Genomic DNA, 50,735 nt, shown 5'->3' with positions numbered 1-50,735 from the left:
TTGCTCGCGAAAGCGGAGTGTCATTCACCTCAAATGTTGAATGAAATGCCGCTTTCGCGAGCAAGCCCGCTCCCACAGGTTTTGCGTGAACTCAGGCGTCCGGGGTTTGCTCGGCCAGGGCTACGGCGCGGAACATCGCTCGGCGCTTGTTCAGGGTTTCTTCCCATTCCAGCGCCGGTACCGAATCGGCAACGATGCCGCCGCCGGCCTGCACATGCAGTTCGCCATTCTTGATCACCGCGGTGCGGATCGCGATTGCGGTGTCCATGTTGCCGTTCCAGGCGAAATAGCCGACCGCGCCGCCGTAGACTCCCCGCTTGACCGGTTCCAGTTCGTCGATGATTTCCATCGCGCGAATCTTCGGTGCGCCAGACAAGGTGCCCGCCGGCAGAATCGCCCGCAGTGCGTCCATCGCCGTCAGCCCTGCTTTCAATTGACCGGTGACGTTGGACACGATGTGCATCACGTTGGAATAACGCTCGATCACCATCTTTTCGGTGAGTTTCACCGAACCGATTTCCGAAACCCGACCGGTGTCGTTACGGCCCAGATCGATCAGCATCAAGTGCTCGGCAATTTCCTTGTCGTCAGACAGCAGGTCTTTTTCCAGCGCCAGGTCCGCCTCTTCGTTGGCCCCGCGTGGGCGAGTGCCGGCGATCGGGCGTACGGTGATCAGGTTGTCTTCGACCCGCACCAGCACTTCCGGCGAACTGCCGACGACATGGAAGTCGCCGAAGTTGAAGAAATACATATAAGGCGTCGGGTTGAAGCAGCGCAGCGCCCGGTACAGATCGATCGGCGCAGCCTTGAAGTCGATCGACATGCGCTGGGACGGCACGACCTGCATGCAGTCACCGGCCAGGATGTATTCCTTGATGGTGTCGACGGCTTTTTCGTAATCGTCCTGGGTGAAGCTCGAACGAAATACCGGATCAGCAGACTGTTGCTTGCTGAAATCCAGGCCACGGCGCGGGGTAATCGGCTGACGGAGTTTTTCCAGCAGCTCTTCCAGGCGCGCCTGACCTTGCTCGAATGCATCGTCCTGCGACGGATCGGCCAGCACAATCGCGTGCATCTTGCCGGCGAGGTTGTCGAACACGACCACCGCGTCGGAAACCATCAGCAGAATGTCCGGCACGCCCAACGGATCCGGGTTCGGGCACTTGCCTAATCGCTTCTCCACATAGCGCACGCAGTCGTAACCGAAGTAACCCACCAGACCGCCATTGAAGCGCGGCAGGCCAGGGATGGTCGGCACGTTGTAGCGGGCTTTGAATGCTTCGACAAAGGCCAGTGGATCTTCGGCTTCGTGGCTTTCGATCTCGATGCCGTCGTGGGTCACGCTGACGTGATGGTCGTGAACCCGCAGCACGGTGCGGCACGGCAGACCGATGATCGAGTAACGGCCCCACTTCTCCCCGCCCTGCACCGATTCCAGCAGGTAGGAGTTGGGCTCGTCGGCCAGTTTCAGGTAGATCGACAGCGGTGTGTCGAAGTCGGCCAGGGTTTCGCAGGCAAGCGGGATGCGGTTGTAGCCGGCAGCGGCCAAACGCAGGAATTCTTCGCGGATCATGGGGTAGCCTCGTGGCTTGAGGGTCTAACAGTCAGGTATGCAAACGCGCCGGTAGGCCGGCCAGGAACAAGTCAGGCGCGCCAACGCCAGCGGGCCAGGGCCTTGATGACTTTCATCCAGAGTTTGCGAGTGACCACCACGATGGCGTTTCCAGAAGGGGGTTGAACAGCGTCGGGCAACGTTATCTCAGCGGCTGGATCCAGGCAACCGGGAATTAACTTGCGCAGATCGTCGATCACCAGTGCCGGCGACTCTTCGGCAATCGGACGGCCATGGTTATAGCCATAACTGAGCGCCACGCATTTGACCCCCGCCGCTTTCGCCGCCAGCACATCGCTGCGCGAATCGCCGACGAACAAGGATTGCGACGCCGGGATGTTGGTCATTTTCATCACGAAAAACAACGCTGCCGGGTCCGGCTTTTTCTGTGGCAGGGTGTCGCCGCCGATGATCAAACGGAAATAACGACCGATTTTCATCTGGTCCAGCAGCGGCGCGACGAAACGCTCCGGCTTGTTGGTGATCAGCGCCATCTCGACACCCTGCTTGTGCAGCCATTTCAGGGTGTCGCGCACGCCAGGGTAAACCACCGTCAGCTCGTGACCGTCTTCGTAAAAACCGTTGAACAGCTCCAGGGCATGCTCGGCCTCGACCTCATCGACACCCTCGGCGTCGATGTGGTTGGCCAAGGCCCGGCGTACCAGCGTGTGCACGCCGTTGCCCACCCACTCACGCACCGATTCGATGCCGGCAGGTTTTCGCCCGAGTTTGAGCAGCATGTTATCCACAGCCGCTGCGAGGTCGGGGACCGAATCGATCAACGTGCCATCCAGATCGAACATCACCAGCCGTGGCAGAGACCCCGGGAACAACTGCTCAAAGCCACTCATGGGCGGGCCAGCGCCAGTTCGGAACGCATCTTTTCAATCACCTCTTGGTAGTTCGGCGCATTGAAGATCGCCGAGCCGGCGACGAAGGTGTCGGCGCCAGCAGCGGCGATTTCACGAATGTTGTTCACGTTCACGCCGCCGTCGATTTCCAGGCGGATGTCACGGCCGGAGGCATCGATCAGCGCCCGCGCTTCACGCAGCTTGTCGAGGGTGCCGGGGATGAACTTCTGCCCGCCGAAGCCCGGGTTGACGCTCATCAACAGGATCATGTCGACCTTGTCCATCACGTACTTGAGCACGTCCAGCGGCGTCGCCGGGTTGAACACCAGGCCCGACTTGCAGCCGCCTTCGCGGATCAGTTGCAGGGAGCGGTCGACGTGCTGCGAGGCTTCCGGGTGAAAAGTGATGTAGGTCGCGCCGGCTTCGATGAAGTCACCGACGATGCGGTCCACCGGGCTGACCATCAGGTGCGCGTCGATCGGCGCGGTCACGCCGTACTTGCGCAGTGCAGCGCACACCATCGGGCCGATCGTCAGGTTCGGCACGTAGTGGTTGTCCATGACATCGAAGTGCACAAAGTCGGCGCCAGCGGCCAGGACGTTGTCCACTTCTTCACCCAGGCGGGCGAAGTCGGCGGAGAGAATCGACGGAGCAATTACGAAGGGCTGCATGACGCACCTTTTTTGAGCAGAATCACGATGGCGCGCATTGTATACCTCATGCTTTGACGCGCGCGACGTGGCTGCGATGATCAGTAAGCCGCTCGGTAGATCTTCTCGATATCGACTGCACTCAATTTGCGCGGATTGTTGCGCATCAGGCGCTCAATTCCCGCCGCTTCCACGGCCATGGCCGGGATGGCGTCTTCGGGAACGCCGAAGCTGCGCAGTCCCGGCGGGATTTCCACCGCAGCGCACAACTCGGTCATCGCCTCTACGGCCTTGTCCGCCGCGTCGTTGGCGCTCAGATGAGCGGTCTTCACCCCCATGGCCTCGGCGATATCCTGCATGCGCTCCACGCAGGCCATTTTGTTCCAGGTCATGACATACGGCAGCAGCAAGGCGTTGCTGACGCCATGGGCAATGTTGAAACGGCCGCCCAGCGGATACGCCAGCGCGTGCACCGCGCCGACCCCGGCATTGCCGAACGCCATGCCGGCCATCAGACTGGCGGTGGCCATGTCTTCGCGGGCCTGGAGATTGGACGGATTGGCGTAGGCCTTGGGCAGCGCCTTGGCGATGAGCTTGATGGCGCCGATGGCCAGCGCGTCGGTAATCGGTGAGGCGTTCAACGACAGATAGGATTCGATGGCGTGCACCAGAGCATCGACGCCACTGGCAGCTGTGACACTGCGCGGACAGGTCAGGGTCATTTGTGGACTGACCAGCGCCACGTCCGGTAATAGATAGTCGCTGACGATGCCTTTTTTCAGCTGCGCGACCTTGTCGGAGAGGATCGCCACGTTGGTGACTTCCGAGCCGGTACCGGCGGTGGTCGGAATGGCAATCAGCGGCGGGCCTTTGCGCGGCACCTGATCGATGCCGAACAGATCGTCCAGCGCCCCGTGATAACCGGCGTAGGCCGCGACACTTTTAGCGATGTCGATGGCACTGCCGCCGCCCAGGCCGATCAGTCCGTCGTGCCCGCCCTCGCGGTAGACCCGCATGCAGTCTTCGACGATGGCGATTTCCGGGTCAGGCAATACACGGTCGAAAATTTCGTAGGTTCGGTCGCCCAACTGCGCCAGCGCCAGCTCGACCGTGCCGGACTTGACCAGTGCGGCATCGGTGACGATCAGCGGGTTGTCGATGTCCAGGCGTGTCAGTTCCGCCGCCAGTTGCTCGATGGCAGCTGCGCCGGTGATCAGTTTGTGGGCGATTTTGAAAGAGGAAAGACTCATGTGCGCAGCCTCTTATAGATAGGGGAGCTGGGCACAAGAGTAGCTGGGGATTGGGGTTTGTCTGCTATTCAGGTCATGAATAACCGCCGATCCCGAAAACCACACAAAACACCTGTGGGAGCGAGCCTGCTCGCGATAGCGGTGTGTCAGTCGACATCAATGTTGAATGTCTATCCGCTATCGCGAGCAGGCTCACTCCCACAGGTTGATCGGGGTGTAGCTTTATACTTGGGCGGTACGCAGTTTTTCGCTACGGCCGCGCAGCCATTCCAGGGTCAGCAGCAGGATCACCGAGAAGGCAATCAGCAACGTCGCCGCCGCCGCGATGGTCGGGCTGAGGTTTTCGCGGATACCGCTGAACATCTGCCGTGGCAATGTCGCTTGTTCAGGACCGGCGAGGAACAGCGTCACCACCACTTCATCGAACGAAGTGGCGAAGGCAAACAGCGCACCGGAGATCACGCCAGGCGCAATCAGCGGCAAGGTCACCCGACGGAACGCCGTCAGTGGCGAAGCACCCAGGCTTGCAGCGGCGCGCACCAGGTTTTGGTTAAACCCCTGCAAGGTCGCCGACACCGTGATGATCACAAACGGCACACCCAAGACGGCGTGCACGACGATCAGCGAGATATAGCTGTTGCCAAATCCCAGTGGGGCAAAGGTCAGGTAACTGGCCACACCAATGATCACAACCGGCACCACCATCGGCGAAATCACCAGCGCCATCACCAGCGGTTTGCCCGGGAAATCGCCCCGGGTCAGGCCGATCGCTGCCAGCGTGCCGAAGATCATCGCCAGCACGGTCGCCGCCGGAGCCACGATCATGCTGTTCTTCAACGAACGCATCCATTCCGCCGAAGCAAAGAAGTCCTGGTACCAGTGCAGTGAGAAGCCTTGCAGCGGATAGACCAGAAAACTCCCCGAGTTGAACGACAGCGGAATGATCACCAGCACCGGAAGGATCAGGAACAACAAAATCAAGCCGCAGAGAATCCGCAAACCGTAGAACCACACCCGCTCAATGGGCGACATATAAGGACTCAGCATTTCGTTCTCCCCTTAGCTCAGGCGCAGGCGACTGGCGCCCACCAGCCAGCTGTAAATCAGATAAAGCACCACGGTCGCCAACAGCAGCAGCCCACCGAGTGCGGTCGCCATGCCCCAGTTGATGCTGGTGTTGGTGTAGAAGGCGACGAAGTAACTGACCATCTGATCGTTCGGACTGCCCAGCAAGGCCGGGGTGATGTAGTAGCCGATGGCGAGGATGAACACCAACAGGCAACCGGCGCCGACACCGGCATAGGTCTGCGGGAAGTACACCCGCCAGAAACTGGCGAACGGGTGACAGCCGAGGGAAATCGCGGCACGCATGTAGGTCGGCGAAATGCCTTTCATCACGCTGTAGATCGGCAGAATCATGAACGGCAGCAGGATGTGCACCATGGAGATGTAAACCCCGGTGCGGTTGAACACCAGCTCCAGCGGTTTATCGATGATGCCCATCGCCATCAGGCCGCTGTTGATCAAACCACCCGATTGCAGCAACACGATCCACGCGGCGACCCGCACCAGGATCGAAGTCCAGAACGGCAGCAGCACCAGAATCATCAGCAGGTTGCTTTGCCGTGACGGCAGGTTCGCCAGCAGGTAGGCCAACGGATACGCCAGCAGCAGGCAGATCACGGTGATGATCAGCCCCATCCAGAAGGTCCGGGCGAAGATGTCGAGGTAGATCGCCTGATCGGGCGTGGCCGGGGCGATTTCGCCGAGGTCGTCGATACGGTGATCGACTGCCGCCAGCAAGTAATAAGGGGTGATGTTGCTGGTGTTGCGGCGCACGGCTTGCCAGTAGGCCGGGTCGCCCCAGCGCTCGTCGAGACCTTCCAGCGCTTCTTTATAGGAGGTCGGTTCGGTGGCGAACGGTAAGGCACGTGCGGTTTTGGTCAGCAGGCTGCGGTAGCCGGCCAACTCCATGTTCAAGCGCTTGGACAGGTCGCCCAGGGTCTGATTCTTGCGGGCTTCAGCGAGGTCTTCGCTGGCGGCCTTGTAAACCGGTTCAGCGGGCAGGCCTCGGCCATCCCAACTGGCGATAGCCGCCACAGTGCGCGGCATGCCGCCGACCACTTCCGGGTTACCGACACTTTTGTAGAGCAGCGCCACGATGGGCACCAGGAACACCAGCAACAGAAACAGCACCAACGGCGCGATCAAGGCTTGTGCTTTCCAGCGGTTGATCCGCTCGGCGTGCTTGAGCCGCTGCTTCAAGGTGGGGTCGGTGCCCGCGTTCAGGGGAATGGCGGTGGCCATGGCGTACTCCGGAAATCTTTGATCGTTGCAGAGGTGGCGTACCACCTCGAACTTTTAGTGTGGGAGTGAGCCTGCTCGCGATGGCGTCTTCAAATTCAACATTGATGCTGACTGATACACCGCAATCGCGAGCGGGCTCACTCCCACAGAAGGGCGAGCCCTCTAGTTACTTCGCAGCCCAGGAATTGAAGCGCTGTTCCAGTTGCTCACCGTTGTCAGCCCAGAAGCTGACGTCGATCTGCACCTGGTTGGCGATGTTTTCCGGGGTGGTCGGCATGTCTTTGAGGACATCCTTGGCCAGCAACGGTACGGCTTGAATGTTGGCCGGGCCGTAAGCGATGTTTTCCGAGTAGGTCTTCTGCTGCTGCGGCGCCACGGAGAACGCGATGAATTTCTTCGCCGCTTCAGCGCGTGCTTTATCCAGACCTTTCGGGATGGCCCATGCATCGAAGTCGTAGATACCGCCGTTCCACACGACTTTCAGGTTGCTTTCTTTCTGCACGGCAGCGATCCGGCCGTTGTAGGCCGAGCTCATGACCACGTCGCCGGAAGCGAGGTACTGCGGCGGTTGCGCGCCGGCTTCCCACCACTGGATGCTTGGTTTGAGCTCATCGAGCTTCTTGAACGCGCGGTCCTGACCGTCCTTGCCGGCCAGTACTTTGTAGACGTCTTTCGGCGCAACGCCGTCGGCCATCAGAGCGAATTCCAGGGTGTACTTGGCGCCTTTACGCAGGCCACGTTTGCCCGGGAATTTCTTGGTGTCCCAGAAATCCACCCAGCTGGTCGGTGCAGATTTCAGCTTGTCGGCGTTGTAGGCCAGCACGGTCGACCACACGAAGAAGCCCACGCCGCATGGCTGGATGGCGCCTTTGACGTAGTCTTCGGACTTACCGAACAACTTCGGATCAAGCTGCTCGAACATGTCTTCGTCGCAACCACGGGACAGTTCTGGCGATTCAACTTCTACCAGGTCCCAGGACACGCTCTTGGTGTCGACCATGGCTTTGACCTTGGCCATTTCGCCGTTGTACTCGCCCGCCACGATCTTGCCGTTACCTGCCGCTTCCCACGGTGCGTAGAAGGCTTTGACCTGCGCCGCCTTGTTCGCCCCGCCAAAGGACACCACGGTCAGGTCCGGGCCCGCCGCCATTGCGTGTGCCGCGCCGATCATGCCCATGACCAAAGCGGTGAATTTCAGGGATCTCAACATTTATTGTTCTCTCCACGTGCAGGGTTGGTGTTGTTGAAGCAGGGGGGCGATCAATGCGCCTCTAGAAGTGGGTCGAGCGCGCGAACGTGTTCGACCTGCCAGCCAAGCGGTACTACGTCGCCGACGGCCAGCGCGGGATCGAGCTCGGCAATCGGTTGTTTCACAAAGAAATCGGTCTTGCCGCAGACTTCCAGGCGAACCCGGACGTGGTCGCCCAGGTAGATGAATTCCTCCACCCGCCCTGAGAAGCGGTTGACGCATTGATCGCTTGCGCCGTTGAGGCTGATGCGCTCGGGGCGAATCGACAGCGTGACCGGTTCACCGGTCTTGCCGACGTTGACCGCCAGGGCTTCAACCTTTTCACCGCGTCCCAACTCAACCACACAGCGGTCGCCGGTGTGGCTGTGCAAGCGGCCGTTGAGGCGGTTGTTCTCGCCGATGAAGTTGGCGACGAAGGTGTTTTTCGGCTCTTCATAGAGGGTGCGCGGCGGCGCGATCTGCTGGATTTCGCCCTGGTGGAACACGGCCACGCGATCGGACATGGTCAGGGCTTCGCCCTGGTCGTGGGTCACGTAGACCACGGTCACGCCGAGGCGCTGGTGCAGGTGTTTGATTTCCATCTGCATGTGTTCGCGCAGTTGTTTGTCCAGTGCGCCGAGGGGTTCGTCCATCAGCACCAGTTGCGGTTCGAACACCAAGGCGCGGGCCAGAGCCACACGCTGTTGCTGACCGCCGGACAGTTGCCCCGGATAACGCTGGGCGAAGGTGTCGAGCTGGACCATGCTCAGGACTTTTTTGACCTTGTCGCTGACATCGCTCTTGTTCAAGCCGCGCACGGTCAACGGGAACGCGAGGTTCTCGGCAACGGTCATGTGCGGGAACAACGCGTAGTTCTGGAACACCATGCCGATGTCGCGTTTGTGCGGCGGCACGTTGTTGATGGAACGCCCGGCCAGCTGGATTTCGCCTGCGGTCGGTGTTTCGAAACCGGCGAGCATCATCAGGCTGGTGGTCTTGCCGGAGCCGGACGGCCCGAGCAAGGTGAGGAATTCGCCTTTGCGAATCTCCAGGTTGAGGTCTTTGACGATCAGGTTCTCGCCGTCGTAGCTTTTTTGCACTCCACGAAAGCTGACCAGAATATCGCTGGCCCCTGCGTTTGAATCGACCTGGCTCATACCCACACCTTTGTTGTGATGACTGCTGTGGACTAAGCCTAGTGGACGCTGCTGACCGCGCAAATCGGGGCGCAGGAGAGAATGGCCTCAGCAGGATGGAAGGTTGGGGGTAGGGATTGCCCTACAAGGATGGCGCGTTTTGGCAAACACAGCGGCAAGCTGTCAGCTACAAGCCGCAAGGACAGGCAAAAGCGGATTTGCGGGGTGTCGCAAATGGATATGCCACTACTATCCCTGTGGGAGCGGGCTTGCTCGCGAAAGCGGTTGGTCAGGCAATATTGATTTCGACTGACACGCCCCCTTCGCGAGCAAGCTCGCTCCCACAATGGGCCGGTGGCGGGATTTAGAGCAGTTTGTGCTCCATGGCGTACTTCACCAGTTCCGCCAGGGAGGTGATGTTGAGTTTCTGCATCAGCCGCGCCTTGTGGGTGCTGATGGTTTTGCTGCTCAAGGCCAGTTGCTGGGCGATGTCATTGACGTTGGCGCCCTGGGCCAGGCGTTCGAACACCGAGAATTCGCGTTCGGACAACAACGAGTGCAACGGCCGCGAATCGGTCAGGCCGACTTCGAAGACCATGCGGTCGGCCAGGTCCGGGTCGATGTAGCGCCCGCCCGCCGCGACCTTGCGGATCGCCGTCAGCAGCAGCGCCGGATCGCTGTCCTTGGTCGCATAACCCGCAGCGCCGACCTTCAACGCACGGGCGGCCATTTGCGCTTCGTCGTGCATCGACAACACCAGAATCGCTGGCGGATTGTTCAGCGCACGAATCCGCGGAATCGCCTCCAGGCCATTGACCCCAGGCATGGAGATGTCCAGCAAGACCACTTCACAGGGAACATGGCGCAACGTCTCGAGCAACTGCTCGCCATTGCTCGCCTCCCCTACCACCAGCAAATCCTTGGCCAGGCCGATCAATTGCTTGATGCCTTCGCGGACGATGGTGTGGTCTTCGGCTACCAGTACACGGATCACGTTCTTCTCCAGATTCAAGATCATTCGCGAGCAAGCCCGCTTCCACAGTGATTGGGGAGAGCCAAAGATTTCTGCACTTACACAACTCCCTGTGGGAGCGGGCTTGCTCGCGAAGGCGTCTGCCCAAACAACTCAAAACCCTCAGGCCTCATCCAGCGGCACTCGCACGCTCAGGGTCGTGCCTTCACCCGGTTCACTCTCAAGCGACAACTGCCCGCCCATGATCAACACTCGCTCGCGCATGCCCACCACCCCGAAGGAGGTTGACCTACCGGTAGCGGGGACAAATCCTACGCCATCATCGCTGACGGTCAGGCACAACTCGTCGCCTTCCAGCGCCAATGTCAGTTCGACAGTATGCGCCTGGGCATGGCGCATGACATTGGTCAGCGCTTCCTGAAGGATCCGGAACAGGCCAATCGCCTTGGCATCACTGAGCACCGGCAGGTTCTCCGGCACCTGCACCAGACACGGAATCTGCGTGCGCGCCTCGAATCGGCGAGCCTGCCACTCGATGGCCGAAGCGATCCCGGCGTCAAGAATCGGCGGCCGCAGTGCCGTGGCTACATCGCGAACCAGTTGGAACAGCTGCGCGATTAGTCGCTTCATGCTGTTCAAGCGCTCGTTCAGACCAGGGTCGAGCTGGGCGTAGGCCAGTTCGCACATGGAGGTTTCCAGTTTGAGCACGGTCAACATCTGACCGAGTTCGTCGTGTACTTCCCGGGCGATGCGGGCTTTTTCCTCTTCCCGCACACTCTCCAGGTGCGCGGACAATTCACGCAACTGTTCGCGAGAACTGGCCAGTTCCAGTTCGATGCGCTTGCTCTCGCTGATGTCCCAGACGATCCCGTCCCAGACATAGGCGCCGTCTTCGAGTCGGCGGGTGATGGCCTTGATTTCGGCCCAGCGCTGTTCGCCCGAACGGGTGAGAATCCGTCCCTGCCACGACCAGTCACTGTCGGTGTCCAGCGCATGGTCCTGGGTTTGGTGATAACTGGCCTTGTCGTCGGGATGCACCAGACTGCGCAGGCCTTTGTCGCGATGGGCCAGGGTGGCCGGCGAGTAACCGACCAGGCTCTCGCTACCTTCACTGATGTAGGCAAAATCGATCTGCCCCGTCACCGGCGCCCGCTCCAGACGAAAGACCAGTCCTGGCACGTTGGCAGCGATCCCTTGCAGACGCGCCTCGCTTTCCTGCAACGCAGCCAATGCACGACGGCGCTCGGTGACGTCATTGAGGTAAACCACCAGGTATTCACTGTCGCGAAACCGCAAAAAGCTCAGCGAAACGTCCACCGGCAGGTTGCTGCCATCCGCCCGTATGCAGTTGGTTTCAAAACTTTGCGGGCCGTCCTCACTGGCCCGGGCGCGTTTCCACAGGTTCAGCCAGCGATCCATGTGCAAGCCGGGCTCGAAGTCGATCAGTGGCCGATCAATGATCCCGCCCGCCGGATAACCCAGCATGGTTTCGGCCGCGCGATTGGCGTAGCGCACATGGCTGTCCCAGTTGACCCAAAGGATGCCGACAGTGCTCTGGTCGATGGAAAACTGAGTGAGGCGCAAGGCTTCTTCACTGGCGGCACGCAGGGCAATGTCTTCGCGCGCGGCCCGCAAACGATGCTCAAGACTGTGCTGTTGCCGACGCTGCCAGAACACGATGGCCATGCTGCTCAGCATCAGCACCGCCAACAACAGACAGAGGTTTTGCCAGAAACCCGGGGACTCGGTCAGGCGCGGGTATTTGGGTTGCAGCCATTGGTTGTGCAGCTGCTCCAGGTCCTTGGCCGGGATCGCCCGCAGCGCGCTTTCAACGATGCCGGCCAGTTCCGGCCAATCCCGGCGCGTGGCCACCCGCAACAGTTGCGGCAAGCCGATATCACCGACCACCACCAGCCCGGCGAACTCAGGTTCGGCGGACAAACGCCCTAACTGCGCTTCGTCGATCACGGCGTAACTGGCCTGCTGACTCAATAACAGTTGCAGTGCCTGGCGCTCGATCGGTACGCCTTGAAGATTCAGGTGCGGGTAATTGCTGCGCAGGTAATCGGCGGTGGCGCCGGGCATGCGCACGGCGACGCGGGTCTGGCTGTCGAGTTTTTCCAGCTCGACCACGCCGGTGCTTTTCTGGTCGCTGACCACCAGTTGCGGCACCCGCATATACGGGTCGGAAAACTGCCAGAGCCGCAGGCCACCGGGGGTTTGGGTCAGCCCCGGAGCGATGTCGATGTCACCCTCGCGCGCGGCGGCTTCCAGTTGCTCCAGGTCGGGAAAGTTGCGCCAGCTCAGCTCGACTTTGAGCGCCTTGGCCAGCCACTTCATCAGCTCGACATTGACCCCGGACAAACGCTGCAAGCGGCGATCGTATTGGGCGTAGGGCACCTGCAACACCAGTCCCACGCGCAATTCGCCATGCTGCGCCAGCCATTGCTGCTGGTCCGCGGACAATTGCGCGACGTGCACCGGTGGCGCGGGAGCCGCCCAGCCCATCAAGGGAAACCACAAACAGCCGATAACCCACAGGCAGCGAAAACGCATCATCGAAATCTCACACACTGACAAATACTGACCAACCCATTAGGCTGCCGGAATAACTTCTGGCCTGGAATATCCGATGCCCCCTGTCTACCGCCTGGCACTGCCAGCATTGTGCCTGTCGCTGATCCTGCCTTGCGCCTTTTCTGTCGAGGCCGCTGACCCGGCGCCTGCCACTACGGAAACCCCCGCCGAAGAAAAACCGGTCGAGCGCCAGCCGCTGCTTGAGCGTAGTCAGGAAGAAGCGTCTGCACTTGAGCGACAGATCCCGGCTCAGGAACAGCAGCAACTGCAAGCGGGCAGCGACACGTTTCTGGCCTTGTGGAAACCGGCCAATACCGCCGAACCCAAAGGCGCGGTGATTATCATCCCGGGCGCCGGCGAAACCGTTGACTGGCCGCAAGCAATCGGTCCATTGCGACGTAAATTGCCGGACGCCGAGTGGAGCAGCCTGAGTATCACCTTGCCGGACCTGCAAAGCGATGCCATTGCGCCGCGTATCGTAGAAATCGCACCTACACCAAAAGCCGCTGACACCGGCAGCAAAAACTCGACCACTGCCGCGCCCATCGAACAAGCGGCAGGCGGTGAAGCGGAGGTGGCGGACAAGGCGATCGCCGAAACCACCGAGGAACAGGCCAAAGCCGACGCCGAACGAATCTTCGCCCGCATCGACGCCGCGATCGCCTACGCCGAACAGCAAAGCGCTCGCCGCATTGTCGTGCTGGGGCATGGCACTGGCGCTTACTGGGCCGCGCGCTATTTGAGCGAGAAGCAGCCCTCGCAAGTGGAAAAGTTTGTGATGGTCGCCGCTCAGATGCCGGTGAAAGCCAAACCAGAGCTGGCCGAACTGACACCGACCCTGAAGCTGCCCACTGCAGACATTTTCTATATGGACAAGCCGCTGGATCGCAACCTGGCACTGGAGCGCTTGCAAGCCAGCAAACGCTTGAAGACTTCGGGGTTCAGCCAGGTCTCGCTCAAGGCTTTGCCGGGTAATTCCAAGGCTGAGCAAGAGCAGCTGTTCCGGCGGGTGCGAGGCTGGTTGAATCCACAGAACGCGGTCAACTGATAGACCGCGCCGCCCCCTTCGCGAGCAAGCCCGCTCCCACATTTGACCGGTGTACACAGGACAAATGTGGGAGCGGGCTTGCTCGCGAAGGGAGCGTCAAACACTACAAATCTGTTGCCCTAACGAAAATCCCGCCGCGCGCGAATCAATGTGTAGGCGCTATGCAGTTCGCGAGTTTTGTCAGTGGCTTCGCGCACCTGCAGCGCCGTCGCACCGCTGCCGGCGATCTTGTCCGGGTGATGGCGACTCAGCAGGCGTCGATAAGCACGCTTGATCTGCGCCGGCTCGGTGGTCGCCGAAACGCCCAAAAGCCGCAGAGCATCTTGATAGGTCAGCGCGGTGCTGGCCTGTGCAAACTTGTGCTGCTCGTAATCGGCTGCCAGAGCCTGCACCTGTTGTGACGTCCAGCCCAGCCATTTACCCCACTGCCTGATCAGCTCTCGTTCAGCACTGCCGGCGCGGCCATCCGCCCAGATCATCCGCCAACAGGCGCGCAAGACGCCTTCGGCCGCATGAGGCTGAGCGCTCAAGCGGCGCAAATACCCACGCAACCGGTCATTTCCCGACTTGCCGCGATTGAACGCGGCAATGGCCCGGAGCTGGGCCGACTCGGTCATGTCCAGAGAACGCATTTCCTGACGGGCCTGCTGGATATGGCCCTCGACCACCCTTCCATCGCTCTTGGCCAGGCGTCCCAACAACACAAACAGCAATTCATCGTTGCGCAGCACCGGGCGGCCACCGAGCTTTTCTCGCAAGTGCGCCCAGCTCTGTATATGCAAGTGCCGATCCAGCACCTGCCCCAACAAGGCGCCAAGCATGGCCCCCGGAATGCTGGCAATGTAAAAGCCCGCTCCGGCTCCAATCAGAGTCCCTGGCCACAACATGTCAGCGTCTCGCTTCTAACAGGGTTTCGACTTCAGCCAGACGCTCGTGAGTGCCAACATCCACCCAATGTCCCTTCAAGTGCTCGCCGGTGACTTGTCCATCGGCCATGGCCTTGCGCAGCAGCGGTGCAAGCTTGAAGGCGCCGGCGGAGCAACCGTCGAACAGCTGCGGGTGCAGGACCGCGATGCCGCTGTAGGTCAGGGTTGCAGTGCCCGGTTGAGCGTCGCGGACTTGCCCGTCGATCAGGCTGAAATCGCCAGTCGGATGATGGGCAGGGTTGTCCGCCAACACCAGATGCGCCAGCCCGGTGATGGGGTGGTGCAACATGCTGAAGTCGTAGTCGGTCCAGATGTCACCGTTGACCACCATAAAGGCCTCGTCACCCAGCAACGGCAGCGCGCGAAAAATCCCGCCTCCGGTTTCCAGTGGTTCACCTTCCGGCGAGTACTGAATACGTACGCCGTATTGCGAGCCATCACCCAGGTAGTTTTCGATCAACTGGCCGAGCCAGGCATGGTTGATCACCACCTCGGTAAACCCCGCCACCGCCAAGGCTTTCAAGTGATACTCGATCAACGGTATACCGCCCGCGCGAACCAGCGGTTTCGGCGTGGTCAGGGTCAGCGGGCGCATGCGCTCGCCTTTCCCTGCGGCCAGAATCATTGCCTTCATGCATTCACTCCAGCACGCAGACTCAGCAGCAACACATCCAGCTCCGCCAGTTCAGGACGGCGGGCGATCACGGCGTCTATATAAGCAAAGAAGCGCGGTACATCGCCAAGATAGCGTGGCTTGCCGTCACGGTGGCAGATGCGGGCAAAGATGCCGATCACTTTCAAGTGCCGCTGCACACCCATCAGGTCACTGGCACGCAGGAAATCTTCGAAGTCGGGCTGAACCGGGATTCCGAGATCGCCCGCTTGCTGCCAGTAAGCTTGCAGCCAGCCGCGCACACGCTCCTCGGGCCAGCTGAGGAACGCATCCTTGAACAGGCAGGTAACATCGTAGGTCACGGGACCATAGACTGCGTCCTGGAAATCCAGCACGCCAGGATTTGGCTCGCTGAGCATCAGGTTGCGTGGCATGTAATCGCGGTGCACCAGCACTTTGGGCTGGGCCAGTGCGCTGTCGATCAATAGCTCAGTTATGTTCTGCCAGAGCATTTGCTGCGCCGAGTCGAACTCGATGCCCAACTCGCGCTTCACGTACCACTCAGGGAACAACTCCAGCTCACGGCGCAGTAGCGCCACGTCATAACTTGGCAGCGGTGCAACCATCGGCAACTGCTGAAAAGCCAGCAGTGCTTGCAGGGCATCCTCGAACAAATCGTCGGCATTTTCGCTGTCGATCACGTCAAGGTAAGTCTTGTTGCCCAGGTCATTGAGCAAAAGAAAACCACGTTCGAGGTCTTCAGCATAAATTTTCGGAACATTTATTCCGGATTTCGCCAGCAAAAAAGCGATATCCACGAAGGGTTTACAGTTTTCCTGGGGCGGTGGCGCGTCCATCACGACGAAGCTTCTGCCCTCGCCTTCCCAGCGAAAATAACGTCGAAAACTCGCATCGCTACTGGCCGCGGTCAACGTGGCCGGGGGTACGACACCCCAATTCTGCTCTGCAAAGAGGACAGCCAATTGCTCATCGAGCCAAACTTTCAGGTGTTGCAAACGTACATCTTGGTCAGGCATTGCAAGGGTCTCCGACGGCGCTAGCCGTCAAGCGGGTCATGCTTTATTATCCAGCATCTTTTTCAGACCATCGAGAGGCGTGCGGCCCACACCGCGGGCAGATGGCACGCAGGAAGCCCGGACTAATAAGATGGCATTGAAATCCCCCGCGTTTCGTAAAAAATTTCCGTTGTTGGTTACCGGCAGTCTGCTGGCCCTGCAACCTCTAGCCACTTCGTTCGTGGTCGCCGCGGAACAGTATGACTGCTCAGTCTCTGCTTCGGGTGCCTGGAACTGTGCGCCAAAATCTCCAGCAGCTGCGCTGCCACCTCGCCCCGTCCATGACGGCAGTGCGGCGGCAAGCACCAGCGGCGAGACTCCGGCTGACAGCGGTTTAAGTCAAGACACCGGCGCCAAGCCTGTGCTGGTGACCGAATCCAAAGGCCGTGGCCTGAAGTCGCGTAGCGAAGACTACAGTCACCTCGACTGGGTTCCGCGCGAGAAGCTCACTGCAGCGCAATTGGCCGAAACAGGTCCTTACTGCTCTGGTTCCTATATCGAACCCATTCGTCCTGGCATGAATGACAAGACGAATAAAAGTGACGCTCCGACCTTTCTCGGCGCCAAAGCCTCTCGCTATAAGCAGGATGAGCAGGTCGCGACCCTCGCGGGTGACGTGGTCATGCGTCAGGGCAGCATGCAGGTCGAAGCCGACGAAGCGAACCTGTACCAGGCCGAGAGCCGTGGCGAACTGAGCGGCAACGTCCGTGTTCGCGACAACGGCGCACTGATCGTTGGCGACCACGCCGACGTACAGCTCGACACCGGTGAAGCCAAGGTCGACAACGCCGAATACGTGATGCATAAATCCCGTATCCGCGGTAACGCGCTGTACGCCAAACGGGCCGAGAACGCGATCATCCGCCTCAAGGATGGTACGTACACCACGTGCGAACCGAACAGCAACGCCTGGCAGCTCAAGGGCAACAACATCACCTTGAACCCGGCCACCGGTTTCGGTACCGCGACCAACGTGACACTGCGGGTCAAGGACATTCCGGTTCTGTACACGCCGTACATCTATTTCCCGATCGACGACCGTCGCCAGTCCGGCTTCCTGCCGCCGACCATTGGCACCGGCAGCGATACCGGCTTCATGCTGGTCACCCCGTATTACTTCAACCTGGCACCGAACTACGATGCCACGTTGTACCCGCGCTACATGAGCAAGCACGGGCTGTTGATGGAAGGCGAATTCCGTTACCTGACCCCGTCCAGCGAAGGTCAGTTCGGCGCCGCGTACCTCAACGACGAAGACACCGATCGCAGCAAGCAGACCGACTACCAGAAAAACCGCTACATGTATAACTGGCAGCACAAGGGCGGTCTCGACTCGCGCGTTCTGACACAAGTCGATTACACAAAGCTCAGCGATCCTTACTACTTCCAGGATCTGCAAACTGATCAGATCGGTGTGAAAAGTGCCGATTACGTGAACCAGCAGGGGTCTGTCACCTACCGTGGCGACAGCTACACCGCTCGTGTGAACGCCCAGGCTTACCAGCTCGCAACCGTTTCGGACATCACGCCGTATGACCGCTTGCCGCAGATCACTTTCGTGGGTCAACTGCCGACTCACCCTGGCGGCCTGAATTTTGACTACGAGACAGAAGTCGTACGCTTCGACCGTGATTTGAAGAACGGTAACTTCGTAAACGAAGATGGCACTGTTGAACCGCGCCTTGATAACAACGTTACGGGACTGGCACGTGCCAACGGCGACCGCTTGAATCTCAAGCCAGGTGTCAGCCTGCCGATGGACTGGACTTATGGCTTCCTGAAGCCATCGCTCAAGTACCAGTACACCCAGTACCAACTGGACCTGGACGGTACCGGCAAAAGCCAGATTGACGCGCAAACCGCGGAGCAGCAAAAGCTCAACGGCACCTTCAGCAGCAACCAGAACCGTGGCGTGCCGATTGCAAGCATCGACAGCGGCCTGTACTTCGATCGCAACACCCAATGGTTCGGCAAGAATTATCGCCAGACCCTCGAACCGCGTCTGTTCTACCTGTACGTACCTGAAACGGATCAGGAAGACATTCCGGTCTTCGACACCAGCGAATACACCTTCAACTACGCGTCGCTGTTCCGTGACAACCGCTTCTCCGGCTCCGACCGCGTCGGTGACGAGAACAAACTGTCTCTGGGCATAACCAACCGCTGGATCGAAGACAATGGCTTTGAACGTCAACGCATCAGCGTCGGCCAGGCCATGTATTTCAAGGATCGTGAAGTTCAGTTGCCGGGTATCGATGCAAAAACCCGCCAGGACGCGCAGGCTAATGTCTCGCCGTATGCGCTGGAATACGAATACCGCTGGAACCGTGATTGGCGCACCACGGCCGATTACAACTGGGACCCGGACAGCCGCAGCCCTCGCTCGGGCAGCGCGATGTTCCATTACCAGCCTGAAGACAACCCGAACAAGGTCATCAACGCCGGCTATCGCTATCGTAATGACCAGGTCCGTTACGACCAGAACACCGGTAAATGGCAAGTGGGCGGTGGTGACTACGGCACCCCGGGCCAACCTGGCTACGTGAAGGACTACTACAAGATCGAGCAGCACGATTTCTCGGTGATCTGGCCGATCGTGCCGCAATGGAACGCCATCAGCCGCTGGCAGTATGACTACAACCGTAACCGTACCCTGGAAGCTTTCGGTGGTTTCGAGTACGACAACTGCTGCTGGAAACTGCGCCTGATCAACCGTTACTGGGTTTCGTATGACGAGTTCAGTCAGAACGCCCCGGAAAACGAAAAAGGCGACCACGGCGTCTTCCTACAAATCGTTCTGAAAGGTCTCGGCGGCCTCACCGGCGCCAAAGTAGAGAGCTTCCTCGACAAAGGCATCCAAGGTTATCGTGAACGTGAAGACCAAGCTTTCTGATTGTCTGCGCCCGCTAGTGTTGGGCGCGCTGTTCCTGGGTACCGCGGCGAACGCCGCGGTGCAGTCCATCGATAAAGTGGTGGCCATTGTCGATAACGACGTGGTCATGCAGAGCCAACTGGACCAACGCGTTCATGAAGTTCAGCAAACCATCGCCAAGCGCGGTGCTGCCGTACCGCCGGCCAACGTGCTGGATCAGCAGGTACTTGAACGTCTGATCGTCGAAAACCTGCAACTGCAGATCGGCGAACGTTCGGGTATCCGCATTACCGATGAAGAACTGAACCAGGCTGTCGGCACCATTGCCCAGCGCAACAACATGTCCGTGGATCAATTCCGCGCGGCCCTGACTCGCGACGGTCTGTCTTACGACGACGCCCGTGACCAGATTCGCCGCGAAATGGTCATCAGCCGTGTGCGTCAGCGTCGTGTGGCCGAGCGAATCCAGGTTTCCGAACAGGAAGTGAAGAACTTCCTCGCTTCCGACCTTGGCAAAATGCAACTGTCCGAAGAATTCCGCTTGGCCAACATCCTGATTCCTACGCCGGAAAGCGCCAACTCCGACGCGATTCAGAATGCAGCCAAACAGGCCGACGCGGTTTACCAGCAGCTCAAGCAAGGCGCTGACTTCGGTCAGTTGGCAATCGCCAAATCCGCCAGCGAAACAGCACTGGAAGGTGGCGACATGGGCTGGCGTAAAGCCGGTCAACTGCCACCTCCGTTCGATCGCATGCTGAGCACCATGGCTGTCGGCGACATTACCCAGCCAATGCGCACACCGGGCGGCTTCATCATCCTGAAGATCCTCGACAAGCGTGGCGGAGAGACCCAGACACGCGATGAAGTGCACGTGCGTCATATCCTGGTCAAACCGAGTCCGATCCGCGACGAAGCAAAAACCAAAGCCCTGGCTCAGTCCCTCTACACCCGAATCGAAGCGGGCGAAGATTTCGGCGAACTGGCGAAAAGCTTCTCGGAAGATCCGGGTTCCGCCCTCAACGGTGGCGACCTGAACTGGGTCGACCCGAATGCACTGGTTCCCGAGTTCCGCGAAGTGATGGCCAAGACCCCACAAGGTCAGCTGTCCAAGCCGTTCCAGACCCAATATGGCTGGCATGTTCTGGAAGTCCTTGGCCGTCGCGCCACTGACAGCACCACCCAGGCCCGCGAGCAGCAAGCAATGACCGTATTGCGTAACCGCAAATATGACGAAGAGCTGCAAACCTGGCTGCGTCAGATCCGTGACGAAGCGTACGTAGAGATCAAACTCCCTGGTGCAGACCAGGCAGCGCAGTGAACCCCAAACGTTTCGCGCTGACACCCGGCGAACCGGCCGGTATAGGTCCCGACCTGTGCCTGCTGCTCGCCTCGCAAGCCCAGCCACATCCCCTGATTGCCATTACCAGCCTCGACCTGCTCCTTGAGCGGGCCGTGCAGCTGGGTGTGGTTGTCGATTTGCTGCCGGTAACCCCGGACAACTGGCCGGATGTACCCGCACCAGCCAACAGCCTGTATGTCTGGGATACACCGCTCAACGCCAAGGTCACTGCCGGGCAACTGGACAAGGCCAACGCGGCTTTCGTTCTCGAAACCCTGACCCGAGCTGGCCAAGGCTGCCTGGACGGGCATTTTGCCGGCATGATCACAGCCCCTGTGCACAAGGGCGTGATCAATGAATCCGGGATCGCCTTTTCCGGGCACACAGAATTTCTCGCCGACCTGACCCATACCGCACAAGTGGTGATGATGCTCGCCACTCGCGGATTGCGCGTGGCGCTGGTCACCACTCACCTGCCTCTTCGCGAGATTGCCGATGCGATCACGCCGGAGCGTCTGGAACGGGTCACGCGAATTCTGTACGCCGATCTGCAAGAAAAATTCGGCATTGCCCAGCCACGCATCCTCGTGTGTGGGCTCAACCCCCATGCCGGCGAAGGCGGACACCTGGGCCATGAAGAAATCGACATCATCGAACCTACATTAGAGCGCCTGCGCGGCGAAGGAATGGACCTTCGTGGCCCTCTGCCCGCCGACACTCTGTTTACCCCCAAGTATCTGGAGCACTGCGATGCAGTGCTGGCGATGTACCACGACCAGGGCTTGCCTGTGCTGAAGTACAAAGGCTTCGGTGCGGCAGTCAACGTGACCCTCGGCTTGCCGATCATCCGCACATCGGTCGACCACGGCACAGCCCTGGACCTGGCCGGTAGCGGCAAAATCGACACCGGCAGCCTGCAAGTCGCCCTGGAAACCGCCTACCAGATGGCCGAGACCCGTTTATGACCGAGCATTACCAACACAAGGCGCGCAAACGCTTTGGCCAGAACTTCCTGCACGATGCCGGCGTTATCGACCGCATCCTGCGCGCCATCCGCGCCAAGCCCGAAGACCGTCTGCTGGAAATCGGCCCTGGCCAGGGCGCGCTGACTCAAGGCCTGCTCAACAGCGGCGCCCAGCTGGACGTGGTGGAGCTGGACAAGGATCTGATCCCGATCCTCAACCAGCAATTTGCCAGCAAGAGCAATTTCAACCTGCATCAGGGCGACGCGCTGAAGTTCGACTTCACCAGCCTGAACGCTGCGCCGAACAGCCTGCGGGTGGTCGGCAACCTGCCGTACAACATCTCTACGCCGCTGATTTTTCACCTGCTGCATAACGCCAGTCTGATTCGCGACATGCATTTCATGCTGCAAAAGGAAGTGGTCGAGCGCCTGGCAGCAGGCCCTGGTGGTGGTGACTGGGGTCGCTTGTCGATCATGGTTCAGTATCACTGCCGGGTTGAACACCTGTTCAACGTTGGTCCGGGCGCGTTCAATCCGCCGCCCAAAGTCGATTCGGCTATCGTGCGCCTGGTGCCTCACGCGGTGCTGCCGCACCCGGCCAAGGATCACAAGCTGTTGGAACGTGTCGTACGCGAAGCCTTTAACCAGCGCCGCAAGACCCTGCGCAACACCCTCAAGCTGCTGCTGAGCAACGCTGAAATCGAAGCCGCCGGCGTTGATGGCAGCCTGCGCCCCGAACAGCTCGATCTGGCCGCCTTCGTGCGCCTGGCCGACAAGCTCAGCGAACAAGTCCTACAGACGCCCGCCGCCGACTGACAGGCTATGAGCGTTATCGGGTAGGACACCAGCCTTCATGTCTGGTTTACTACCCGATACTTGGCCTAGACTGATCTCCATCAGCTACGCCCCGCGTTCCGCTTCGTTTAAGGCCTCTTGCATGTCCGATCCTCGTTACCAGGTCGACGTCAGCGTCGTCACCCGCTATCTGGCAGAACAATCGCAACCCGAGCAAAACCGCTTTGCCTTCGCCTATACCATCACCGTGCACAACAATGGCGAGCTACCGGCCAAACTGTTGTCGCGGCACTGGGTGATCACCGACGGTGACGGGCATGTCGAAGAGGTTCGCGGAGCCGGTGTTGTTGGCCAGCAACCGTTGATCGACGTCGGCGAAAGCCACACCTACAGCAGCGGCACCGTCATGACCTCCAAGGTCGGCACAATGCAGGGCACTTATGAAATGGTTGCCGACGACGGCAAACACTTCGACGCCATCATCGCCCCATTCCGCCTGGCGGTGCCCGGAGCCCTGCACTGATGGCAACGTACGCCGTCGGCGATCTGCAAGGCTGCCTTCAAGCATTGCAATGCCTGCTCAGGCAAGTCGCCTTCGACCCGACACGGGATCGTCTGTGGCTGGTCGGCGATCTGGTCAACCGTGGCCCGCAGTCCCTGGACACCTTGCGCTTCCTCTATAGCATCCGCGAATCGCTGGTATGCGTGCTCGGCAACCACGACCTGCACTTGCTGGCTGCCGGAAAAAACATCGAACGCCTGAAGAAGTCCGACACCCTGCTCGAGATTCTCGCCGCGCCCGATTGCGCGGAACTGCTGGAGTGGCTGCGTCAGCAAAAGCTCATGCACTACGACGAACAACGCAATGTCGCCCTGGTACATGCCGGCATTCCGCCCCAGTGGTCGCTGCGCAAGGCCTTGAAGTATGCCGCCGAAGTCGAGACGGCATTGCGCGATGACAACCTGTTGCCGCCCTACCTCGATGGCATGTACGGCAACGATCCGGCGAAATGGGACAACGACCTCAAAGGCGTGACACGCCTGCGGGTGATCACCAACTATTTCACCCGCATGCGGTTTTGTACTGCCGAGGGCAAGCTTGACCTCAAAAGCAAGGAAGGCCTCGACAATGCGCCACCGGGTTACAAACCCTGGTTTGAGCACAAAGAGCGCAAGACCAGGGGCCTGAAGATCATCTTCGGCCACTGGGCTGCTCTGGAAGGCCGATGCAATGAGCCAGGCATCTCGGCCCTCGACACCGGTTGTGTCTGGGGTGGCGCCCTGACCCTCATGAATGTCGACAGCGGTGAACGCCTGTCTTGCAAATGCGACGAGCATGGCCTTGCCCTGCCGCCAGTCGCCACACTTATCCCCGAACCATCGTCAGCAAGCGCCCCGCGCTAGACTGCGCTTTCAGCCGAGCCACAGGAGCCCGCCATGAGCGAATTCAAACGTATCCCCCCGGAACAGGCCCAGGCCCTGCGCGAACAAGGCGCGGTGGTGGTCGATGTTCGCGACCCGGCAACCTTTGCCGCACTGCACATCGCCGGCTCGAAGCATCTGGATAACCACTCCATCTCGGATTTCATCCGCGCTGCCGACCTCGACGCACCGACAGTGGTGGTCTGCTACCACGGCAATTCCAGTCAGAGCGCCGCTGCGTACCTCATTAGCCAGGGCTTCTCCGACGTCTACAGCATGGATGGTGGCTTTGAGCTGTGGCGTACGACTTATCCTTCGGAAACGGCGCAAGGCACTTCCGAATAATTTTTTTGTAACGCGCAAGCCCCGGTCCCCGTGGGCTCGCGCGGTGGCAGACGAACGGTCTGCCACAACTAATTACGTATCTCGCCTTTACCTGTCGAATAAGCAACTATCCTTAAGCGCAGGCCATCCAAAACAGGGGAGAGCCGGTACACCGGCGCGCGGGTCATCGGGAGTAGCTTTCGGGGTCGTCAGCTTCGAAAGAGTTCTGGGGGGTAAACAGCGACTGCATATTCGGTCGCTGCCAGCATCGACTGAATGATCCGGCGTCGGCTCCACGTATCGAGCGAGGTGACGTCATGAGTATCTTTAGCCACTTCCAACAACGCTTCGAGTCCACACGCCAGGAAGAACTCTCGCTGCAAGAGTATCTTGAACTGTGCAAAAGCGACCGCAGCGCCTACGCCTCCGCCGCCGAGCGTCTGTTACTGGCCATCGGCGAACCGGAGCTCCTCGACACCTCGGCCAACTCGAGGCTGTCGCGAATCTTTTCCAACAAGGTAATCCGCCGCTATCCGGCCTTTGAAGACTTCCACGGGATGGAAGAATGCATTGACCAGATCGTGTCGTATTTCCGCCATGCCGCTCAGGGCCTGGAAGAGAAGAAACAGATTCTCTATCTGCTCGGCCCTGTGGGTGGCGGTAAATCATCCCTGGCCGAGAAGCTGAAACAGCTGATCGAAAAAGTGCCCTTCTATGCGATCAAGGGCTCGCCGGTATTCGAATCGCCTCTGGGTCTGTTCAACGCCACTGAAGATGGCGCGATCCTCGAGGAAGACTTCGGCATTCCACGGCGCTATCTCAACACCATCATGTCGCCGTGGGCGACCAAACGCCTCGCCGAATTCGGCGGCGACATCAGCCAGTTCCGTGTGGTGAAGCTGTATCCGTCGATCCTCAACCAGATCGCAGTGGCCAAAACCGAGCCGGGAGATGAAAACAACCAGGACATCTCGGCACTGGTGGGCAAGGTCGATATCCGCAAACTGGAAGAGTTCCCGCAGAACGATGCCGACGCCTACAGCTACTCGGGCGCACTGTGCCGGGCAAACCAGGGCCTGATGGAATTCGTCGAAATGTTCAAGGCACCGATCAAGGTGCTGCACCCACTGCTGACCGCCACACAGGAAGGCAACTACAACAGTACCGAAGGTCTGGGGGCCATTCCGTTTACCGGGATCCTGCTGGCCCACTCCAACGAATCTGAATGGCACACCTTCCGCAACAACAAAAACAACGAAGCCTTCATCGACCGGATCTACATCGTCAAAGTGCCGTATTGCCTGCGGGTCAGCGACGAAGTGAAGATCTACGACAAGCTCTTGTTCAACAGTTCCCTGGCCAAGGCTCACTGCGCGCCTGACACCCTGAAGATGCTTGCCCAGTTCACCGTACTCTCGCGACTGAAAGAGCCTGAGAACTCCAACATCTACTCCAAGATGCGCGTGTATGACGGCGAAAACCTCAAGGACACCGATCCGAAGGCCAAGTCGATCCAGGAATACCGCGACAACGCGGGTGTCGACGAAGGCATGAATGGCCTCTCGACTCGCTTCGCGTTCAAGATCCTGTCGAAAGTGTTCAACTTTGATCCGCACGAAATCGCCGCCAACCCGGTGCACTTGCTGTACGTGCTGGAACAACAGATCGAACAGGAACAATTCCAGGCGGAAACCCGCGAACGCTATCTGCGCTTCCTCAAGGAGTACCTGGCACCGCGTTATATCGAATTCATCGGCAAGGAGATCCAGACCGCCTACCTCGAGTCTTACAGCGAGTATGGCCAGAACATCTTCGATCGCTATGTGCTGTACGCCGACTTCTGGATCCAGGACCAGGAATACCGCGACCCGGAAACCGGCGAGATCCTCAACCGCGTAGCGCTGAACGAAGAACTGGAGAAAATCGAAAAACCGGCCGGCATCAGCAATCCGAAGGATTTCCGCAACGAAATCGTCAACTTCGTACTGCGCGCCCGGGCCAATAACAACGGCAAGAATCCGACCTGGCTCAGCTACGAAAAACTGCGGGTGGTCATCGAGAAGAAAATGTTCTCCAACACCGAGGACCTCCTGCCGGTCATCAGCTTCAACGCCAAGGCCAGCAAAGAGGACCAGCAGAAGCACAACGACTTCGTCACACGGATGGTCGAGCGGGGCTACACCGACAAACAGGTACGACTGCTGTCCGAGTGGTACCTGCGGGTCAGAAAATCACAATAACCCGCTGCCGGTCAGACCGGTTGTCGTCAGCCAGAGGCCTGTGTACGCATTTTCTGTTACACAGACCTCTGGGAGGTGTTCGAAAGTCGGTAGCGAGGTTCAGTCAGCGTCCAAAAGCGCTTGGGGGAGCGTGAACATCCCTTGGCACCGTCGATGCTGCATAACCGCTCGCCCCTTTCAGGACAGCTTCTAAGGAGCAGTCATGAGCTATGTGATCGACCGACGTCTCAATGGCAAGAACAAGAGCACGGTGAACCGTCAGCGGTTTCTGCGGCGTTACCGTGATCACATCAAAAAGGCTGTCGAAGAGGCGGTCAGCCGGCGCTCCATTACCGATATGGAACACGGCGAACAGATCAGCATCCCCGGCCGCGACATTGACGAGCCGGTGCTTCACCACGGTCGCGGTGGCAAGCAGACCGTCGTACACCCGGGCAACAAGGAATTCACCAGCGGTGAGCACATTGCCCGCCCGCCCGGAGGTGGCGGTGGCAGAGGCCCCGGCAAGGCCGGCAACTCGGGCGAAGGGATGGACGAGTTTGTCTTCCAGATCACCCAGGAGGAATTCCTCGAATTCATGTTCGAGGACCTTGAACTACCGAACCTGGTCAAGCGCAACCTGACCGGCACCGACACCTTCAAGACCGTTCGTGCCGGGATCAGTAACGAGGGCAATCCGTCGCGGATCAACATCATCCGCACCCTGCGCTCGGCCCATGCACGGCGAATCGCCCTGTCTGGCAGCAGCCGGGCAAAACTGCGCGAAGCCAAAGAAGAACTGCTGCGACTCAAGCGTGATGAGCCAGACAATTTCGGCGATATTCAGAAAGTTGAAGCAGAAATCGAAAAACTCAGTGCGCGCATTCATCGCGTACCGTTCCTCGATACCTTCGACCTCAAGTACAACCTGCTCATCAAGCAACCCAACCCCAGTTCCAAGGCGGTAATGTTCTGCCTGATGGACGTGTCCGGCTCCATGACCCAAGCGACCAAGGACATCGCCAAGCGTTTCTTTATCCTGCTGTACCTGTTCCTCAAGCGTAACTACGACAAGATCGACGTCGTGTTCATCCGCCACCACACCAGTGCCCGGGAAGTGGACGAAGAGGAGTTTTTCTATTCTCGCGAAACCGGCGGTACCATCGTTTCCAGCGCCTTGAAACTGATGCAGGAGATCATGGCCGAACGCTATCCGAGCAATGAGTGGAATATCTATGCCGCCCAGGCCTCCGACGGCGACAACTGGAACGACGACTCGCCAATCTGCCGCGACATTCTGATCAACCAGATCATGCCGTTCGTGCAGTACTACACTTACGTTGAGATCACCCCGCGCGAACATCAGGCCCTTTGGTTCGAGTACGAACGCATCGCCGAAGCCTTTTCTGACACTTTTGCCCAGCAACAACTGGTCTCGGCCGGGGATATCTATCCGGTCTTCCGTGAACTCTTCCAGCGCAGGTTAGTGACATGACCGCCAAAGAGCAGAAGCGCCAACCCATATCCACCGGCTCCGAATGGACGTTCGAGCTGATTCAGGCCTACGACAAAGAAATCAGTCGTCTGGCGGCTCGCTACGCGCTCGATACTTACCCTAACCAGATTGAAGTGATCACCGCCGAGCAAATGATGGACGCCTACGCCTCCGTCGGCATGCCGCTGGGTTATCACCATTGGTCCTACGGCAAACACTTCCTCAGCACCGAGAAATCCTACAGTCGCGGCCAGATGGGGCTGGCGTACGAAATCGTGATCAACTCGGACCCGTGCATCGCCTATTTGATGGAAGAAAACACCATCTGTATGCAGGCTTTGGTCGTCGCCCATGCCTGCTACGGGCATAACAGCTTTTTCAAAGGCAACTACCTGTTCCGCACCTGGACTGATGCCAGTTCGATCATCGATTACCTGGTCTTCGCCAAGCAATACATCATGCAGTGCGAAGAGCGCCACGGTATCGACGCAGTCGAGGACCTGCTGGATTCCTGCCACGCCCTGATGAACTACGGGGTCGATCGCTACAAACGCCCCTATCCGATTTCCGCCGAAGAAGAACGTCGTCGGCAAAAGGACCGTGAAGAGCATCTGCAGAAACAGATCAACGATCTGTGGCGGACCATTCCAAAAGGTGCGGACAAGTACAGCGACAAGGACAACGCGCGCTTCCCCGCCGAACCTCAGGAAAATATCCTCTACTTCATCGAAAAACACGCACCACTGCTGGAGCCATGGCAGCGGGAAATCGTACGGATCGTGCGTAAGATCGCTCAGTATTTCTACCCGCAACGTCAGACTCAGGTGATGAACGAGGGCTGGGCCACGTTCTGGCATTACACCCTGATGAACGACCTGTATGACGAAGGCCTGGTGACAGACGGCTTCATGATGGAGTTTTTGACGTCCCACACCAGCGTGGTCTACCAACCCGGCTTCGACAGCCCCTACTACAACGGCATCAACCCCTACACCCTGGGTTTTGCCATGTACCGGGATATTCGCCGCATGTGTGAACACCCTACCGAAGAGGACTACCGCTGGTTCCCTGAGATTGCCGGCACCGACTGGCTGTCGAGCATCAAGTTCGCCATGAGCAGCTTCAAGGATGAAAGCTTCATTCTGCAGTACCTGTCCCCCCAGGTGATTCGTGACCTGAAGTTGTTCAGCATTCTTGATGACGACCAGAAGGAGGATCTGCTGGTCCCGGCCATTCATGACGAAGGTGGCTACCGCATCATCCGTGAAACCCTGGCGGCGCAGTACAACCTCGGCAATCGTGAACCCAACGTGCAGATTTACAGCATCGACCGGCGTGGTGACCGCTCGCTGACCTTGCGTCACCAGCAACACGACCGCAAACCGCTAGGCGAGTCCACCGAGGAAGTGCTCAAACACCTGCACCGTCTCTGGGGCTTCGATATTCATCTGGAAACCCTGCAAGGCGACCAGGTGATGAAAACCCACCACGTTCCGCCCAGAGGCGAGCACGCTGAAGGTGATTACGGGCGACTTGACCTGGCCGTTATCCATCTTTGATCCCGTTTCGGCCTCCGGAAGTTCGACGCAAAGGTTATTCTGTCGAGCTAACGGAGGTTTTTTATGCAGATTTATAAAGTCGGCGGTGCGGTACGCGATCGCCTGCTGGGCCAGCCCGTCACCGACATCGACTGGGTTGTGGTTGGCGCCACCACTGAAGAAATGCTCGCCAAGGGCTTTCGCCCGGTGGGTGCGGATTTCCCGGTGTTTCTTCACCCCAAAAGCGGTGAGGAATACGCCCTCGCCCGGACCGAGCGCAAAAGCGGACGCGGTTACGGCGGCTTTACCTTTCACGCCAGCCCCGAAGTCACCCTCGAAGAAGACCTGATCCGTCGTGACCTGACCATCAATGCCATGGCCGAAGACGATCAGCAGAACCTGACCGATCCTTACCACGGTCAGCGTGATCTTGAGGCGCGCTTGCTTCGTCACGTTTCCCCCGCGTTTGCCGAAGATCCGCTCAGAGCTCTGCGCGTTGCCCGCTTCGCAGCTCGTTACGCGGGGCTCGGTTTCACCGTGGCGCCGGAGACACTGGAACTGATGCGCCAACTCAGCGAGTCAGGCGAACTGGAAGCCTTGACCGCCGAACGCAGCTGGAAGGAAATCTCCCGCGCCCTGATGGAAGATCAGCCACGGGTGTTCATCGAAGTGCTGCGCGAGTGTGGCGCTCTCAAGGTATTGATGCCGGAAGTCGATGCCCTGTTCGGCGTACCGCAACCGGAAGCCCACCACCCTGAAATTGACACAGGCGTGCACACTTTGAGCGTGCTGGAGCAAGCGGCGCGGCACAAACAACCACTTACCGTGCGTTGGGCCTGCCTGCTGCACGACCTCGGCAAGGGACTGACACCCGAGGAAGAGTGGCCGCGACACATTGCTCATGAGCACAAGGGCTTGAAGCTGATCAAAGCGGTCAACGAACGCTTCAAGGCGCCGAAGGACTGTCAGGAACTGGCGCTGCTGGTGGGCGAATATCACACCCACGGCCATCGCGCCCTGGAGCTGAAGCCTTCGACTTTGCTGGAGTTGCTGCAGAGTTTTGACGTTTACCGTCGGCCGCAGCGGTTCGAGGAATTTATTGCGGCGTGCGAGATGGACGCCCGAGGACGTAAAGGGCTGGAGCAGCGAAGTTATCCACAGGCTGATTATTTGCGCGGCGCGGCGAATGCTGCTCGGACCGTGGCGGTTCAGCCGTTGCTGGAGAAGGGATTCAAAGGACCGGAATTGGGTGAGGCGATCAAGCGAGAGCGGCTCAAGGCGTTGAAGGCTTACAAAGACGCGGCATCCGCCTGAAAAGCTTCGCGAGCAAGCCCACTCCCACAGGCTCTATGTAATCCCTGTGGGAGCGGGCTTGCTCGCGAAGGCTTCTTTCGCCTCACAACAAATTCGATGGGGTCAGCTGTTCGCCGCGCCACTCAAACGCTACCGGCGCCAACACCTGATCAATCTGCGCCTCACGCCACAACGTCGCAAAGCTCTTGCCTACCCCCGGATGCACGCGATCTGGCGCAATCAGCGACAACGGCCACAGCACAAAGGCATTTTTCAGAATTTCTGCCCGCGGCAGGATCAAGCCATCAAAGTTGCCCACCAGATCGCCGAACAGCAGCACGTCGATATCCAGCGGCAAACCCTTGCGATCCGGCGCATAACGGCCGTTGTCCGCCTCAATGAATTTCAGCCGGCGATCCAGCTCCATCAGCGGCAAATCGGTAAAAGCCGACACCACAAAATTGAAGAATGGCCCGCTCTTGATCCCCACCGGCTGGCTTTCGAACACCGCCGAGCAGCGTATATCCACCAGGAAACCGGCCAAGGCTTCCAGGCCAGCCTGCAAATGGGATTCGCGCTCAATATTGCTACCGAGCCCGAGAAACACCTGAGTCAGCGACATCCGCGCTCGATCTCCACGCCCACACCACCCGTGGCAGCCGGGATGGCGCCTGGCTTGGTCAGCTTGAGGCGCATCCAGGTGATGTTGAATTCGCTCATCAGGACTTCTGTCAGACGCTCGGCGAACGTCTCGACCAGCTGGAACTGCGCCTGCTCGGCAAAGGCCTGGATACGCGACGACACACTGGCGTAATCGAGCGCCAGCGTCAGGTCATCGCCGGCGGCGGCCGGGCGATTATCCCAAGCGAAACTCAGGTCAAGACGCAAGCACTGTCGGATGCCTCGCTCCCAGTCGTAGGCACCAATCACGGTGTCGACTTCCAGGCCCTCGATAAACACTCTGTCCAAGCACTTTTCTCCGCTGCACGACAAGGGCGCAATGCGCCGTTAGAATCAGGGCGTCCTCGCCCGGAATAGTTAGCATGTTTTGGTTACTGGCGACCCTCGCCTACCTGCTCGGCTCTCTGTCCTTCGCCATTTTGCTCAGCCGCCTGACCGGTAACCCCGATCCGCGAATGAGTGGCTCGGGCAATGCCGGCGCCACCAACATGTTGCGCCTGGCCGGAAAAAAACTCGCCGTCCTGACCTTGATCGGTGACCTCTTCAAAGGTCTGCTACCCGTACTGATCGCCGGCGTTGCGGGCCTTTCGCTTCAAGAACAGGCCTGGATCGGCGTCTGTGCCGTCATCGGTCACCTGTTCCCGTTGTACTTTCGCTTCCGCGGCGGCAAGGGTGTCGCCACCTCTGCCGGCATGCTGCTGGGCCTCTACCCGCCCGCCGCACTGCTGGCGGTCTGCGCCTGGCTGCTGACGTTCTACCTGACTCGCACCAGCTCACTGGCGGCCTTGATCGCTACACCGCTGACCCTGCCGCTATTGGCCTGGCAAGAACCGGCGGCACTGCTGCCCATGAGCGCACTCACGGGACTGATCGTCTGGCGTCATCGGGGCAATCTACGCGACCTGTTTGCCGGGCGCGAACGGCATTTTTAAATACCGGGCATGAGCGCTGCTCATCACAGCGCCGACAATTGCTCCATCGGCCAACGCGCCTGCACGCTGATCGCCAGGCTTTCGTGCTGACCGGCCTGCAAGCGCTGGCAGCCGGCAAAGGCAATCATCGCGCCGTTGTCGGTGCAGAACTCCGGACGCGCATAAAAAACATCGCCCTTCATGTCGCCAAGCATCTTCTCCAGCGAGGCACGCAGCGCCTTGTTGGCGCTAACGCCGCCAGCGATCACCAGACGCTTCATACCGGCCTGCTTCAGGGCACGCTTGCACTTGATAGTCAAAGTCTCCACCACGGCCTGCTGGAACGCCAGCGAGATGTCGCAACGGGCTTGCTCGCTGTCGTCCCCGGCGCTGACGCTCTGCTGCCAGGTGTTCAGGGCGAAGGTTTTCAAGCCACTGAAACTGAAAGCCAGGCCCGGGCGGTCGCACATCGGACGCGGGAAAGTGAAACGTCCTGCAATCCCTTGCTCCGCCAGCCGAGCGATTTCCGGGCCACCCGGATAATTGAGGCCCATCATCTTCGCGGTCTTGTCAAAAGCTTCACCGGCGGCATCGTCGAGGGTCTCGCCCAGGAGCGTGTATTGGCCGATCCCGTCGACCTGAACCAGCTGCGTATGACCGCCAGACACCAACAAAGCGACGAACGGAAATTCCGGTGGTTGCGACTCCAGCATCGGCGCCAGCAGGTGACCCTCCATGTGGTGCACACCCAGCGCCGGAATACCCCAGGCGAAGGCCAGTGCCTGAGCACAGGAAGCGCCCACCAACAAGGCACCGACCAGGCCAGGACCCGCGGTATAAGCGATGGCGTCGATCTCGGTCGGCACACAGTCAGCTTCGGCCAACACCTGACGAATCAAGGGCAGCATGCGTTTGACGTGGTCACGTGAGGCCAGCTCCGGCACGACCCCGCCATAGGCGCGGTGCAGGTCGATCTGGCTGAACAGCGCGTCGGCCAGCAGGCCGCGTTCACTGTCATATAATGCGACACCAGTTTCGTCGCAGGAGGTTTCTAATCCCAGTACTAGCATGGGTTTGCGCCTTGTTTAGGCTGAATTCGAAGGCGCGCATAATAGTCGCCATGTGATGCCCCGACTAGCGGTTTTCGATCAGAGGCTTTGCATTCCGAGCGATGAGGGGTTAACATCCGCAACCCTTAAAAACCGACGTCTTCAAGTGCTCTTTTGCCACGAGGATGTTGACCCCGGTAATGAATGAAGGTAGCTCTGGATGCCAGCCGTCAAAGTAAAAGAGAACGAACCCTTCGACGTAGCTCTGCGTCGTTTCAAGCGCTCCTGCGAAAAAGCCGGTGTACTGGCTGAAGTTCGTAGCCGCGAATTCTACGAGAAGCCTACTTCTGAGCGTAAGCGCAAAGCAGCAGCCGCTGTTAAGCGTCACGCCAAGAAAGTTCAGCGCGAACAGCGCCGCGCCGTTCGTCTGTACTAATACACAGACGTTCGTAGCAAGCTTCTGCCAAGCCCGGCCCTCAGCCGGGCTAATGGCATTTGCGGATAACGCTTGATGCTTCACCGTCAAAGCCGCACACGCGACCGAGACAAATCTGCTTCACAGCGTCAGACCTGGCTCTTTTGCCAGCGGTGCACGTCTTTTCTGACGAGCCTTCCAAGGCTACTGACGAGCACACCCACTGATTCCTCTCACGACGATCAGCCCAAGGCGCCTTCTTGCGTGCCAGCTTATGAGCTATCCGAGGCCATCGACAGGCCGCAGCGGATTTCAGCGCAACACTTTCAAATAGTCGAATACTGATTGGTACTAACGTCAGTGGATTTTCGGCAGATACACTTCCCGACAGCGATTACGCAGACGACACTGGTCGAGCCGCACATTTTGCGCGCCTCAAACAACGACCCGCGCTCAGCCGCTCTTCGTTTCGGATCCATTGCAGCGCAGATGACGAGAACGCCATGGCCGGGCTAATTCCCCAGAGCTTCATTGACGACCTTCTGAACCGCACCGACATCGTCGATGTGGTCAGCTCGCGCCTGCAAATGAAAAAGGCTGGCAAGAACTACACCGCCTGCTGCCCGTTTCACAAAGAGAAAACCCCCTCCTTCAGCGTCAGTCCCGACAAGCAGTTTTATTATTGCTTTGGCTGCGGCGCTGGCGGCAACGCCCTCGGCTTCATGATGGACCACGACAATCTGGATTTCGTCCAGGCTGTCGAAGAACTGGCCAAAGCCGCCGGCATGGAAATCCCCCGCGAAGAAAGCGGACGGCCGCACAAACCGCGGCAGCCGACCGATTCGCCGCTCTACCCGCTACTCACCGCCGCCGCCGACTTTTACCGTCAGGCACTGAAAAGCCATCCATCGCGAAAAGCAGCTGTGGATTACCTGAAAGGCCGCGGACTGACCGGCGAAATCGCCCGAGACTTCGGCCTCGGCTTTGCCCCGCCTGGCTGGGACAATCTGTTCAAGCACTTGAGCAGCGACACCCTGCAACAGAAAGCCATGATCGATGCTGGCCTGCTGATCGAGAACGCCGAAACCGGCAAACGCTATGACCGCTTCCGCGATCGCGTGATGTTCCCGATCCGCGACAGCCGCGGGCGAATCATCGCCTTCGGCGGCCGGGTATTGGGCGACGACAAGCCGAAATACCTGAACTCACCGGAAACCCCGGTATTCCATAAGGGCCAGGAACTCTACGGCCTTTATGAAGCACGCAAGAACAACCGCAACCTCGACGAAATCATCGTCGTCGAAGGCTACATGGATGTTATCGCCCTCGCCCAGCAAGGCCTGCGCAATGCTGTCGCGACCCTGGGCACCGCCACCAGCGAAGAGCACTTGAAACGCCTGTTTCGCGTCGTGCCCAACGTGCTGTTCTGTTTCGACGGCGACCAGGCAGGTCGAAATGCCGCCTGGCGGGCATTGGAGGCAGCGCTGCCGAGCCTGCAGGACGGACGGCGCGCACGCTTTCTGTTTCTGCCCGAAGGCGAAGACCCGGACACGCTGGTCCGCTCCGAAGGCACTGATGCCTTCCGCGCACGGATCAATCAGCATGCCCAACCATTAGCGGATTATTTTTTTCAACAGCTGACCGAGGAATCGGACCCTCGCTCGCTCGAAGGCAAGGCCCACATGGCCACCCTCGCCGCGCCGTTGATCGACAAAGTCCCGGGGGCGAACCTGCGCATCCTGATGCGTCAGCGCCTGACCGAAATTACCGGGCTTAGCGGTGAAGCCGTGAGCCAACTGGTACAAAGCGCCCCCCAGGAAGCACCACCGGCGTACGACCCGGGCATCGATTACGACGCCATGCCGGACTACAGCGACTACCATCAGCCGCAGACACAAGAGATGTATGTGCCGCAGCAGGAATGGACGCCGAAGAAACCCGGCGCCGGCGGCAAAAAATGGGACAAAAAACCGTGGGACAAAAACGGCAAACGCGGCGGTGATCACGATCAACCCCGCGCGCCACGGGTGCCGGCCGCTGTAGAGCCGCCGACCCTGGCCGCCTTGCGCACGCTATTGCATCACCCGCAACTGGCCGAGAAAGTCGAGGATGCCGGGCACTTTGCTGCCGAGGATCACACCAACACGCAATTACTGGTGGCCCTACTCGAAGCCGTGCAGAAGAATCCCAAGCTAAACTCATTTCAGTTGATTGCACGCTGGCACGGAACGGAGCAAGGACGTTTGCTCAAGGCGCTGGCGGAAAAGGAATGGCTGATTGACGGAGATAACCTTGAACAACAGTTTTTCGACACCATTACTAGCTTGTCAGCCCGCCAACGCGAGCGAAACCTGGAACAACTTCTCAGGAAAGCACGTCAAAGTGAACTGAGTGCCGAAGAGAAAAATCAACTGCGCGACCTATTAAGTCGCAATGTTTCCGCAACAAGCCCGACCTCAACTGGCGCGTGAGGTCATAGCTCAGGTATAATCCTCGGCTTGTTTTTTGCCCGCCAAGACCTTCAGTGGATAGGGTGTTATGTCCGGAAAAGCGCAACAGCAGTCTCGTATCAAAGAGTTGATCACACTTGGTCGTGAGCAGGGTTACCTGACTTACGCGGAGGTCAACGACCACCTGCCGGAGGATATTTCAGATCCGGAACAGGTGGAAGACATCATCCGCATGATCAATGACATGGGGATCAACGTATTCGAGGTTGCGCCAGATAAGGATTCCCTTATGCTGGCCGACGCCGATACCGACGAAGCCGCGGCCGAAGAGGCAGCAGCTGCGTTGGCAGCGGTCGAGACCGACATTGGTCGCACCACCGACCCAGTGCGCATGTACATGCGTGAAATGGGTACGGTAGAGCTCCTCACACGTGAAGGCGAAATCGAAATCGCCAAACGTATTGAAGAGGGCATCCGCGAAGTGATGGGCGCAATTGCGCACTTCCCTGGCACGGTTGACCATATTCTCTCCGAATACACTCGCGTCACCACCGAAGGTGGCCGCCTGTCCGACGTCCTGAGCGGTTATATCGACCCGGACGACGGCATTGCGCCGCCTGCTGCAGAAGTGCCGCCGCCTGTCGACCCGAAAGCCGTGAAAGCGGACGACGACACCGACGACGACGATGCTGAAGCCAGCACCGACGACGAAGAAGAAGCCGAAAGCGGTCCGGATCCGGTCATCGCAGCTCAGCGCTTTGGCGCTGTCTCCGATCAGATGGAAATCACCCGCAAGGCGCTGAAAAAGCACGGTCGTGGCAACAAGCTGGCAATTGCCGAGCTGGTGCTTCTGGCTGAGCTGTTCATGCCGATCAAACTGGTTCCGAAGCAATTCGAAGGCCTGGTCGAGCGTGTTCGCAGTGCCCTGGATCGTCTGCGTCAGCAAGAGCGCGCGATCATGCAACTTTGCGTTCGTGATGCCCGCATGCCGCGTGCCGACTTCCTGCGCCAGTTCCCGGGCAACGAAGTCGACGAAAGCTGGACCGATGCACTGGCCAAAGGCAAAAGCAAATACGCTGAAGCCATTGGTCGTCTGCAACCGGACATCATTCGTTGCCAGCAGAAGCTGACCGCGCTGCAAACCGAAACCGGTTTGACGATCGCCGAGATCAAGGACATCAACCGTCGCATGTCGATCGGTGAGGCCAAGGCCCGCCGCGCGAAGAAAGAGATGGTTGAAGCGAACTTGCGTCTGGTGATCTCCATCGCCAAGAAGTACACCAACCGTGGCCTGCAATTCCTCGATCTGATCCAGGAAGGCAACATCGGCTTGATGAAAGCGGTAGATAAATTCGAATACCGCCGCGGCTACAAATTCTCGACTTATGCCACCTGGTGGATCCGTCAGGCGATCACTCGCTCGATCGCCGACCAGGCCCGCACCATCCGTATTCCGGTGCACATGATCGAGACGATCAACAAGCTCAACCGCATTTCCCGCCAGATGTTGCAGGAAATGGGTCGCGAACCGACCCCGGAAGAGCTGGGCGAACGCATGGAAATGCCTGAGGACAAGATCCGCAAGGTATTGAAGATCGCTAAAGAGCCGATCTCCATGGAAACCCCGATCGGTGATGACGAAGACTCCCATTTGGGTGACTTCATCGAAGACTCGACCATGCAGTCGCCAATCGATGTCGCCACTGTTGAGAGCCTTAAAGAAGCGACTCGCGAAGTTCTGTCCGGCCTCACTGCCCGTGAAGCCAAGGTTCTACGCATGCGCTTCGGTATCGACATGAATACCGACCACACCCTCGAGGAGGTTGGTAAGCAGTTCGACGTGACCCGTGAACGGATTCGTCAGATCGAAGCCAAGGCGCTGCGCAAGCTGCGCCACCCGACGAGAAGCGAGCATTTGCGCTCCTTCCTCGACGAGTAATAACAAAACCCCCGGCGCAGGCCGGGGGTTTTGCTTTTATACAGATTAAATCCCCCGTACCTCCCCCCCTCCGAATTGCCCGTCTACACTCGAAACATTCCCCGAGCCATAACGAGACCGTTATGCCCAGACTGCCGACCGTGCTTTTTTTGCTGTCGCTGTTGACCTGGACCGCAACGGCTGGCGCGCTGACTCTGACCGACGAAGAACGTAGCTGGCTGGCGGCTCACCCGAACTTGCGTCTGGGTGTCGATGCGTCATGGCCACCCTTCGAGTTTCGCGACGATCAGGGCCGCTATCAGGGCCTTGCAGCAGACTATATCGACCGGATCCGTCAAACCCTGGCCATCAAGCTCACGCCCATCGAACCCGTCAGCTGGACCGCCGTCCTGGAGCAGGCCAAACAAGCCAAGCTGGACCTGTTGCCCGGCATCATGTCGACCCCGGAGCGCCAGACTTACCTCTCATTCACCCGACCCTACCTGGACTTTCCGATTGTCATCCTTGCCCATATCGGAGGCCCCCAGCCACGCAAACTCAAAGATTTGTACGGCCTGAAAGTCGCCGTGGTGGAAAACTACGCACCCCACGAGCTGTTGCGCACCCACAATCCCGACCTCAATCTGGTAGCGATGCCCAACGTCAGCTCAGCGCTGCAAGCGTTGGCTATCGATGAAGTGGATGCGGTGGTCGGCGATCTCGCCTCCAGCGTCTGGAGCCTGCGTCAGCTCAAGCTCGACGGGCTCTACGTCAGCGGTGAAACCCCCTATCGCTATCAATTGGCGATGGGCGTGCCCAGGAACAACAAGGTACTGGTCGGCATTCTGGATAAAGTCCTGGCGGACATGTCCCCGAACGAAATCAGTGAAATTCAGGAGCACTGGGTCGGCAACGTCCTCGATCATCGAACATTCTGGAACGATCTGCTGGTTTACGGTCTACCGGGAATGCTGCTGCTGATCATCGTGCTGGCGATGGTTATCCGGATCAACCGCCGGCTGAGTTCAGAAATTGCCCGCCGGGTCGACCTGGAACAAGAACTGCGCAGCAGTGAATACCATTACCGCGGGCTGGTGGAGAGCCTTTCGGCCATCGCCTGGGAAGCGCGGATCAGCGATTTCACCTACAGCTATGTGTCCCCCCATGCCGAGGATCTGCTCGGTTACCCCTTGTCTCATTGGCTGATTCCGGGCTTCTGGCGCAACATTATCCACCCGGCCGACCTGACTCGCGCCCAGACCTTCTGTGATCACGAAGTACTGGCCGGGCGCGATCACAGCCACGATTACCGGGTCATCACCGCCGATGGCCGTTGCATTTGGGTGCGCGATATCGTCAGCCTGATCGAGCACGGCCATGAACCGGTGATGCGCGGGCTGATGATCGACATCAGCGACGCCAAGCGCACCGAAGAGGCGTTGCGTCTGTCAGAACAGAAGTTCGCCTCGGTGTTCCAGCAATGCCCGGACATACTAGTCATCGCACGACTCTCCGACGGCTGCCTGCTGGAGGTCAACGAAGCGTTCGAGGAACAGATCGGTCTCAAGGCCGAAGACGTCATCGGCCAGACAGCCACCGACCTGAACATCTGGGGCATACCCGGCGTCGGGCCGGGCTTGTTGCAACGGTTGCAGGCCGGCAGCATCCGCAACCTGGAGATGCCCTTTCGCCGCAACAATGGCCAAGTGTTTACCGGACTGATTTCCGCCGAGCCTTTCGACCTCGATACGACCGCGGCCTTGGTAGTCGTCGTACGGGACATCAGCCAGCTCAAGGAAACCCAGCAACAACTGCAAACCTCCGAAGAGAAATTCGCCAAGGCCTTCCATGCCTCACCCGACGGCTTGCTGTTGTCACGGCAGAGCGACGGTTTACTGATTGAGGTCAACGAGGGTTTCAGTCGCATTACCGGTTTCAACAGCGCGATGTCCGTGGATCGCTCCGTCCTCGAGCTGGGCATCTGGGTCAATCTTAACGAGCGCAAACAGATGCTCGATTTGCTGCACCGGGACGGTTTCGTCCGCGACTTCAGTTGCCATATACGCCGCAGCGACGGACAGATCCGCCTCTGCGAGGTGTCCAGCCGTCCGCTACCGATCGGCGATGAAGATTGCATGCTGACCATCGCCCGGGACATCACCGAGCGACACCTGATGCAGGAGAAGCTGCAACAGGCCGCCACGGTATTCGAGAGCACCGCCGAAGGGGTATTGATCACCGACACTCAACAGCACATCAGTGCGGTCAACCGTGCGTTTACCGAAATCACCGGCTACAGCGAGAGCGAAGCATTGGGCCATACCCCTCGCCTGCTCGCCTCGGGCCTGCACGACAGCGCGTTTTATGCCGCCATGTGGCATCAACTGACGGCCGAAGGTCATTGGCAGGGTGAAATTTCCAACCGGCGCAAGAATGGCGAGCTCTATCCGAGCTGGCTGACCATCAGTGCTGTGCGCAACCGAGACAAATTCGTCACCCATTTTGTCGCGGTGTTCGCGGACATTTCCAGCCTCAAACACGCCCAGGCCAAGCTCGATTACCAGGCACACCACGACCCGCTGACCGGGCTGCCAAATCGCACGTTATTCGAGAGCCGATTGCTGACTGCGCTCAACAACCAACAGGAAAACGGCGGCCAGGGCGCGGTGTTGTTCCTGGACCTGGACCGTTTCAAACACATCAACGACAGCCTGGGTCACCCGGTCGGTGACCTGCTGCTCAAGGGCATTGCCGTGCGCCTCAAGGAGCAGTTGCGCGACATCGACACCGTGGCGCGCCTGGGCGGCGACGAATTCATCATCCTGCTGCCCGGGTTGCAACAATCCAGTGACGCCGACAACATCGCGACCAAATTGCTCAATTGCTTCGGCGCGCCGTTCCAGGCTGGCGAACATGAGTTTTTTATCAGCGCCAGTATCGGCACCAGCCTGTATCCCAAGGACGGCTGCGACGTCGCCACCCTGGTCAAGAACGCCGACGCGGCGATGTACCGTTCAAAGGCCAAGGGTCGCAACCGGGTCGAAAGCTACACCCGTGACCTCACCGCTCAAGCCAGCGAGCGAGTGGCACTGGAGCATGAACTGCGACGCGCTATCGAGCGCAACGAACTGCACCTCCATTATCAACCGAAGATCAGCCTGCTCGACCATCGCCTGGTCGGCGCAGAAGCGCTCATTCGCTGGCGCCACCCGACCTTCGGCGATGTGCCACCGGAGCACTTCATTCCGCTGGCCGAAGAAAACGGCATGATCCTGCAAATCGGCGATTGGGTTCTCGAAACCGCCTGCCGGCAGATGTTCGAGTGGAATCAGGTTTACGAACCCGTCGGCCCGCTGTCGGTCAACCTCGCGGGCGCTCAATTGCGCCAGCCGAACCTGCTCGGCCGGATCGAACAATTGCTCAAGGACAACCACCTCAAACCCGATTTCCTGCAACTGGAAATTACTGAAAACTTCATCATGAGCCAGGCTGAAGAGGCGTTGGCAGTGCTGCATCAACTCAAACACCTGGGTGTGCAACTGGCGATCGACGACTTCGGCACCGGTTACTCGTCCCTGAGTTACCTCAAACGCCTGCCACTGGACATTCTCAAGATCGACCAGTCTTTCGTCCGCGGCCTGCCGGATGACCCCCACGACGCTGCCATCGTTCGCGCCATTATCGCCCTGGGCCGCAGCATGCAATTCACCATCATCGCCGAGGGCGTCGAAACCCTCGCGCAGCAGCAATTCCTCGCTACCGAAGGGTGTGAACAGATCCAGGGCTACATCGTCAGCCTGCCCTTGCCACCGGAAGAATTTGCCGCGACGTTTCTTCGTATAGCCATTTCAGACTTTTCGGATAGCACAGCCGAGAAACCGTCGCTATAATCCGCGGCCTACTGAGGGCCTATAGCTCAGTTGGTTAGAGCAGGGGACTCATAATCCCTTGGTCGTAGGTTCGAGTCCTACTGGGCCCACCAAACAAGAAAGCCGCGCAATGCGCGGCTTTTTCGTACCTGATGTTTAATTCAGTTTTGCCTCGTGTGTCGCAAAGTCGGATGACGCCCGAAGACCTTGTAGGCAAACTCCGAAAATTGTATTTGGGCGCTTTGCTGCCATGTTGCGCTTCTCTTCGACGGGATACTCTCCGGACGTCGCTGACCCATTCAGCGATCGGGCTTGGAAACCCGTCGAAATTACTCGTAACAGCGCCCCTTCACGATTGCAAAGGCATTTTTAGCTTGCGCTCTTAAGTTATGGCGGCTGTGCGCGGGACGTCTTCGGACGTGCCGGTTTCCTAATTTCCCGGTTTTCCAACCTGCGCATAGCTGTCACCCATTCGCTTGGAAACGAATGCGACAGCCCCTCAAATTAGGAGCTACACCATGACAAAAACAAATCCGTCCGAACCTTCAGAACTAAAAACCATCGGTTTCACCCCTTTTATCTATCGCTCAAATCAAGCGCTGTTCAACGTCCGCGCCGGCGTCCCGATCAGCGATGCGTTGGCCCAGGCTTCCGATCTGCTGTTCCTCGCCAAAGCGCTCACCGTGGATGCCGCCTACACAAAAGACACCGACCACCATGCATGGGCTGCACACTATCTGACGGCGATGAGTAAAGCGGTGATTGATGATGTGGTGAAGGTGCTGACACGGTGACCTACTCAGACTGCGGCGGAGTCCGAAAAAATAGAGGCAAATAAGCCGTGGGATTCCGAGCCCTAAACTCTAGAAACGCGTAACACTGACAAATCCGTTTGATAGACAGCAAAAAGCCCCGGTGCTTTCGGATCGGGGCTTTCTGTAAATCGAAATATCGACCCCTTCGTTCACGAGTTCCCGCTTCTCCCGCACACGTGTCAGCTATGCCCCGGGTTTATACACACCACCGAAATTAACTCCTCGTGCTTCCAAAGTTCCGGTCTGTGCTGACGAGACAAAAAAACCTTTGCATCAAACAAGAGCAACCGAGCACTAATTGATTATTTTGGCGCAGCAGAGTGTCCCAAATGCGCTATCAATCTCACGTATGGATCTTATCTACGCCACGCCCCTAAAAAATCACTACAGGGCATGGTGCAGCAGGATGCAGACCAGTATGGTCTGGCAAGATAATTTATAACGGAGCCGGGAATGGCCGCGGTTAACTACATAGAAGCGGTTGAGATCATCCGGCGATTGGAGGGTGGCATCACGCGCCCCTTCCTGTGCCGCGCCAGCAATGACAAACACTATGTGGCCAAGGGATTGGAGTTGCCGCCCTCCGAGCGTATTGCCGAACTGCTCTGCGCTCGCCTGGCCGCTCAATTCGGCTTACCAATCCCCGAGCATGGCTATATCTACATTGACCCTGCCCTACTGCGCTACAACTCAGAAGCACGCAGCGATCTTGGGCCTGGAGATAGCTATGCCCTGGCCTATGTTGCGGACGCTGCAGACCTGTTGTAGTCACAAGCACTGCAGGTTCCGAGCGACCTGCAAAAAGCCGTTTTCGTCTTTGACTACTGGGTAGGTAACGGTGATCGTCAGTTAGGGCCATTGGGCGGCCGCCCCAATTTGCTGATGTGCGGCCTCGATAGTCAGCTGCAGCTAATCGATCACAACCAAGCGTTTCAATGGCCGCTGGATGCTCAAAAATTCTCGGAAAGCCATGTATTCGGCCCGAGCAATCGGACATGGCAACTGGATCTGGTCGACAAAGTTGAATACAGCCAACGGATGCACGACACTGCTAGGCAGTTTCGTGACCTATGCTTGGACATACCCGATGAATGGTGTGAATCCATAGGTAAACCGGGCCTCGACATTCTGCTCGAAGAAATCGAAAGTAACCTGATGCTCTGTCAATCGGACGAGTTCTGGAGCGTCCTGCAATGAAATACACCTGCCTTTACAGCATCGTGCGCTTCGCGCCTTTTGCCGAAACCGAAGAATTTGCCAATGTCGGCATTGTTCTCTCGGCACCAGCTATAGGGCGCATGGAGTACAGGCTTGCCCGTAAAAACCTGAAACGGGTCAATCATTTCTTCGAGTGCAGCAACCTGTTCGCCAAAGCTATGGAAATAGCCCAGAACGAATTAGATAGCGTTCGCCTCATGACAACAGAAGCCCAAGAGTCGCAGATCGTTAACCACTTTCGTTTCCTGACCGAGCCGAAGGAGTCATTGATTCGCTTCAGCCCCATGCGCTCGATCTTGGTGGAAAACTTCGACACGACCCTTGTAACGTTGTTTAACCGCTATATCGAGCGCCAAGGCATAGGGCGTGATCGTCGTGAAGAGATTATGGTTCGAGAAATTCGAACAATGTTCTCGGAAGCATCGATCCGCAGCTTCCGCGACGATACCCTGACCGGTGACCTGACCAAACTGCACCTGCCCTTGGTTCACCGAAACGAGGTAGTGGCCGCTATCAAACCCTTAGCTTTTGATCAGGCCGAACCAAGCGCAATACTCGACCACTGCGACCAGTGGCTGATGAAGTTTGTACGCGCCGAACGGGAAGGGATTATTCAGTTGAAAAACGTCCTAATCCCGGTAACCACCCCAGCTGAAGATCAGTCGCCTCGTCACCTTAAGGCGGTGCAGATCGCCAAGGCTAGCATCCAGGAGCGCGGACTGCAGTTGGTCGACTTCCAGGCTACCCAGGCAATCGCCGCCTTCGCGAAGACCTACGCTCAGTAGTCTCACGCGAAACGCTCACGCTTTGAAATACGCCTCGATTTTTTCGGGGTTTCTACACCGTGATCGGGAGCGTTGCCGCTATGCGCGCCTGGAATGTCGCTACTTTCTATGCTGACCGGCATCACTGCAGCTGTCAGTCCAAACACTTAACGCCGGAATAGCCTGCACCAGCTGCAGCCGCTCAAGCATTTCACCCGTCCATACGACTTGATACGTATCCGCCGCCCTACCCCACTGCTCCACCATGACCATGCCGTCGACCAGCATGCCTCCCAATCCGCTAATCGTATCGGCCAAATGCTCTACGATCGTTTGAGTCCGAAACCACACGCGATCAGTAATCTCTTTCAGCTCGGCCGTGATTCGGTCAGACGAGGCCGGATCCGTATCGGGGTAGGCGATGTTGCGCAGCAAGTGCCGTAACTCCCTTATTTTTGCGTAATCCTGTTCCGCCCCGAGCTCTCCTTTGAGGATGGCTGTCGCTTTCGATTTATCGACGCGTTTGTCGAGCGAATGCTTTGAAACCAATCCCTGCCCCATCGCGCCAGCAAACAGGACCATCATCCGCGCTTCCAAATGTTCCCTCATGGCGTCCATCGACGAAATGGACCGCACCAAGCTAATGGACGCCCCGCCTTGATGCCGCAAGTCCATGGTCACTGTCAGGGTCACGCCACCCGTTTCAAACCCCAAGGCTCGGGCGAGCACGTAGTGAGCCATTTCGTGATTGGCAATCTGCAACGCACGTTCCCGTACAGCGGGCGGCATTTTCTTTGTCATTTCCATTGCCTCGCATCCCTCGATTTCGCATTCGACTACGACTGACTGTTGGTGTCCATCCTGTCGATCGCGCCTTGTTCAAGCCAAAGAAAAACCCGACATGTGGAAAACGCTATGAACGGTGCTTAGGCGAGATCAACCCTCCGCAGTGCGAGATGTGCCTGTAACATGCCAACCCATTGATCTGTGCTGCTGGAGACGACCCTTGCCTGACACCCGCCCGCCCGTTCTTGACGAAATCGACCGCCAATTGATTGCAGCCCTGCAGATCAATGCCCGCGAAAGCGTAGCCATGCTCGCCCGCCAATTGGGCATCGCTCGCACCACCGTCACTTCGCGGTTGGCCCGGCTGGAAAAAGCCAAGGTGATCACCGGTTACGGCGTGCGTTTGGGTCAACGTGTCGTGGATGGCGGCTTGCAGGCGTACGTCGGGATCACGGTGCAACCGCGCTCGGGCAAGGAGGTGTTACGGCGTCTCAGCGCGATGGCTCAGGTGCAGCAGTTGTGCGCGGTCAGTGGCGAATTTGATTACGTGGCGTGGTTGCGCACCGATTCACCTGAGCAGCTGGATCAGTTGCTGGATCAGATCGGCAGTGTGGATGGGGTGGAGAAGACCACGACCTCGATCATTCTCAGCAGCAAGATTGACCGCGGCCAGCCGGTTTGACCACATTCCCATGTGGGAGCGAGCCTGCTCGCGAAGAGGGCGTGTCAGTCGGCATGGATGCTGACTGACGCACCGTATTCGCGAGCAGGCTCGCTCCCACATTGAACAGTGTGTACCGAGACCTCGTCATTTTGATCAGTAAACTGGCAAAACGACGACACATTGCGTCTTATTAACGTGTTCTACGCTCTCTAGAATGGCTGGCATCTTTTCCTATACTCAGACGCGCATGCCGCGTCCGGTCGCCAGCAAGGTCAGCCATGAACAAGAACAATCGCCATCCTGCAGACGGTAAAAAACCAGTCACCATTTTCGGTCCGGACTTTCCCTTCGCCTTCGACGACTGGATCGAGCACCCGGCCGGCCTGGGCAGCATCCCTGCGCACAACCATGGCGCCGAGGTTGCGATCGTCGGTGCCGGCATCGCAGGTCTGGTGGCAGCCTACGAATTGATGAAACTGGGCCTCAAACCCGTCGTCTACGAAGCCTCGAAAATGGGCGGCCGTCTGCGCTCCCAGGCATTCAACGGTGCTGAAGGCATCATCGCCGAGCTCGGCGGCATGCGCTTCCCGGTGTCGTCCACCGCGTTTTATCACTACGTCGACAAGCTCGGCCTCGAAACCAAACCGTTCCCGAACCCGCTGACACCGGCCTCGGGCAGCACGGTGATCGACCTCGAAGGCCAGACCCATTACGCACAGAAACTGGCGGATCTTCCTGCACTGTTCCAGGAAGTCGCCGACGCCTGGGCCGACGCGCTGGAAGCGGGTTCGCAATTCTCTGACATCCAGCAAGCGATCCGCGACCGCGATGTGCCGCGCCTCAAAGAGCTGTGGAACACCCTCGTTCCGCTATGGGACGACCGCACGTTCTACGACTTCGTGGCCACTTCCAAAGCCTTCGCCAAACTCTCGTTCCATCATCGCGAAGTGTTTGGTCAGGTCGGTTTCGGTACCGGCGGCTGGGACTCGGACTTCCCGAACTCGATGCTGGAAATCTTCCGCGTGGTCATGACCAACTGCGACGATCACCAGCACTTGGTGGTCGGCGGTGTGGAACAAGTGCCATTGGGGATCTGGCGTCATGTGCCGGAACGTTGCGTGCACTGGCCAGAAGGCACCAGCCTCAGCTCCCTGCACAACGGCGCACCGCGTACCGGCGTGAAAAAAATTGCCCACGCGGCAGACGGGCGCTTTGCCGTCACCGATAACTGGGGCGACACCCGCGAATACGCAGCGGTGCTGACCACGTGCCAGAGCTGGCTGCTGACCACCCAGATCGAATGCGACGAAACCCTGTTCTCGCAAAAGATGTGGATGGCCCTCGACCGCACCCGCTACATGCAATCGTCGAAAACCTTCGTGATGGTCGACCGGCCATTCTGGAAGGACAAGGATCCGGAAACCGGCCGCGACCTGATGAGCATGACCCTCACCGATCGCCTGACCCGTGGCACTTATCTGTTCGACAACGGCGACGACAAGCCGGGCGTGATTTGCCTGTCGTACTCGTGGATGAGCGACGCGCTGAAAATGCTCCCGCAACCCGTGGAAAAACGCGTGAAACTGGCGCTGGATGCGTTGAAGAAGATCTACCCGAAAGTCGACATCGCGGCGCGGATCATTGGCGATCCGATCACCGTGTCCTGGGAAGCTGACCCGCATTTCCTCGGCGCTTTCAAAGGCGCCCTGCCCGGCCACTACCGCTACAACCAGCGCATGTACGCGCACTTCATGCAGGCCGATATGCCGGCCGAGCAGCGCGGGATTTTCATCGCTGGCGACGATGTTTCGTGGACGCCAGCCTGGGTCGAAGGCGCGGTGCAGACCTCGCTTAATGCGGTGTGGGGCATCATGAAACACTTCGGCGGTGAAACTCACGCCGAGAACCCGGGTCCAGGAGATGTGTTCAACGAGATCGGTCCGATCGCCCTGCCCGAGTAAGAGGAATCCGAAATGCGCGTAGCCCTTTACCAATGTCCACCGCTGCCCCTGGATGTCGCAGGCAATCTGCAACGTCTGCATCAATTGGCGCTGGAGGCCAAGGGCGCGGATTTGCTGGTGTTGCCGGAGATGTTTTTGACCGGTTACAACATCGGCATCGACGCGGTCAGCGTGCTGGCGGAGGTGCACAACGGTGAGTCGGCGCAGCAAATCGCGCGCATCGCCAAGACGGCCGGGATCGCCATTTTGTATGGTTATCCCGAGCGCACCGAGGACGGGCAGATCTACAACGCCGTGCAGTTGATCGACGCCAATGGCGAGCGGTTGTGCAACTACCGCAAGACTCACCTGTTTGGCGACCTCGATCACTCAATGTTCAGCGCCGGGCCGGATGAGTTTCCGCTGGTTGAACTTAATGGCTGGAAGCTCGGTTTCCTGATCTGCTACGACCTGGAGTTCCCGGAAAACGCTCGACGCCTGGCCCTGGCCGGCGCCGAGCTGATCCTGGTGCCGACGGCGAACATGATTCCCTACGACTTCATCGCCGACGTCACCGTCCGTGCCCGGGCCTTCGAAAACCAGTGTTATGTGGCTTACGCCAACTATTGCGGCAACGAAGGCGAGATCCAGTATTGCGGTCAGAGCAGCATTGCCGCGCCGGATGGCAATCGCATTGCCCAGGCCGGCCTCGATGAAGCACTGATTGTCGGTGAGCTGGATCGTCAGTTGATGGCCGATTCCCGCGCCGCCAATCGCTACTTCCTCGATCGTCGCCCCGAGCTTTACAGCGAGCTTAACAAGCGCTGATCCATCGTTATCCGCTAGCATTGGCACTTCTCTGCTCTGGAAGTGCTCATGCCTGCGCTGAACCACCCCCACCCTCACACTGAAACCCTGGCCAACGGTCTGCGGGTGACGCTGCGTCATGCTCCTGATTTAAAGCGCAGTGCTGCTGCGTTGCGGGTCGCGGCGGGCAGCCATGATGTGCCGCTGGCCTGGCCCGGACTTGCGCATTTTCTTGAACACCTGCTGTTTCTCGGTACGGAACGCTTTCCTGCGGGACAAGGCCTGATGGCCTATGTCCAGGGTCATGGAGGTCAGGTGAATGCCAAAACCAGCGAACGCACCACGGACTACTTTTTCGAATTACCGCCTCAGTCGTTTGCCGGGGGACTGGAGCGCCTGTCGGACATGCTCGCTCATCCGCGTATGAATCCTGACGATCAGCGACGGGAACGGGAAGTGCTGCACGCAGAATTTGTCGCATGGTCTCGGGACACGGCCGCTCAACAGCAATTCGCGCTGTTCGACGGAGTTTCAGCGGCGCATCCGCTGCGGGCGTTTCATGCCGGCAACCGCTACAGCCTGCCGGTGCCGCAACCTGAGTTCCAGCACGCCTTGCAGGGTTTCTATCAGCGGTTTTATCAGACCGGACAGATGACGTTGAGCCTGACTGGGCCGCAGAGTCTCGATGAGTTGAGGGCAATGGCTCAGCGCTTTAGCGCTGCGATTCCCGCAGGGGAAAAGGTGCTGCAACAAGCGCCTACATCGCTGATGGATTCTTCGGACAAAAGTTATCAACAAGCTGCAGCGCGGCGACTGGATCTGCTGTTTGCCTTCGAAGCATTGCCCGATTCATCGCCCGAGGCGCTGGCGTTCCTGTGTCATTGGCTGAACGCCGCGAAACCCGGTGGTCTGCTGGCGGAACTGCGCGAGCGCGGGCTGGCTGACAGCCTGAAAGCTGCGCCGTTGTATCAGTTCGCCGGCCAGGCTTTGTTGCACATCGAGTTCACGTTGCATGCCAACGCGACGCCCAACGGGATCCGCGAACAGCTACAGGATTGGCTTGGATTCTTTGCCTCGCAGCAACCCTGGGCCGGCTTGCGTGAAGAATACGCCGCCCTGTTGCAACGTCAGCAGCAAGTCAGCGGCGCCCTGCAACTGGCCCGACTGGACAGCGAACAGCGTGAAACCGGGTTATCAGAATTGGGCATTGCAGCCCTCAGGGACGTCCTGAAACAAATCGGCGCTGTGGATAACTTCACCGGCCAATGGCAACTGCCAACACCTAATCCGTTTTTACGCGCAGAGGCTCCGGCCCCGAGTGCCGGACTGATCCGCGGCCAAACCAGCAAACACCGAGGCCTGCGGACCTTTGCCCAGGATCGCTCGCGCGGTCGTCGCGAACGTTCGCCCATGCAGTTCAGTCAGGCGTTGCCGGATAACAGTGCCGAAGGTGCCGTTTACCTGCGCTGGCGTCTGGATTCGGCACCTCGCAGCAACCTTCAGGCGAGCCTGGAAACCCGCCTTCAGCCATTGCGTGAAGATGCGCGTCAGGCAGGTGTCGATTTTTCCTTCAGCGCATCGGGCAATGAATGGCTGCTGAAAATGACCGGGCTACAGGGGCCAATGCCGAGCGTCCTCGAATACGCGCTGAAAGAACTGACAACAGCCGATGCCGGTTTCTCGCAAGAAGAGCCGCCGAGCGTTGCGTTGATGCCGATTCGACAACTGCTCAAAGCGCTGCCTGATCACTGCCTTGAGCGCACCGCTGACTCGGACGATTTGATGCAGCTTTGGTCGAGCGCACGCTGGGATGGTCTGGCGACCGGTCTGTCCGCCCAGACACAAGCGGCGATGGGCCTTGCCTTGAGTCGTGTGCCTGGCACTGCGGACAATCAACTGACACCGCCCTCGCCGATAAACGCGCAGCATCTGTGGAGTAC

Annotated in this window: 40 protein-coding genes, 1 tRNA gene and 1 pseudogene (1 of these 42 only partly in view); 25 read left to right on the top strand and 17 right to left on the bottom strand. The window is 58.9% G+C overall.

All coding sequences use genetic code 11. From position 1 onward, the window contains the following. Positions 1–91: 91 nt before the first annotated feature. The 10 genes from trpE to KGB03_RS05695 form a co-directional block, all read right to left on the bottom strand. A complete protein-coding gene (trpE, locus tag KGB03_RS05740) occupies positions 92–1,573 on the bottom strand; it encodes an anthranilate synthase component I (RefSeq protein ID WP_192409285.1) in 1,482 nt (493 codons plus the stop codon). A gap of 71 nt (positions 1,574–1,644) precedes the next feature. Beyond that, entirely contained in the window at positions 1,645–2,463 is an 819-nt protein-coding gene (locus KGB03_RS05735; RefSeq protein WP_046045387.1) for a phosphoglycolate phosphatase, read from the bottom strand. Continuing rightward, positions 2,460–3,134, bottom strand: a complete 675-nt coding sequence (rpe, locus tag KGB03_RS05730; RefSeq protein WP_008027088.1) for a ribulose-phosphate 3-epimerase — start codon at positions 3,132–3,134, stop codon at positions 2,460–2,462. Before rpe ends, KGB03_RS05735 begins: the two co-directional genes overlap by 4 nt. Before the next feature lie 80 nt (positions 3,135–3,214). Continuing rightward, positions 3,215–4,363 carry an iron-containing alcohol dehydrogenase gene (locus KGB03_RS05725; protein ID WP_218538453.1) on the bottom strand — a complete coding sequence of 383 codons (1,149 nt, stop codon included), beginning with the start codon at positions 4,361–4,363 and terminating at the stop codon, positions 3,215–3,217. Positions 4,364–4,585: 222 nt separating this feature from the next. Next, on the bottom strand, positions 4,586–5,410 hold the full coding sequence (locus KGB03_RS05720) for an ABC transporter permease (protein ID WP_008147216.1): 825 nt from the start codon (positions 5,408–5,410) through the stop codon (positions 4,586–4,588). Between the two features lie 12 nt (positions 5,411–5,422). After that, positions 5,423–6,670, bottom strand: coding sequence for an ABC transporter permease (locus tag KGB03_RS05715; RefSeq protein WP_218538452.1), 1,248 nt, complete (start codon positions 6,668–6,670; stop codon positions 5,423–5,425). A gap of 166 nt (positions 6,671–6,836) precedes the next feature. Beyond that, positions 6,837–7,880: an ABC transporter substrate-binding protein gene (locus KGB03_RS05710; RefSeq protein WP_111452562.1), complete on the bottom strand. Its 1,044-nt coding sequence runs from the start codon at positions 7,878–7,880 to the stop codon at positions 6,837–6,839. A 50-nt stretch (positions 7,881–7,930) separates the two neighbouring features. Then, positions 7,931–9,055: an ABC transporter ATP-binding protein gene (locus tag KGB03_RS05705; protein WP_218538451.1), complete on the bottom strand. Its 1,125-nt coding sequence runs from the start codon at positions 9,053–9,055 to the stop codon at positions 7,931–7,933. Between the two features lie 343 nt (positions 9,056–9,398). After that, positions 9,399–10,052, bottom strand: a complete 654-nt coding sequence (locus KGB03_RS05700) for a response regulator transcription factor (protein WP_178082239.1) — start codon at positions 10,050–10,052, stop codon at positions 9,399–9,401. 117 nt (positions 10,053–10,169) lie between these two features. Continuing rightward, the gene (locus KGB03_RS05695; RefSeq protein WP_218538450.1) at positions 10,170–12,566 is read right to left on the bottom strand and encodes a PAS domain S-box protein; all 2,397 of its coding nucleotides are present in this window, start codon (positions 12,564–12,566) and stop codon (positions 10,170–10,172) included. A 73-nt stretch (positions 12,567–12,639) separates the two neighbouring features. On the opposite strand from KGB03_RS05695, the gene KGB03_RS05690 reads away from it, so the two are divergent. Then, complete coding sequence (locus KGB03_RS05690; protein ID WP_218538449.1) at positions 12,640–13,632, top strand: alpha/beta hydrolase family protein; 993 nt, start codon at positions 12,640–12,642, stop codon at positions 13,630–13,632. Between the two features lie 119 nt (positions 13,633–13,751). On the opposite strand, the gene KGB03_RS05685 is transcribed toward KGB03_RS05690, so the two are convergent. Genes KGB03_RS05685 through KGB03_RS05675 form a run of 3 tightly spaced genes read right to left on the bottom strand, consistent with a single transcriptional unit; the run spans position 13,752 to position 16,208 of the window. Beyond that, positions 13,752–14,519 carry a TerB family tellurite resistance protein gene (locus KGB03_RS05685; protein WP_218538448.1) on the bottom strand — a complete coding sequence of 256 codons (768 nt, stop codon included), beginning with the start codon at positions 14,517–14,519 and terminating at the stop codon, positions 13,752–13,754. Position 14,520: 1 nt separating this feature from the next. Beyond that, positions 14,521–15,192 (bottom strand): N-acetylmuramate alpha-1-phosphate uridylyltransferase MurU, encoded by a 672-nt coding sequence (murU, locus tag KGB03_RS05680; RefSeq protein WP_218538447.1) that lies wholly within the window; start codon positions 15,190–15,192, stop codon positions 14,521–14,523. Continuing rightward, on the bottom strand, positions 15,189–16,208 hold the full coding sequence (locus KGB03_RS05675) for an aminoglycoside phosphotransferase family protein (protein ID WP_218538446.1): 1,020 nt from the start codon (positions 16,206–16,208) through the stop codon (positions 15,189–15,191). Before KGB03_RS05675 ends, murU begins: the two co-directional genes overlap by 4 nt. Positions 16,209–16,338: 130 nt before the next feature. On the opposite strand from KGB03_RS05675, the gene KGB03_RS05670 reads away from it, so the two are divergent. From KGB03_RS05670 to KGB03_RS05620, 11 genes are all read left to right on the top strand, one after another. Further along, on the top strand, positions 16,339–19,140 hold the full coding sequence (locus tag KGB03_RS05670; RefSeq protein WP_223526549.1) for an LPS-assembly protein LptD: 2,802 nt from the start codon (positions 16,339–16,341) through the stop codon (positions 19,138–19,140). Continuing rightward, complete coding sequence (surA, locus tag KGB03_RS05665) at positions 19,121–20,437, top strand: peptidylprolyl isomerase SurA (protein WP_192409274.1); 1,317 nt, start codon at positions 19,121–19,123, stop codon at positions 20,435–20,437. The genes KGB03_RS05670 and surA overlap by 20 nt, the downstream gene beginning before the upstream one ends. Next, on the top strand, positions 20,434–21,423 hold the full coding sequence (gene pdxA / locus KGB03_RS05660; RefSeq protein ID WP_218538444.1) for a 4-hydroxythreonine-4-phosphate dehydrogenase PdxA: 990 nt from the start codon (positions 20,434–20,436) through the stop codon (positions 21,421–21,423). The genes surA and pdxA overlap by 4 nt, the downstream gene beginning before the upstream one ends. Then, entirely contained in the window at positions 21,420–22,238 is an 819-nt protein-coding gene (gene rsmA, locus KGB03_RS05655) for a 16S rRNA (adenine(1518)-N(6)/adenine(1519)-N(6))-dimethyltransferase RsmA (RefSeq protein WP_218538443.1), read from the top strand. Before pdxA ends, rsmA begins: the two co-directional genes overlap by 4 nt. A gap of 121 nt (positions 22,239–22,359) precedes the next feature. Beyond that, on the top strand, positions 22,360–22,740 hold the full coding sequence (gene apaG, locus KGB03_RS05650) for a Co2+/Mg2+ efflux protein ApaG (protein WP_046052365.1): 381 nt from the start codon (positions 22,360–22,362) through the stop codon (positions 22,738–22,740). Next, a complete protein-coding gene (locus KGB03_RS05645; RefSeq protein WP_111452553.1) occupies positions 22,740–23,621 on the top strand; it encodes a symmetrical bis(5'-nucleosyl)-tetraphosphatase in 882 nt (293 codons plus the stop codon). Before apaG ends, KGB03_RS05645 begins: the two co-directional genes overlap by 1 nt. 33 nt (positions 23,622–23,654) lie before the next feature. Beyond that, complete coding sequence (gene glpE, locus KGB03_RS05640) at positions 23,655–23,984, top strand: thiosulfate sulfurtransferase GlpE (protein WP_008147200.1); 330 nt, start codon at positions 23,655–23,657, stop codon at positions 23,982–23,984. Positions 23,985–24,280: 296 nt separating this feature from the next. Then, complete coding sequence (locus KGB03_RS05635; RefSeq protein WP_033056218.1) at positions 24,281–26,203, top strand: PrkA family serine protein kinase; 1,923 nt, start codon at positions 24,281–24,283, stop codon at positions 26,201–26,203. A gap of 202 nt (positions 26,204–26,405) precedes the next feature. Continuing rightward, on the top strand, positions 26,406–27,677 hold the full coding sequence (locus KGB03_RS05630) for a YeaH/YhbH family protein (RefSeq protein ID WP_008147198.1): 1,272 nt from the start codon (positions 26,406–26,408) through the stop codon (positions 27,675–27,677). Further along, a complete protein-coding gene (locus KGB03_RS05625) occupies positions 27,674–29,236 on the top strand; it encodes a SpoVR family protein (RefSeq protein ID WP_074871405.1) in 1,563 nt (520 codons plus the stop codon). The genes KGB03_RS05630 and KGB03_RS05625 overlap by 4 nt, the downstream gene beginning before the upstream one ends. Positions 29,237–29,299: 63 nt before the next feature. Continuing rightward, complete coding sequence (locus KGB03_RS05620) at positions 29,300–30,529, top strand: multifunctional CCA addition/repair protein (RefSeq protein ID WP_223526548.1); 1,230 nt, start codon at positions 29,300–29,302, stop codon at positions 30,527–30,529. Positions 30,530–30,611: 82 nt separating this feature from the next. Here KGB03_RS05620 and folK read toward each other — a convergent pair whose 3' ends face one another. Next, positions 30,612–31,130 (bottom strand): 2-amino-4-hydroxy-6-hydroxymethyldihydropteridine diphosphokinase, encoded by a 519-nt coding sequence (folK, locus tag KGB03_RS05615; RefSeq protein WP_008147195.1) that lies wholly within the window; start codon positions 31,128–31,130, stop codon positions 30,612–30,614. After that, complete coding sequence (gene folB, locus KGB03_RS05610) at positions 31,121–31,477, bottom strand: dihydroneopterin aldolase (protein ID WP_008147194.1); 357 nt, start codon at positions 31,475–31,477, stop codon at positions 31,121–31,123. Before folB ends, folK begins: the two co-directional genes overlap by 10 nt. 74 nt (positions 31,478–31,551) lie before the next feature. Here folB and plsY point away from each other — a divergent pair, with 74 nt between their 5' ends. After that, complete coding sequence (plsY, locus tag KGB03_RS05605; RefSeq protein WP_008147193.1) at positions 31,552–32,121, top strand: glycerol-3-phosphate 1-O-acyltransferase PlsY; 570 nt, start codon at positions 31,552–31,554, stop codon at positions 32,119–32,121. Between the two features lie 23 nt (positions 32,122–32,144). Here plsY and tsaD read toward each other — a convergent pair whose 3' ends face one another. Continuing rightward, positions 32,145–33,170, bottom strand: a complete 1,026-nt coding sequence (gene tsaD / locus KGB03_RS05600; protein ID WP_218538440.1) for a tRNA (adenosine(37)-N6)-threonylcarbamoyltransferase complex transferase subunit TsaD — start codon at positions 33,168–33,170, stop codon at positions 32,145–32,147. Positions 33,171–33,369: 199 nt separating this feature from the next. Between tsaD and rpsU the strand changes: the two genes are divergently transcribed. From rpsU to KGB03_RS05555, 8 genes and pseudogenes are all read left to right on the top strand, one after another. Then, entirely contained in the window at positions 33,370–33,585 is a 216-nt protein-coding gene (rpsU, locus tag KGB03_RS05595; protein WP_002551877.1) for a 30S ribosomal protein S21, read from the top strand. A 482-nt stretch (positions 33,586–34,067) separates the two neighbouring features. Next, on the top strand, positions 34,068–36,035 hold the full coding sequence (gene dnaG / locus KGB03_RS05590; protein WP_134104564.1) for a DNA primase: 1,968 nt from the start codon (positions 34,068–34,070) through the stop codon (positions 36,033–36,035). Between the two features lie 67 nt (positions 36,036–36,102). Then, positions 36,103–37,953: an RNA polymerase sigma factor RpoD gene (gene rpoD / locus KGB03_RS05585; protein ID WP_008147190.1), complete on the top strand. Its 1,851-nt coding sequence runs from the start codon at positions 36,103–36,105 to the stop codon at positions 37,951–37,953. A 122-nt stretch (positions 37,954–38,075) separates the two neighbouring features. Then, positions 38,076–41,822, top strand: coding sequence for an EAL domain-containing protein (locus KGB03_RS05580; protein WP_223526547.1), 3,747 nt, complete (start codon positions 38,076–38,078; stop codon positions 41,820–41,822). Between the two features lie 15 nt (positions 41,823–41,837). Further along, a tRNA-Ile gene (locus tag KGB03_RS05575) sits at positions 41,838–41,914 on the top strand. A gap of 405 nt (positions 41,915–42,319) precedes the next feature. Then, positions 42,320–42,595 (top strand): DUF3077 domain-containing protein, encoded by a 276-nt coding sequence (locus tag KGB03_RS05570; RefSeq protein WP_223526546.1) that lies wholly within the window; start codon positions 42,320–42,322, stop codon positions 42,593–42,595. Between the two features lie 474 nt (positions 42,596–43,069). Then, positions 43,070–43,813, top strand: a pseudogene (locus tag KGB03_RS31165) (HipA family kinase). Continuing rightward, positions 43,810–44,619, top strand: coding sequence for a DUF3037 domain-containing protein (locus tag KGB03_RS05555; protein ID WP_223526543.1), 810 nt, complete (start codon positions 43,810–43,812; stop codon positions 44,617–44,619). Before KGB03_RS31165 ends, KGB03_RS05555 begins: the two are co-directional and overlap by 4 nt. A 99-nt stretch (positions 44,620–44,718) precedes the next feature. Here KGB03_RS05555 and KGB03_RS05550 read toward each other — a convergent pair whose 3' ends face one another. Beyond that, on the bottom strand, positions 44,719–45,399 hold the full coding sequence (locus KGB03_RS05550) for a peptidase M41 (protein WP_223526551.1): 681 nt from the start codon (positions 45,397–45,399) through the stop codon (positions 44,719–44,721). Positions 45,400–45,604: 205 nt separating this feature from the next. Here KGB03_RS05550 and KGB03_RS05545 point away from each other — a divergent pair, with 205 nt between their 5' ends. The 4 genes from KGB03_RS05545 to pqqF all read left to right on the top strand — a co-directional run. After that, entirely contained in the window at positions 45,605–46,066 is a 462-nt protein-coding gene (locus tag KGB03_RS05545; RefSeq protein WP_007980298.1) for an Lrp/AsnC family transcriptional regulator, read from the top strand. A gap of 260 nt (positions 46,067–46,326) precedes the next feature. Next, on the top strand, positions 46,327–48,009 hold the full coding sequence (locus tag KGB03_RS05540; RefSeq protein ID WP_046045362.1) for a flavin monoamine oxidase family protein: 1,683 nt from the start codon (positions 46,327–46,329) through the stop codon (positions 48,007–48,009). A gap of 12 nt (positions 48,010–48,021) precedes the next feature. Further along, entirely contained in the window at positions 48,022–48,816 is a 795-nt protein-coding gene (locus KGB03_RS05535; protein ID WP_223526542.1) for a carbon-nitrogen hydrolase family protein, read from the top strand. A gap of 48 nt (positions 48,817–48,864) precedes the next feature. After that, positions 48,865–50,735 carry the 5' portion of a pyrroloquinoline quinone biosynthesis protein PqqF gene (gene pqqF, locus KGB03_RS05530; protein ID WP_223526541.1) on the top strand. Its footprint extends 562 nt past the window's final position, so only the first 1,871 of its 2,433 coding nucleotides appear in the window; its start codon is at positions 48,865–48,867; the stop codon falls past the right edge of the window.

Source organism: Pseudomonas sp. BF-B-26, assembly GCF_019956495.1.
Classification (GTDB): Bacteria; Pseudomonadota; Gammaproteobacteria; order Pseudomonadales; family Pseudomonadaceae; genus Aquipseudomonas.
Note: the sequence above shows the minus strand (reverse complement) of the source record. Positions and strands in the feature narration are given on the sequence as shown.

Bases quoted from the DNA above. Each gene is read 5' to 3' on its own strand.
- trpE (WP_192409285.1), bottom strand. From the start codon at position 1,573: ATGATCCGCGAAGAATTCCTGCGTTTGGCCGCTGCCGGCTACAACCGC.
- KGB03_RS05735 (WP_046045387.1), bottom strand. From the start codon at position 2,463: ATGAGTGGCTTTGAGCAGTTGTTCCCGGGGTCTCTGCCACGGCTGGTG.
- rpe (WP_008027088.1), bottom strand. From the start codon at position 3,134: ATGCAGCCCTTCGTAATTGCTCCGTCGATTCTCTCCGCCGACTTCGCC.
- KGB03_RS05725 (WP_218538453.1), bottom strand. From the start codon at position 4,363: ATGAGTCTTTCCTCTTTCAAAATCGCCCACAAACTGATCACCGGCGCA.
- KGB03_RS05720 (WP_008147216.1), bottom strand. From the start codon at position 5,410: ATGCTGAGTCCTTATATGTCGCCCATTGAGCGGGTGTGGTTCTACGGT.
- KGB03_RS05715 (WP_218538452.1), bottom strand. From the start codon at position 6,670: ATGGCCACCGCCATTCCCCTGAACGCGGGCACCGACCCCACCTTGAAG.
- KGB03_RS05710 (WP_111452562.1), bottom strand. From the start codon at position 7,880: ATGTTGAGATCCCTGAAATTCACCGCTTTGGTCATGGGCATGATCGGC.
- KGB03_RS05705 (WP_218538451.1), bottom strand. From the start codon at position 9,055: ATGAGCCAGGTCGATTCAAACGCAGGGGCCAGCGATATTCTGGTCAGC.
- KGB03_RS05700 (WP_178082239.1), bottom strand. From the start codon at position 10,052: ATGATCTTGAATCTGGAGAAGAACGTGATCCGTGTACTGGTAGCCGAA.
- KGB03_RS05695 (WP_218538450.1), bottom strand. From the start codon at position 12,566: ATGATGCGTTTTCGCTGCCTGTGGGTTATCGGCTGTTTGTGGTTTCCC.
- KGB03_RS05690 (WP_218538449.1), top strand. From the start codon at position 12,640: ATGCCCCCTGTCTACCGCCTGGCACTGCCAGCATTGTGCCTGTCGCTG.
- KGB03_RS05685 (WP_218538448.1), bottom strand. From the start codon at position 14,519: ATGTTGTGGCCAGGGACTCTGATTGGAGCCGGAGCGGGCTTTTACATT.
- murU (WP_218538447.1), bottom strand. From the start codon at position 15,192: ATGAAGGCAATGATTCTGGCCGCAGGGAAAGGCGAGCGCATGCGCCCG.
- KGB03_RS05675 (WP_218538446.1), bottom strand. From the start codon at position 16,208: ATGCCTGACCAAGATGTACGTTTGCAACACCTGAAAGTTTGGCTCGAT.
- KGB03_RS05670 (WP_223526549.1), top strand. From the start codon at position 16,339: ATGGCATTGAAATCCCCCGCGTTTCGTAAAAAATTTCCGTTGTTGGTT.
- rsmA (WP_218538443.1), top strand. From the start codon at position 21,420: ATGACCGAGCATTACCAACACAAGGCGCGCAAACGCTTTGGCCAGAAC.
- apaG (WP_046052365.1), top strand. From the start codon at position 22,360: ATGTCCGATCCTCGTTACCAGGTCGACGTCAGCGTCGTCACCCGCTAT.
- KGB03_RS05645 (WP_111452553.1), top strand. From the start codon at position 22,740: ATGGCAACGTACGCCGTCGGCGATCTGCAAGGCTGCCTTCAAGCATTG.
- glpE (WP_008147200.1), top strand. From the start codon at position 23,655: ATGAGCGAATTCAAACGTATCCCCCCGGAACAGGCCCAGGCCCTGCGC.
- KGB03_RS05635 (WP_033056218.1), top strand. From the start codon at position 24,281: ATGAGTATCTTTAGCCACTTCCAACAACGCTTCGAGTCCACACGCCAG.
- KGB03_RS05630 (WP_008147198.1), top strand. From the start codon at position 26,406: ATGAGCTATGTGATCGACCGACGTCTCAATGGCAAGAACAAGAGCACG.
- KGB03_RS05625 (WP_074871405.1), top strand. From the start codon at position 27,674: ATGACCGCCAAAGAGCAGAAGCGCCAACCCATATCCACCGGCTCCGAA.
- KGB03_RS05620 (WP_223526548.1), top strand. From the start codon at position 29,300: ATGCAGATTTATAAAGTCGGCGGTGCGGTACGCGATCGCCTGCTGGGC.
- folK (WP_008147195.1), bottom strand. From the start codon at position 31,130: ATGTCGCTGACTCAGGTGTTTCTCGGGCTCGGTAGCAATATTGAGCGC.
- plsY (WP_008147193.1), top strand. From the start codon at position 31,552: ATGTTTTGGTTACTGGCGACCCTCGCCTACCTGCTCGGCTCTCTGTCC.
- tsaD (WP_218538440.1), bottom strand. From the start codon at position 33,170: ATGCTAGTACTGGGATTAGAAACCTCCTGCGACGAAACTGGTGTCGCA.
- rpsU (WP_002551877.1), top strand. From the start codon at position 33,370: ATGCCAGCCGTCAAAGTAAAAGAGAACGAACCCTTCGACGTAGCTCTG.
- dnaG (WP_134104564.1), top strand. From the start codon at position 34,068: ATGGCCGGGCTAATTCCCCAGAGCTTCATTGACGACCTTCTGAACCGC.
- rpoD (WP_008147190.1), top strand. From the start codon at position 36,103: ATGTCCGGAAAAGCGCAACAGCAGTCTCGTATCAAAGAGTTGATCACA.
- KGB03_RS05580 (WP_223526547.1), top strand. From the start codon at position 38,076: ATGCCCAGACTGCCGACCGTGCTTTTTTTGCTGTCGCTGTTGACCTGG.
- KGB03_RS05570 (WP_223526546.1), top strand. From the start codon at position 42,320: ATGACAAAAACAAATCCGTCCGAACCTTCAGAACTAAAAACCATCGGT.
- KGB03_RS05555 (WP_223526543.1), top strand. From the start codon at position 43,810: ATGAAATACACCTGCCTTTACAGCATCGTGCGCTTCGCGCCTTTTGCC.
- KGB03_RS05550 (WP_223526551.1), bottom strand. From the start codon at position 45,399: ATGACAAAGAAAATGCCGCCCGCTGTACGGGAACGTGCGTTGCAGATT.
- KGB03_RS05540 (WP_046045362.1), top strand. From the start codon at position 46,327: ATGAACAAGAACAATCGCCATCCTGCAGACGGTAAAAAACCAGTCACC.
- KGB03_RS05535 (WP_223526542.1), top strand. From the start codon at position 48,022: ATGCGCGTAGCCCTTTACCAATGTCCACCGCTGCCCCTGGATGTCGCA.